This is a genomic window from Lacrimispora sp. 38-1, assembly GCF_049890855.1.
Taxonomy (GTDB): Bacteria; Bacillota; Clostridia; order Lachnospirales; family Lachnospiraceae; genus Lacrimispora.
In genome coordinates this window covers 1-57,671 of record NZ_JBANEW010000034.1, presented here as the reverse complement: position 1 = coordinate 57,671, position 57,671 = coordinate 1, and the positions used below count along the sequence as shown (strand labels likewise).

The following is a 57,671-nucleotide window of genomic DNA, read 5'->3' as shown; positions in this document are numbered from 1 at the left end:
CTGATACCATAAGAATTTGTCCATGAGATTTCGTCAGGCGGCCGATTGCTTAGTGCAGACTCGCTGAATATCACCTTTCCGGTTAACAAATCTACTATGCGGATATTTAAGTTTAAAAGATATACATCAAAATCTCTGTTGCCAGTATAAGTAGCATAATACATACCCTCTGTGTATTGCTCATAAACTGCAAAACGCGCATCCGCGGGGTTAATTACTGGAACAAGAGCATCGGACTCTCTTGCGTATGTATAAGCTCCATATGCAGAGTCATTAATGTTATAGTCATTTGTCGAATACTTAAGATTCCATTCACTATGTTCAGGATCATCTACTATACGAATATATCCTCCATCCCACGAGCCTGCAGGGGGATACTCCTTCATCAGTGCTTCCGCTTCTTTGAATGTAAAAATGCGGACCGGACTGTCGGTATAAAATATTTTTCTGAAATTTTCAGGGTCAATTGCTTGCATAAATCGATTCTTAATGTTGTCGTCCGAGTTTTTAAAAGCGGTTTTAATCTCATTTGAGAAATAATCCGGAAAATCAGGATTTATTTTCTCCAATAACCCGGGGTTTGTTTTTTCATAATAAAACCAGATGCCCTCGCGTGTAGCAGGGTCGTACAAATCTTCCCCTAAAACGTTTTTCCCGCATTCAGCCAGAACTTCCTTAAACCCTGAGTGCTCCTTGGGAATATCAGCGTCCGGCAAAAGCAACATAAGCCACAGCACTTCTTCGTCGCTGAACCATACTGTTTCTGATTTCGTGTTATACTGGTTATCACGCGGCCAATCGTTATAATATGGATTGTTGGATGCAGCTTTGGACCGCAGTCCTTCTGCTATGAAATCAAAGTTTCCAAGCATAATCAGCAATTGAGTATTCTTACGGGTATCTCTGGCAGAAAAATCAAGGTCTGACAGATAGTACTTCCATAGATTTCTTAAATTCTGTTCCATAGAATTTTTCTCTTTCAGCAACTTAAAGTCGTTTTCATACCCCACTGCATGAAGTGCATCAACTAAAATTGAATAATTATCCGCACGCTTTTGAAGTTCCTCTTCGCTAAGTGACGATCCACAACTTGATAATATAATGGAAATAGTAATAGCAAATAATAAAAATATCACACCGCGTTTCATCTCATATCTCCCCGTATATATAAATTTTGCACGCCTGTTATAAAAAGTATCCGCGCTTCGATATTAATTGTATCATACAGACTGCTATTAGCAAACAATGAATAAAAATACGTTGGTATTTAATTTTATATTTGTGGTATATAATAGACAGATGGCAGGTAAAGAAACGAAAGGAGAGAAACATATGACTGGATTATGTAATGAGAATCTTGTTTATAATAATTTAATCAACGGGCAGTGGACAGAATCAGCATCAGGCGATGTCATCACCATAACATCACCTGCGGATGGCTCTTTCGTGGGTAAGGTGCAGGCGATCAGTAAGGAAGAAGTGAATGATATTGTCCGCTTTTCCAAAGATGGTCAATCCCTGTGGGCTGCTGTACCCATATACGAAAAAGCAGCACTCCTTTATAAGGCAGCAGCGCTCCTGGAGGAAAGGACAGAAGAAATATCGGATATTCTCATGATGGAGATTGCAAAAGATAAGAAATCTTCTGTATCGGAAGTGAAACGAACAGCGGATTTTTTGCGATTTACTGCAGATGCAGGAAAAAGTCTGGAAGGGATAGCAGTGAGCGGGGAGAATTTCCCAGGCGGCTCCCGCAATAAGATGTCCTATGTAAAAAGAATTCCTCTCGGCACTGTGTTAGCCATATCACCCTTTAACTACCCAATTAACTTATCGGCCTCAAAGATCGCACCTGCATTAATCGGAGGCAATGCAGTGATATTAAAACCGGCGACACAGGGAGCCATCAGCGCACTTCACCTTGTAAAGGCATTGCAGGATGCAGGTCTTCCGGAAGGGGTGCTGCAGACAGTTACCGGAAGGGGAAGTGAGATCGGTGATTATATCGTAACACACGAAGGAATTGATTTTATTAACTTTACAGGCAGTACGGAGATAGGAAGACATATATCTCAAATTTCCTGTATGACACCATTGCTTTTGGAACTTGGCGGCAAGGATGCGGCTCTTGTTCTGGAAGATGCGGACCTGGAGTATGCGGCAGATAATATAGTGGAGGGGGCATTTTCCTATTCCGGTCAGCGTTGTACAGCGGTGAAACGCATTATTACAACTGATAAAGTTGCAGACCAGTTAGTAACCATGCTGAAATCAAGAATTGAAAAATTAACCGTGGGAGATCCCAGAAAATTTGCAGTGGTGACTCCTTTGATTGATCAGAAGGCTGCTGACTTTGCCGGATTTTTAACACAGGATGCCATTGCAAAGGGGGCAGAACTGATTATTGGCAATCGGAGAGAAGGGAACCTGGTTTATCCCACTTTATTAGATAAAGTAAACGTGGATATGGAGATTGCGTGGAAGGAACCGTTTTCACCTATACTTCCGATTATCCGTGTAAAGAATATGGAGGAGGCGGTGGAAATCGCCAATCGTTCCGAGTATGGCCTGCAGTCTTCTGTTTTCACCAAAGACATCAATAAGGCATTTCGCATCGCTGAGAAATTAGAAGTGGGGACCGTTCAGATCAACAACAAAACAGAACGAGGTCCGGATCATTTTCCGTTCTTGGGAGTGAAGGCTTCCGGTATGGGGACTCAGGGTGTTAGGTATTCCATAGAAGCGATGACAAGACCAAAAGCAGTTACCATTAATATAACAGAATAGCAGCCAGAATATTGCAGCCTGCCCGTTTAATCCGGGCAGGCTGCAAAGTTTTGGTTATAAGACGGTTGTCAGCTTTCGTTATCTGAAAGGCTGTCGGCTTTTGTCTGATGAATCGTACCCCATTCGTAGTGCGGGGGAGCATAGACCGAAGTCAGTTTCAGTGGCCGATTCCCAATATTAATAATATTATGCCATATTCCTGCGGGAACAAATATTCCATAATTGTCAAAAACCAGATATTGGGAATCCATGGAAAATTTCGATGATCCCAGTTGAACAAGCCCCAGTCCTTCCTCCACTCTTAAAAACTGATCAAGATCGGAATGGACCTCCAGCCCCACGGTTCCTTTGACGGGTATGTTCATAAGCGTGACCTGGAGATGGTCTCCGGTCCAGAGAGAAGAGCGAAAATTGTCGTTTTGTCCGGCAGCCTTCTGCATATCAATAATAAAAGGGTTTGGTCCGAAATCGGAAGGAAATTCAGGTACATTTGTCATTTCAGAATCGAATTCAATTTTGTTATATTCATTCATAACATCATTCACCGAGGTAATCGTTTCTATTATTATATGAATAGATAATTATGAGTGATACGGTTTTTGGTGACATTTATAAAAAAATTCACTTAATAAACAAACATTTGTAATCAGACCAGCAAACCTTTTGACAAAATATGTCATTATATGATATTGTTGATTAATACAAATATTAAGTGAAACAGGATATAAACCTGTTAATCTGGTATTGTAATAGAGTATTGACATTAATCATTATTAATTACAGGAGGCTTTATTCTATGGCGGGTACAAAAGTTGTTATAGTTGATGATTCTCCCTTCTCTATCGCTTTCATCAAAGGAATTCTTGTTAGAAACGGTCTTGAAGTCGTGGGGGAAGCAGGGACACTGGAAGAAGTAAAACAGGTGATACAGGAAACAAAGCCTCAGCTTGTGACGATGGATATGACACTGCCTGGAACAGATGGATTGGAATGCACCCGTGCAATTCATGAAATTGACAGAAACATTAAAGTTATTGTCATCAGTTCCATGATGGATGATGAAATTGTGAAGGAAGCAAAGGAAAATAAGGTTTCTGCTTATGTCCAGAAGCCCATTGATGAAGAGGAGCTGATGACTGCGGTTAACCGTGTCATGTCATCGGAGGAGTTATTCCGCTTTTTATCAAGTGAGTATATTAAAATTTTTAAAGAGGCACTTCTTGATGGAACCAATAAATTAACGAAGACGCTCATCCAATACAAAGATGAAAAAGTCTGCAGTCAGGAATTCCAGTCAGAAGGACTTGCAGTCATTGTTGGAATTATAGGTAAGTTTTCCGGAAGAATGCTGATTGATGTAAAGATGGAAACTGCGTATAAGCTTACTGCTTCCATAATGAAAAGAGAGGCTTCGGGCAATGATGAGGTGCTTGCAGTGCTTGGAGAGTTTACCAATATTGTGTCAGGTAATGCCTGTTCTATCATAAACAGAATGAATAAAGCCTATGGACTCCGGGTGGCACCGCCGACAATTATGCACGGTGAAAGTGTACATATTACCGCTCCCGGGTATACAACAACAAACATAGTTGCAGAGTCGGATTTCGGAGATATTCTGCTTAATATTGGATTTCAAAGGGGTGATGATCAGTGGATGTAAAATACATAAATCCATTTATTGAAGCATTTCTTTCCGTTATGCCGCAGCTGGGATTTGAAAAAGTTGAAAAAACCAATTTGAGTCTGAAAGACTGCAATCTGACTTATACAGGAGTAATCATGACAGTCGGCATTGTGGGAGAAATAAAAGGAAATGTAGTGTATTATCTGGATCTTGAGAATGCAAAAAAAGTAGCATCCACCATGATGATGGGGATGCCGGTAGATGATTTTAATGAAATGGCCCAAAGTGCTATTTCTGAATTGGCCAATATGCTGACTGCGAATGCTGCCACATTTTTTGCCAATATTGGCATCACTGTAGATATATCAACGCCTACCCTGCTTTATGGAGATCAGGTTTCAGTGAAAATGAATTCCAGCCAGATACTTTGTATCCAGCTGCTGGCTGATGATATTCCATTTGATATTAATATTGCATTTTCATAACAGCCATTGAGGTAACAGGCCTGTGAATGTGGGAAAACCCGGATTCACAGGCCTGTTTGCGCATTTACCCTTTAACTTTTGAATATAGATAAATATGAAACAGAATAATCAAGGGGGATTGGAAATGTGTCTGAAGTCCGTTAAAAATAATCGGACCCTGCTTTTTATGTGTCTTCCGGCAATTATATTTTTCACAGTATTTAACTATTGTCCGCTGCCGGGTATTTATATCGCCTTTACCAACTACAACTTCAGAGACGGAATTTTTGGCAGTCCTTTCGCTGGCTTTAAAAACTTTGAATTTCTCATTAAATCCGGACAGCTGTGGCTGTTAACCAGAAATACGATTCTTTACAATCTGGTATTTATTTTTTTGGGAAATTTACTTCAGATTACTTTAGCTGTCATGTTAAATGAGATTGGAAGCCGCATATTTAAAAAAGCGGCGCAGACCATGATGTTTCTTCCATATTTTATATCTGCTGTACTGATTGGTGCCATTATGTTTAATATTCTCAATTACGATACTGGGGCGCTTAATACCCTGATCCGGCAGACTGGCGGGAACCCGTTAAAGATTTACAGCATGGCTGGAGCATGGCCTTTTATCATCGTATTTTGTCAGATGTGGCAGCAGACCGGGTATGGATCTGTGGTTTATTTTGCCGCAATATGCGGAATTGATGCCAATATTATAGAAGCGGCCGAGGTAGATGGCGCTACCAGCATTCAGAGAATCCGCTATATCATCCTGCCTGGGCTGAAACCCACCTTTATCATTCTGCTTTTGTTTTCTCTGGGAGGAATTATGAAAGGGAATTTTGGCCTTTTCTGGAATCTGGTAGGTATGAATTCCCAGCTTTTTGGCACGACTGATATTATTGAAACTGCAGTCTACCGTATGATGATGTCTCAGAATAATTTTTCCACTTCTTCTGCAGTCGGGCTTTACCAGTCTGCATTTGGATTCACACTTGTAATGTTATGCAATTGGCTGGTAAAGAGGATTGATCCTGATTATGCATTATTTTAATTGAGGAGGGAAACATGACTGGCACAAAACTATTAAAGGGTATCTCATATTTATGTGTAAGTTTTTTTACGATTGTCTGTATACTCCCTTTTCTTTTGATTCTTTCAGCGTCGTTTAGTACGGAGAGTGTGATCAGCAGAGAGGGATTTGGACTCTTTCCAAAAGAATTTACATTTGCTGCGTACAGCTGGGTATTCCGTTATCCTAAAATGATTCTCGGATCTTACGGAGTAACCATTACAATGACAGTATGCGGAACCGGATTGGGGCTGTTTTTGATTGCAATGACGGGTTATGCACTTCAGAGACCGGATTTTCTATTTCGTAATATTTTGTCGTTCTTTATATATTTTACAACGCTTTTTTCAGCCGGAATGGCACCTACCTATATCTGGGTGTCCAGATATCTTCATCTAAAAGGCAGTTATATGGCAGTATTTCTCCAGCTTTTAATGACTCCCTGGCTGATCATTCTGATGAAAAATTTTGCCAGATCAGTGCCATTTGAGATAACGGAGTCAGGTAAGATGGATGGAGCCGGCGATTTCACCATTTTCCGGGTTCTGATTTTTCCCATGCTGAAGCCGGCACTGGCTACCGTGGGTTTATTTCTTGCACTTGGATACTGGAACGAATGGTATCAGTCCTCTTTGTATTTGGGATCCTCTGTAGCCTATAAGCCGCTGCAGTATTATTTATACAATATCATCAATACGGCAAATGCCTTAAAGGGTTCTGTAGCTGGTGCCAATGTTTCCATTACAGCGCTGCCAAGCAACACCTTAAAGATGGCGACTGCCGTTGTTGCAACCGGACCTATTGTATTTTTGTATCCATTTGTACAGAAATATTTTATTACCGGTATTTCCATAGGTGCTGTTAAGGGGTGAAAAGGCTGAATGGGGATTTGGCAAAGAAATGGAGGGTTAAGATGAAAACGTGTTGTTGTGCAAAAGTGCTGCTGGCCGCAGGAATTATTGCTTCCCTTACCGGAATCCTGACTGGGTGTGGGAAAAAAACAAATGGGGAAAAAGAAGATGCTTCGGTTAAAAATCATGAAGTCATTACCATGCTTGTGCTGGGAGATAAACCTTCCAACGGCAGATGTGAGGCAATGCTGAAGGCATTGAATCAGGTACTTACGCAAAAAGTCAATGCGGAACTGAAACTTACTTATGTGGAATGGGCGGACTGGCAGACACAGTATAATGTACAGCTCTTAGGAGGCGACGATTCTCTTGATATTATTACGACTGCCACGGATTGGCTTTATGCCTGGGAAAATATTCAAAAGGGTGCATTTCTGCCATTAAGTGAAGAGATGTTAAAAACTTATGCTCCCAAAACCTGGGAGCAGGTGGGATCTATGGGAGACTGGGATATATGCAAATATGGCGGGGAGATTTACTTAATTCCCGAAGACCATTATACCCAATACACAAACCATGGGATGTTTTACCGGGGAGACTGGGCTAAAGAAGCCGGCTTAAAGGATGGAACGGTAGAGAAATTTGATGATATGACCACTTATTTTAAGTATGTAAAAGAAAATAAAGAAGGGGTTATACCCTGGGATGTTCCCGGAAAGAATAATGCTGCAGGCTTGCTGGGTGCTTACATCCAGTCCAACTCAGATGCCCGTGTCATGATTGGATGCAATGCAGGTAATTTTGAATTCTGGTGTACCTCCGCCTCCGATCCCAATACTGTATTTTCTCCTTATATGGAGGGAGAGGTCCTCTATGATGCCGCCGATCTTATGAAGAAATGGAATGAGATCGGGGTATGGAGAGAGGATGTTTTAAACTTTGACGGAGATGCCAGAGAGGAGATGTATGCGGGCACCAGCGGAGCAGACCAGCACCACAGCCAGACATTCTATTCCCAGGTAAAACCAGGCATGGAGCGAAAACAGCCGGGGTCAGATGTCAGGATGTACCCATGGGGAATGGAAAATAACAATATTGCGAAACCCTTAAAAACCCATGGGGCTGCAGCAATCAGCGTAAATTCCAAACATCCGGAGCGGGCCCTGATGGTATATGATCTGCTGCGAAACGATGAGGAATGCTACCGGTATATTAATTATGGGATTGAAGGAACTGATTATGTCATAACAGAGGATGGGAAGCTTGCCTATCCGGAGGGCTGGGACCAGAGCACCGATAAGCTGGATGCCAACTTCTGGTGTGGCAGAAATGATGATTTAGAGCTGGATAACAGCTATCACTGGAACGGAAAAAAGGAAATGATTGATAATCTCAATAAAATTGCCTATGATTACCCATTTGAAAATCTCATTTTAAATAAAAGTGCGGTAGAGGCGGAACAGGCAGCGATTGCCAGTGTGCTGTCAGAATATATTCCACAGCTTGCTTACGGGAAGTATGAGGATCCCCATCAGGCCATTGACGAAATGAGGAAGAAAATTGAGGATGCGGGATATCAGAAGGTGAAAGAATCGTTTCAGAAAGATATAAATGAGCTTGTGAAAAGGCAGGAAAATCAGGTACCATAGGAGTGCTGGATTAACAGGTGCATAGAGTGAATTGAGACAGGGAGCCGTTTTTACAGGGCTCTCTGTCTTTTTAGAAACCTACGTGAAAGCTGAAATCTGATCAAAAAGATGAAGCATATCAATCTGGCCGTATCCCCATATATCATTGGGGTAGAACCAGGCGTTGTCACGGTTTGCACTTCGTATGATCATGCGGTTTGCCATTACACCAGTTATCGAGGTATGGTTGCCTCTGATAAAGCCCCATTCCATTATCATTGCAGCAGCTCCGGCAGCGTGGGCAGCAGCAGCCCCAGTGCCGGAAAGTGTGCCGTATCCGTTTCCCGGAAGAGCACAGGGAATCTTATAACCTGGAGCCGCTACATCCGGAAGAATTTCACCAAAGCGGGAGAATCCCCTTCCGGATTCATTTAGTATCATGTTGTCGAATTGGTTATAGGCCGCAACTGTAAGAGGAACACGGGCATCTCCCGGAGATGTGATGGTTGTAGTAGAATCTGAGTGATAAAAGTAAGTATCAGGAGAGATAAGATTCCCGGAGGGGAGCCAGCAATGGAAAGAAAATGGTTCATTTGCTTCGCTTTTAACCTGGCAATGCCAGATACCGGGAAGGGGGTTATTAAAACGCACCAGAATCACCTGATCCCCTGTGGAACCTTCCAGAATAATGTTATTTATCCAGACAGAACTCTGACCCTGTAAAAGGCTGAAGTTCTGGCAGGTGTTAACCGAAGTATAGAGACTGCTTATAATTTCGCAGTCAGGAGAGTAAAGCTCAAGGGTAATCCGGCCTGTTGGAAATGGCCAGATTTCCATGGTAAACATTCGATCCTCTTTTCCAATTTTTAAATCAAAACTGCTGCAGTAAGGTGGTATATGGGAATAACAGTAATAGTGCCTTTTACTTGCTCCTTCGTTCCCTGCAGCAATTACCGCCCCCATTCGGGACTGTCTGACGATCTGGTCCAGATAGGAACTTAAGGGACTCCGCCCATCATGTCCTCCCTGGCTGCTGCCTAAGGTAATGCAGAGGATCAAAGGGCGGTTTAATTGTGCTGCTACGTTTAGAAGATACCGGATTCCAAGCATAATATCGGATTCCTGATAGCACAGGGAGTGCTCTGGTATAAAATAAATCTGTTTTAAATTGTCTTTTGCTTCTTTCAGCTTAACAACAGCTAATTTACTTTGAGGGACAACTCCTGTAAATGAATGTTCCTCATCACGGTTTCCTGCCACTATGCTGGCAATCGCAGTACCATGACCGCTGGTATCTGTAACAGGAACGATAGTTAACGGATCGGGTGATTTCAAGGCAGTATTAATATGGTTTTTTGTATATTCAGAGCCAAAATCAAAACCTGCCGGAGGTTTTCCGGTCTGGTCGGTCTGGTCCCAGATAGAAAGAATGCGGGTAGTTCCGTCATGATTCTGAAAAGCCTGATGGCAATAGTCAATGCCTGTGTCTATGATACCAATCACAACTCCAAGACCCATAAAATTCAACACAGACTGATAAGAAAGGGAGGCAGTACCCGGATTTTCTGTGCATATGGAGGAAGTCAGTGTGTAAACAGAAGGTAAATTTTCGTATGGATGAAGACCTAAATCGCAGGCCTGCATGTTTGTTTGCGCCAGATGGAGCAGAGAATGTTCGTTATTTAATTTTGTGATAGTTTCTGTAAGGATACAAGAAGGGAGCAGGGAGTTACTGAGGATAAAGTCATAATATCCGTTATCAAGTATTTTGTTCATGAAAAGCCTGCCTTTCCATACACAGTATATAACCATTTTATGCCAGTAAAGCACCCAAATGCCTAACAAATGGCTGAATAATAAAAAAATGATTTATCTGAATATTGCAATTTTTTACGGTAAAACGCCCTTGACAAATAGTCAGTACTGAGTATAATGGATTTATGGAATAGTCAGTACTGACTAAAAAGGAAGGAGTTTTATATGATACCTCTGTATATACTTGGGATATTACTGCGGTTTGGTCCTCAGCATGGCTACCAGATCAAAAAAATTATGGAAGAACAGCTGGAGGATTTTACCAGAATAAAACTTCCGAATGTATACTACCATCTTGAGAAGATGGAAGCGTCCGGTATTCTGACTGCTTTAAGAGATAAGCAAAGTGCAAGACCGGAAAAAACGGTATACTTTGTTGGAGAGACAGGAGCGGAGAAGTTTAAGGAGCTGCTGAAACAGACTCTGGATATGAATTATCGTCCTGTTTTTGAAGCGGATGCCGCATTTTATTTTTCTGAATATCTCACTGCAGCAGATTTTCTGCAGAGCCTTACTCTTCATATCAACCATCTGAAATCAGTGCTGAAAGGAATTGAGGTACATCAGACAGAGATGGAAAAGGTCATACCTGAAGATATGAAGACTTACGCTGAGATTATATTTAATCATCATATCATGCATTACAGAGCCGAATTAAACTGGGCGGAAGAATCCGCAGAAGCCATCAGAAAGAAAGGAGCAGGTTATGACAGCAGCGAGAATAGTTGAAACGAATGAGGGAATCCAGAGTGAAGTGACAGCAGAGATTTTCGATGAGTTTGCAAAAGGTATGAGGGATAAGGGATGGAACGGGGTGACTGAGATGATATCCTCCGGAATTCATGGCGGAGATATTCTGGAAATTGGACCGGGTCCGGGCTATGTGGGTCTGGAACTGGCAAAACAGGTAAATCCCAGAACTTTTACCGGGTGTGAGATCAGTCCGGCCATGATCCGAATTGCGGAGAAAAATGCCCGGGATTATGGAATTGCCGCCCGCTATGTACAGGGAAATGGCATGAATATGCCATTGCCTGACGTTTCATTTGATTGTGTGATATCCAATGGATCCATGCATGAATGGGAAAATCCGGTTGAAGTTTTTAATGAGATATACCGGGTGCTTCGTCCGGGAGGAAGGTATTGTATTACAGATATGAGACGGGATATCGGCTTATTGAAACGATATATGATATATTTCAGCACAAAACCAAAAGAAATCAGACCTGGATTTCTTTCTTCGCTGAAAGCTTCTTATACACAGAAAGAGATACAGGAACTTCTTGGCAGCAGCAAACTTAGCGGCGGTATAGTGAAACAGGATTTTATGGGATTAAGCATAACTGGTGAGAAGAACTAGCCGGTTCAGCAAAAAAAAACATTGACAACGAAGAAAAAAAGTTTTATATTGAGTACATACTCAATGAGTTGGTGGTCATTAATATGAAATCAAAAAGACAGATACAAAAAGAAACAACCAGGCAGAAAATTATGGATACCGCGTACCGGATATATGCAAAAGAAGGTTTTTCTGCTTCAACTGCAAGGATTGCCAAAGAGGCAGGAGTCTCACATGGAACTGTTTTTTCTCATTTCCAGTCACTGAATGATCTTTTGGAGTGTATCATTGGAGAGTTTCAGATCAGCCTTGCAGCTGAATTTCATGATATGGCAGAATTAAACATCAGTGTTAGTGATTTCCTGGATACGCATTTAAGGATTCTCATTGAACATGAGGATTTTTATCTTCGCCTTATTACAGAGAGGAGTCTTTTGCCGGAAGAAGTACAGTATGTATATGCGGATAATCAGTCTGCGATTGCCCATCATTTTAACCTGCTGATGTCAAGGGAGATGAAGAATGGCACCATAAAAGAAATCCCTGTCCATATGCTTTTTAATACATGGCTTGGTATGATCCATTATTACTTATGGAACAAGGATTTCTTTTCTCCGGATGAACAGGTATTGGCGCGTTATGCCGGAGAATTGAAACATACATTTTTAAGTCTTATTCGGAAGTAGATGAGGAGGAAAGGAATATGAAGGTATGCATAGCCTGTGGTATGCCCATGGAAAAGAAGTCTGATTTTGCAGGAGGCGATGAGCAGAAAGATTACTGTGTTTATTGTGCCAGGCCGGATGGGACCATGAGGTCATTTGAAGAGGCAAAGGCCGGTATGACCAGGTTTATTATGGAGTCTCAGGGATTTGATGAAACAGCGGCAGAGAAAATTGCTGTAAGCAGTATGAAAAAGCTGCCTGCCTGGAAGGGCATGTTTGACCACGAATGAGCAGCGGTGCGTATGAGAAAGGAGTAAAGCTATATGCAGGTGAGTAATGCATTTTCAGTATTTGCACAGGAGACACCGGAAGTTCAGGGGCCATGGATGGAGATGGTTCATAAGCTTGACATGGCAAGCGGACTTGATAAAAAGACAGAGGAACTTGCCTATATTGCGGTTATGGCAGTCATGCGGCTGGAAAGCGGTCTGCCTTTTCATGTTCAGCTGGCAAAATCACATGGAGCTACAAGAGAGGAAATAATCAGCAGTGTATTGGTTGGACTGCCTGCTGCAGGAAATGTAGTGATTCAGTCATTGCCTATTGCACTGGAAGCGTATGACAAAGAATAGAAAATAGAAGAAATCAGGAATTAATCCCACCCCTGAGTCCTTTTCGCCTGAATCTGCGACATTCGGCAAAAGCGGCCAGGGGTCCTTTTATTTAACGGTTTTTGTCCTCGTTTATGGCTGCATCCGGAAAGGAATTAAAGAAAACTGTATGGTCTAAATCATAGCGTTTTTCATGAAGGGGATGGGGGACTGAGTCTTCTCGCGGATAACCAAGGGGGAGCAGTGCCACAGGAATAAGAGCTTCCGGGATATGAAATGATTCTCTTATGGCTGTTGGGTCGAAATGACCTACCCAGGTGGTTCCAAGGCCCAGTTCTGCAGCCTGCAGCATCATCTGAGCCGTTACGATGCTTGCATCCACTGGTCCCATATCTTCCTGGTCATAGGATCTCTTCCAGCTTACTGTTGTGTCATAGCAGATCAGAAGTGCCATGGGTGCATGAAAATGATAGGGGGTACATTCCTTTAGTTTTGCAAGATTCTCCGGGCTATCCAATACGAGAATACGCTGGGGCTGGTAATTAACTGCTGTGGGGGCAGCCTGACCGGCCTCCAGGATTAGTTTTAATGTGTCCGGTTCTATTTTACGGTCACTGAATTTTCTGACGGAATAACGTTCCTTTACTAATTGAGAGAAGTTCATATCTCTGCCTCCTTTTCCATTTCTTTCTATTTATAACTATACCATATAAATTCAAAGGGGCAAAGCCATAATTATGGTTTTGCCCCTGAAGCTTATTCCAGTATCAGATTAACATGATATTCTTTTTTGCCTTCCTGGATTGGGATCTCATTTCCTTCAATGGAAACTCCGTCTACCAGGAAAGAAGAAATTTTGTTTCCTGTCTTACCGTTTCTTACCACATGAATGTGGTAGCTGGCACCCCGGAACTTGCGGACAGCAGAAAATTCTCCGATTGAATCCGGAAGGCAGGGATTTACAATTAAGCCATGGAAACCAGGCCGTATGCCTAAAATGTGCTGGGAGATACAGACAAAGGTCCAGGCTGCAGTACCGGTCAGCCAGCTGTTCTTTGCTTCACCGAAATTGGCGGCATCTTTACCGGCTATCATCTGGGAATAGCAGTAAGGTTCTGTCTTATGAATCTCACTGATTTCTTCTGTATAGGCAGGAGCCGTTTTACGGTAAATTTCAAATGCACGGTTTCCTCTGCCGATCATGGTTTCTGCAATGGAAATCCATGGGTTGTTGTGGCAGAAGATTCCGGCATTTTCTTTGTATCCCGGCGGATAGGAAGAAATTTCACCCAGCTCCTTATGATAGGTCTGGTATGCCGGCTGATGAAGTACGATTCCATAGGTGGTTTCAAGCCTTTCCTGCACACTGTCCAGAGCTTTTTTCGCCAGGCCTTCTTCAATTCCAATTCCGCCCATTACGCAAAATCCCTGTGGTTCAATAAAAATCTGACCTTCTTTGCATTCCCTGGAGCCAACTTTATTGCCGAAAGCGTCATAGGCGCGCAGGAACCATTCTCCGTCCCAGCCGGATTTAAGGACTGCATCATAAACTTCTTTTACAGAAGCTTCCGCTTCGGCGGCTTCCTTCTCAAGTCCGGTTAAACGGCAGATTTCCGCGTATTCTTTTCCGTATTTTACATACATTCCCGCGATCATCAGAGATTCTGCAACAGGACCTTCCGAGGGTCCTGTTGTCTGAAATGATTCACCCGGCTCCATGGAGAAGCAGTTTAAATTCAGGCAGTCATTCCAGTCGGCACGCCCGATGAGAGGGAGGCCGTGTGGTCCTAAATGGGATCTTGTAAATCCAAAGGAACGTCTTAAATGCTCCATTAAAGTCTGGCTCTTGCTGGCATCGTTATCAAAAGGAACCGTTTCTTTTAAGATATCCCAGTCGCCGGTTTCGCGTATGTATGCACTGACTCCTGCGATAAGCCAGAGCGGATCATCATTAAAACCGCTTCCAATATCCATATTTCCTCTTTTAGTAAGAGGCTGATACTGGTGGTAAGCACTTCCGTCTTCAAACTGGGTAGAGGCAATATCGATGATGCGCTCCCTTGCCCGTTCCGGTATCATGTGAACAAAACCAAGTAAGTCCTGGCAGGAATCACGGAATCCCATACCTCTTCCTGTTCCTGATTCATAATAGGAGGCAGAGCGGGACATATTAAAGGTCACCATGCACTGATACTGGTTCCAGATGTTTACCATGCGTGCGGTTTTTTCTTCCTCCAGTGTTACGCTGTAAGTAGAGAGAAGATCTGTCCAGTATTGTTTCAGCTTTTCAAGGGCTTTTTCAATGTCTGAAGCAGTGCGGTATTTTTCCAGCACAGCATTGGAGGGAGTCTTGTTGATGACATCTGGTGCGCTCCATTTTGAGTCCTGTTCATTCTCTGCGTATCCAAGAACAAAGACAAAGGTTTTTTCCTCTCCGGGTTTTAATTGGAGCGTGATCCGGTGAGAGCCGATGGGAGACCAGCCGCTGGCCATGGAATTACCGGAAGTATTTTTTTCCACCATGGCCGGATTCTGATTGGAGCCATACACGCCTGTAAAGGTATTCCTGTCCGTATCAAAACCCTGTATATCGGTATTGACGGAGTAATAGGCATAATGATTTCTTCTTTCTCTGTACTCTGTTTTATGATAAATGACAGAACCCTCAACTTCAACCTCACCGGTATTGAAATTTCTCTGATAGTTGGTCATATCATCCATGGCATTCCACAGACAGAATTCCACGTAGGAATACAGGGTAAATTCTTTGGCGGCGGTGCTTTCATTCTTTAATGTGACCTGGTTGATCTCACAGGAATCGCCTAAAGGTACAAAGGCTGTGACATTTGCGCACAAGCCATTTTTCTTTCCGGTGAAACGGGTCACTCCAAGTCCATGGCGGCATTCATAGAAATCCAGCGGAGTCTTTGTGGGCTGCCAGCCCGGATTCCAGATAGTGCCGTTTTCATTAATGTAGTAGTAGTGTCCGTTGCTGTCCAGAGGAACATTATTGTAACGGTACCTTGTCAGCCGGAGCATTTTGGCATCTTTATAAAAGCTGTAGCCACCTCCGGTATTGGAAACCAGCGAAAAGAAATTTTCGCTGCCCAGATAGTTGATCCACGGCAGAGGAGTATCTGGGGCAGTAATTACATATTCTTTGTCCTGGTCATTAAAATATCCATATTTCATAGTTGAATAACTCCTTCCTGTTGGATGACCCAAATCCCTAAAAACGACATTTTTCGAAAACGATTAAGAAAGATAATAGGGAGTTATACGGTCATAATAGCGCGGGTTGAGAAAAAAAACAAGAGGAAAATTTTAAATAATGGAATTTATAATAGGTAAGTTTAATGAAAAATGTAAATATGCACAAAAAGTATGTGTAAAATCTATTTAAACTAGACAAAAAAGAAAAAACTTATTGATTTTTACCGAAGAAAGGGGTATAGTGAAAATACGAAAACGATTAAGTTAAAAGGATGAGACATATGATTTCTATGAAAGAACTGGCACAGCACTGCGGAGTATCCGTTGCCACAGTGAGCAAGGCGCTTAATGATCAGAATGACATCGGGGAGAGCACTAAAATAAGAGTTAAGCAGGCAGCGGAAAAACTGGGATATTATCCCAATGCTGCAGCAAGATCCTTAAAAACAAACAGAAGCTATAACATAGGAGTTCTGTTTGTTGATGAGGCTAACAGCGGTCTGACTCATGAATATTTTGCCGCGGTTCTGGAGGGATTTAAGGTAGAGGCGGAAAAGCAGGGGTATGATATTACATTTATTAACGGGCAGATAGGAAAAAAGAAGGTTTCCTATTATGACCACTGCAAATACAGGAATGTAGATGGTGTGGTGATTGCCTGCGTCCAATTCGACAACCCTGAGGTGATTGATCTTTTAAACGGGGACATTCCGGTTGTAACAATTGATCATATCAATGAAAACTGCTCTTCTGTTTTATCCGATAACGTAAAAGGTATCCAAAGCCTTATGGAATATGTTTATGAAAAAGGCCACAGGAAAATTGCCTACATACACGGGCAGGCAGGCAGCACCGTTACAAAGGCGAGGCTCACCAGCTTTTATCGCTTTCTTGAAAGTAAAGAGCTTTCGGTACCTGATGATTATGTACTGGAAGCAGATTATCTGGATGTCAGTCAGGCTATGGCATGTACCAGTGAGCTGTTAGACAGAAAAGATCCGCCAACCTGTATCTTATATCCCGATGATACAGCGCTGATCGGCGGTCTTAATGAAATCCGGGTAAGAAATATAAGGGTTCCGGATGATATCTCCATTGCCGGCTATGACGGCAGCAGATTATCACAGTTATTAAACCCCAGGCTTACTACCATTCGCCAGGACACAGCGGCAATCGGTATACAGGCCGCCAAAAAATTGATAAGCACAATCGAAAAACCCAAGACAACTTTCACAGAACAGATCATTGTGGAGGGGGAGCTGATTACAGGGGAATCGGTTGGTAATGCTAATATTTCATGATAGTAATATCAGAAAAGGAGAGGGAAATATGAAGAAGAAAGTTGTAAGCGGATTATTATGCGCGGTAATGGCAGCTTCACTGGTTGCCGGCTGCTCCTCAAAGAGCGCGCAGAGCGAAAGTGGAAGCAAAGCTGCAGAGACGACTGCCAAGGAAACTGAGGCAAAGACGGAAGCGCAGAAAGAAGCTGGCGGTGAAGGAGGAAAAGTGATTAATATTTATGTCTGGAATGATGAATTCAAAGCCAGATATGAAGATTATTATGCTTCCAAGCTTCCAGCCGGTTATAAGGTCAATTTTGTGACGACTCCCAGTGAAAACAACGCTTATCAGAATGCTCTTGATGAAGCACTGTTAAATCAGAATGATGCAAAGGCTGATGATAAAGTGGATATGTTCCTGGTTGAAGCTGATTATATTCTGAAGTATGTCAATTCCGATTACACCCTTGATTTAAAGGATGTTGGTATTACAGATCAGGATATGTCAAAGCAGTATGACTACACCAAAGTAATCGCACAGGATTCCAAGGGAGCGCAAAAAGGTATTTCCTGGCAGGGCTGCCCTGGACTTTATATCTATCGCCGTTCCATTGCCAAGGATGTACTGGGAACAGATGATCCTGCAGAAGTTCAAAAGGCAATTAATGACTGGGATTCCTTTGACAAAACTGCTGCAAAGATGAAAGATAAAGGTTACCTTATGCTTTCCGGCTATGATGATTCCTACCGTACTTTCTCTAACAATGTAGCTGCTCCATGGGTAAACGGAAAGAAAATAGCGATTGATCCGAGCCTTGAAAAGTGGGTAGAGCAGACAAAGAAGTATACAGACAGCGGCTACAATCAGAAAACCACACTCTGGGCAGCTGAATGGGCTTCCGGACAGGGTCCTGAAGGAAAAGTATTTGGTTATTTCATGCCGGCATGGGGCGTAGATTTCGTTCTTGCGAAAAACTCTCTTGCAAAGGCAGAAGCTGACGGAGGAAAGCAGGAACCAGGAAATGGTGTTTATGGTGACTGGGCTGCAACCATTGGACCAGAATCCTATAACTGGGGCGGAACCTGGCTGTGCGCAGCAAATGGCACCGACAATCCTGATATTGTAGCAGATATTATGAAGACAATCTGCTGTGATGATGCAACCATGAAGAAAATTGTAGAAGAGAAGAATGACTTCGTAAATAACAAGACAGTTATGGAAGAACTGGCAAAGGGCGATTATAAGTCGGCTTTCCTTGGCGGACAGAATCCTCTTCAGATGTACTGTGATGCTGCAGAAAAGATTGATATGAGCAAGATTTCTCCTTACGATCAGGGACTGAATGAAAGCTTCCAGAATGCAATGCATGATTATTTTAACGGTACTGTTGATAAAGATACAGCACTTAAGAATTTCTACACATCTGCACAAGAGAAATATCCGGAATTAGAAACACAGTAGCAGTAAGATACAGGGCGGGATTTTCCCGCCCTGTATGAAAACAGGAGGCTCCATCATGGTAAGAGAAAAAAAGGCAAAAGCCAGAAAGAAAGTCAGCTATTCAAAATGGGGATACATTTTTTTAATACCTTTTTTTGTTACATATTTAGTATTTTCCTTTATCCCCCTGATATCTACGTTTTATAACAGTATGTTTGAAAATTACCGTTCAGGGTTGACTCAGATCGGACCTAATTTTGTCGGATTTGAGAATTATATCACCATTTTTCAGAGTGATCTCCTAAAGTACTTAGGCAATACCGTGATTCTCTGGATTATCGGCTTTATTCCCCAGATTATCATTTCCCTGATTCTGGCGGTCTGGTTTGCTGATTTTAGAATGCGGCTGAGAGGAAGTACCTTTTTCAAAACAATTATATACCTTCCCAATGTGATTATGGCGGCATCCTTTGCCATGCTGTTTTTTGCCCTGTTTTCAGATGACGGTCCAATGAACAATCTTATAATAAGAATGGGGCTGGCAGACAGTCCGATCCGTTTTCTTACCACAGTATGGGGAACCAGAGGACTGATCGGTTTTATGAATTTCATGATGTGGTTTGGCAATACAACCATACTCCTCATGGCGGCCATTCTTGGAGTTGATTCTGCTTTGTTTGAGGCTGCAGCCATAGACGGAGCAAAATCTTTCCAGATATTTACCAAAATTACAATGCCGACCATTAAACCCATATTTATTTACGTACTGATCACTTCACTCATCGGCGGACTGCAGATGTTTGATGTGCCCCAGGTACTTACCAATGGAAAAGGAACCCCTGACCGGGCCAGTATGACGTTAATCATGTTTTTGAATAATCACCTGTTCAGCAAAAACTATGGTATGGCAGGAGCTTTATCCGTAATACTCTTCATTATTACAGCAGCACTCAGTCTTGTGGTATTTTTTATACTCACCGGTGCTGGTAAACAGAAAGGAGGATCAAAATAATGGGAAAAGCGATGAATTTAAAAAAGGCAGTTGCTTATATCGTACTGTCACTCTTGTCTTTTCTGTGCCTTTTCTTCTTTTATTGCCTGATCATTAATGCGACCAGATCCCATCCGGAAATTGCAAAGGGATTCTCATTTCTGCCAGGCAGATCATTCGGTCCTAACTTATATAATGTGCTGCATAACAAGAATCTGCCTGTTGTTCATGGAATAATAAACAGTCTCTTTATCGCCGGTGCTTCCGCAGGCCTGGCAGTATATGTATCAGCACTTACGGCATATGCAATTCATGCCTATGATTTTAAATTCAGAAATGCAGTTTATCTTTTTATCATCCTGATTATGATGATTCCTACGCAGGTCACAACCCTTGGTTTCTTAAGCCTGATTGGTAAAATGGGACTTATGGACAGTTTTGTTCCTCTGATTCTTCCATCTATGGCTGCACCGGTTATATTCTATTTTATGGTTTCTTATTTTCAAAGCAATCTGCCGTTGGAAATTGTGGAGTCAGCCAGAATTGATGGATCCAATGAATTTTACACCTTTAATTTTATTGTAATACCCATTGTGAAGCCTGCTCTGGCAGTGCAGGGAATCTTTGCATTTGTGGCTTCCTGGAACAATTATTTTGTTCCTTCCCTTGTGCTCAAATCCAATGCGAAAAAAACGCTTCCTATATTAATAGCGCAGCTTAGAAGTGCGGATTTCTTAAAATTTGACATGGGTCAGGTTTATATGCTGATTACCATTGCCATTGTTCCGGTTGCCATTATCTATTTATGCCTGTCAAGGTTCATCATTGGCGGAGTTACGGCAGGAAGTGTGAAGGGATAGCAGGATGGACTGGAAAAAAGACTTTATATGGGGTACTGCAACCTCATCCTATCAGATCGAGGGGGCAGCCTTTGAGGATGGAAAAGGGCTGTCTGTATGGGATGTCTTTGCAAGAGAGAAAGGCAGAATTTTTGAGGGACATACAGGAGAAGTGGCATGCGATCATTACCACCGGATGAAAGAGGATGTTGCTCTGCTTGCAGAGCTTGGAGTAGGAGCTTACCGCTTTTCTGTTTCCTGGCCAAGAATGATACCCCATGGAACCGGAAACGTGAATGAAAAAGGGCTGCGTTTCTATTCTGATCTGGTGGACGAACTGCTGAAACATCATATTACTCCCTATGTAACCCTGTTTCATTGGGATTATCCCAATGAGCTGGAGATGCAGGGCGGCTGGTTAAACCCAGAAAGTCCTGAGTGGTTTGTTTCGTATACAGAGGTTGTTGCAAAAACATTTGGAAACCGGGTAAAGAATTATATTACTTTTAATGAACCCCAGATATTTACCTGGCTTGGATATGATAAATGCACTCATGCTCCGGGAATTAAATATCCGGCGGGAAGAATCCTTTCCATGTGCCGGAATATTGCCCTGGCACATGGAAAATCTGTGGTTAAATTACGGGAACTGATACCAGATTGCAGGGTAGGATATGCACCTACCTGCGGCAATGCTTACTGGCCCGTGGAAGAAACCGATTTTCTGGCATCAAAAGCAGGAGAACTGCAAAATTCAATAAGAGCGGATGACTGGCTTTTTTCTTCTGCATTCTGGAATGAGCTGTTCTTAAAAGGAAGGTTTCATGCACAATGCAGGGATTTATTTGGCAGTGATTTGCCGCAGCTGACTGAGGAAGAAGGGCGCCTGATTGGCCAGCCTCTCGATTTTTGCGGTATGAATCTCTATCAGGGCACCTCCGTGTCCGTATCTGAGACGGGAGAGATCGTGCTTGGCAAGCTTCCTGCAGGTCATGGAAAGACCGGAATGGGCTGGCCCATTACTCCGAAAGCCATGTACTGGGCAGTAAAGAATTTTTATGATACCTACCATCTGCCTTTATTTATCACTGAGAATGGCATGTCTGCACTGGATGTAATATCTTTAGATGGAGGTGTACATGATCCGTGCAGAATTGATTACCTGGCACGCCATCTGTCTGAACTGAAGCGCGCAGTTTTAGACGGAGCGGAAGTGGAAGGGTACTTTTTGTGGAGTTTTCTTGATAATTTCGAATGGGAGAAGGGCTATGATGATCGGTTTGGAATCGTCTATGTTGACTATGAAACCCAGAGAAGAATACCGAAGGACAGCTTTTACTGGTACCAGAATATAATAAAATCATAATTATAATAGAAAGCAGGACAGTTCAGTGATAATTACTGATCTGTCCTGCTTTTTTGTCACCCCAGCGGGGTGGTTAGTCCGGTTATTTCATCAAATTGAAAGCTTACGCTGTTGTCGGCGCAGTCACATAAATAGGTGGCAACATAGGTTAGTGTGTTGTCCGGCAGCCGCTTGTAAGTCCGTACCGTGTAGTAGTCTTTTCCGTCTATCTTAGATATACCGGGAGATGCTATGAACTGGTAGGAATCTGCACTCTCTGTAAGCTTCAGTTTTTCCTGTCCCTGGGAACGTACGGTGTTCTCGGCCTCCTCAATCGAGGTCTCGGATTTGGGCTGCTTTTTTATATCGGAGATTACTTTTTTCTGCTGATTCCACTGGTTTTTAAAATAGTCATTCCAGGATTCACTGCCTTTGCCTGCTGTTACAGTCACGCTGTCGCCTTCGGATTCCAGAGTGATGGAAAGATAGGACTTGGAATCACTGGACGGACCGGCAAGCTGATAGCATTCCGAATTTTCACTTTTTGTTTCACTTTCAGTGGTTTCTGCTGCTGTACTTTCTTCAGTCACATCGATAAAACTTTTCTGAGTCTCCAGGTAATCCTTATAGCTTTTTAAATCTGCGGAGGCGTTGTCCAGCTTTACATATTTATATGTGTCTTTCTGCTGGTCTGCGGCAGAAGTATCGTCTTCTGATGCAGTTTTGCCTTCAGAATCGGACGTGGAAGCAGGGTCGGTTTCCTTCTTGGTACTGTCCGGTTTTTCTGTTTCCTTTGAGCTTTCCGGAACGGATTCCGGCTCTTCGTAGGTACGGTCGCCAACAATTGCGGTGAACGAGGAAATATCTTCATCCTTTGAAAAATAATATTCCGGTGATTTGGCCACCTTTTCTTTTACGGTATTCTTATTTCTTACGGACAGCAGAATAATGGCCTGGGCAGCTCCGATAATTACAATGAACAGGGCTGCAACCAGCAAAACAACAACTCTTTTGTTCTTTGGCAATAAAGTCTTTTTCCCGGCTTTTGCAGGCTTTTCCTTCTTCACTTTTGCAGCCTTGGGCTTTTTAAGCTTTGTCTTGGGTTCTTTTATTTTTGTTTTCTTTGTAGGCATAATGATCATCCTTATGTAATATTTAATACAGTAAAATAAGATGCAGTTACAAAACTCCACTATCCATATATCGGTTAAAGCTTATTGAAACATAAGGATTGTCTTAAATTTATCATACAATTATATGATCAGAAGATTTTTTGCAGTACCCATAATAACCTTATCAACAAATTCTGCAACTTCTTCTTTCGGCTCCTTCATATCCGTATTCAGCCACTGCTTCAATACTCCCGTGAGACCGTATGTAATGAATTCCAGGAAGTAGTTTAAGGTAACATCCCTGGCGTCGGGATATTGTTCTTTGATAATGGCAGTTCCATTTTTTAGAATAAGAGTGTGGAAGCGATTGACAAAATCGTTGGATGAGCTGTTCTCAAAAAGGATATTACATATCTTTTTGTTCTCCTCAATATATTGAATGATGGGTATAATAACTGGCATGAGAGATGCTTTTTTAAATGCTTCCCGATAGTTGTTTACCATATTTTGAAAATCATTTAATACTTCGGTTTCCATTTCCTGTAAAAGACTGTATGTATCCGCGTAATGAAGATAGAAGGTCCCCCTGTTTAAATCAGCCAGTTCCGTGATATCCTTTACGGAAATATTTTTAATATCCTTTTTTTCCATAAGTTCCAGAAGACTTTCCTTTAATAGTCTCTGAGTTTTTCGTATGCGTCGATCCTGCTTTTGCATATCCATACAACTCCTCCTTTCGCGCTTTGGCGCGTACTGTGGTTCTGATTGACGATATTCAAAAATGTGTTGAGTATTATGCCGGAAAAATATTCTGTGATTATTAATAGATGTATTTAAATAGATTGATTATTGAATGTTATATACACTAGTATTATAATATACACATGTTGAAAAGTCAATAAAGTATCCATTAGTAGATTATCGATTATAAATGGAGGGGGATATGGAAAAAAACAGAAGCTTTTTCGACAAATTAGTTCATTTTATTGTTTTTAAAGGAAAATTAATTGAAAGTGTATTTTTTGCTGGGACCATTATCTGTGCAGTTTGTTTTCCTTTTGTAAAAGTTAATTATGATTTAAGCAAGTATCTGCCGCAGTTTGCCCAGACGAAACAGGCGCTGGATGTGATGGAAGATGAGTTTGGATATCCCGGTATGGCGCGGATCATGGTGCGGGACGTAAGTCTTCAGGAAGCAAAGCGGATCAGAAGTGAAATTTCAGATCTGGAGGGAGTGGATGTGGTAGTAGGACCTGATCTTGCAACGGATGTATATATGGGAGCATCTTTTGCAAATGAGGGACTGACAGACATGGCTTCTGTTGATGTATTTTCCATGAAAGACTATTACCGCAATGGCAATGCATTGATGGACATCATTTTCAAAAATGGGGATGACAATCCGCTCACCCGTTCCGGCGTAGAAGAGATATACAGGATTGTAGGAAAGGATCGGGGATGTTTTGCAGGAAGTGCGGTATCCAGTAAAGAGAGGGAGGAATCCATCACTCATGAGATTACCATAGCAATCGGTATGGCACTGGTGATCATCTGGCTGATACTGACGCTTACGACTACGTCATGGATGGAACCATTCCTGTTTATCTTAATTATGGTAATCGCAATTATATTGAATATGGGGTCAAACCTGATGTTTGGAACCATATCATTTTTCACATTTTCGACAGCGGCTATTTTACAGCTGGCAGTCTCTATGGACTATTCGATTTTTCTCTTACATACATTCACCGCAATAAAAAATACCGGTATAGAAATAAACAAAGCCATGGAAATGGCAGTGAAGGAATCCTGCAGTTCCATTTTAGCCAGCGGAGCAACTACGATTGTCGGATTTATAGTCATTGCATTCATGCGTTTTACCATTGGCAAAGATGTGGGATTTGTGCTTACAAAAGGGATTATCTGCAGTCTGGCAACGGTGCTGTTTCTGATGCCGACTCTGATCCTGCATTTTAACAGAATGATAGAAAAGACTGCGCATAAACCCTTTGTGCCTCCCTTTGACCGTTTTGCAAGGCTGATGAACAGAATCAGGAAACCTGTGTTTATAACAGCAATGATCCTGGCTGTTCCCTGTTACTTTGGTCAGAGCATGAATGCCTTTTACTATGGTGATGATGCCATCGGCGCAGGTCCGGGAACAAGAGTTTATGAGGATACCAGAAAGATTAATGAGGAATTTGGAAAATCCAACATGATGATTGGAATCGTACCAAATGGTTCGGTGGTGACGGAAAGACAGCTGACGGATGCACTGGAGGATCTGGATTTTGTTAATTACGCCATTTCCATGTCAGGAACGATACCGAGAGGAATTCCTGAAAGCTTTCTGCCGGATAAGGTCAGTATGCAGTTAAGAAGCAGCCATTACGCCAGATTCCTTATATCCATGAATACCGTTCAGGAAAGTCAGTATGCCTTTGACTGCAGTCAGAAGCTTGAGAATGTAATTCGTGAATTTTACCCCAATGATGCATATGTAATTGGTATGACGCCCACCACGATTGATATCCGTGATATTTTAACTGATGACTATAATAAGGTATCCATCCTTTCCCTGGCAGGGGTTGCACTTGTAGTCCTGGTTACTTTTCAGGCAGTCCTGGTGCCGATTCTTGTTATTATTCCAATCGAGGTTGCAATCTACTTAAATATGACTCTGCCCTACGTGATGGGAGACAGTATGGTATATATCGGCTATATCATAGTAAGCTGCCTTCAGCTGGGGGCTACCATTGACTATTCCATTTTGATGACCAATAACTACCTTGGTTTCAGAAAAACCATGAATAACACAGATTCAGCAATGGCCGCCATTTCAAAAAGTACATTATCCATACTTACATCGGGAGGCATTTTAACCGTGGTGGGTTATCTCCTGTTTTTTACGTCTTCCATACAGGCCATTTCCCAGGTAGGACGCCTTGTGGGCAGAGGAGCGATTCTCAGCATGTTATTGGTACTGTCTCTCTTACCGGCGTTACTCAGTCTGTTTGATAAACAGATACAAAAACAGCAGGAGCGGGCGTCCAGACGAAAAGAGAGACGGCGTTTAAAATACACAAAAGTAAGAGGAAAGTTAAAAGGAGGGGATGCAAATGAACAGGCATAAAAAAATAGTTCCCATAGGGCTGGCGGCTGTTATCTCCATGCAGTCCGTACTGGTGCCATTGGCATCGGAAATACAGCCTCCATGCGATGAAACTCTTTACGTGACAATGGATCCCTATGGAGAAATAAAGGAAAGCAGCGTGGTAAAGATTTACAGGTTGAATGGAAGTGAGCCGCTGGTAGATTACGGAAATTATGAAAAGGTAATTAATTTGACAGATCATTCCAAACCGGAGGTGGGGGCTGACGGCTCAGTAACTTTTACACCGGAAGCAGGCGAAAACAGATTCTATTTTGAAGGACAGACAAAAACGGAAAAAAAGGAGCTGCCCTGGAATATTACAGTCAGTTACAGGCTTAACGGAGTGGAGAAAAAAGCGGAAGAGCTGGCAGGGGAAAAGGGTCTGATCGAAGTGAATGTGGACCTGGCGCCCAATGAAGGGCTTTCCGATTTCTATAAAAACAATATGACACTGATGGGCAGTGCTGTTGTGGATATGGATAAAAACTTAAGCCTGGAGGCCGAGGGTGCGCAGGTGCAGACGGTAGGAAATCTAAGCACGGTGGTTTTCTTTGCTCTTCCAGGAGAAGATGGACATTATTCCATCCGCATTGGTACGGATGATTTTAAATTCTCCGGAGTGGTCTTTGCCATGGTCCCGCTGACGGTCAGCCAGCTTGACAAAGTGAAAGATTTGCGGGAGGCCAGGGAAACCATGGAAGATTCTGCAGATGCCATCAGTGACAGCCTGGATGTGGTACTGAATACCATGGATCAGATGAAGAACAGCATTGACAGTACATCGAGTGGAATCAGGGGTCTTAATAAAACCAGACAGATTGTGGCGGATTCAAAGGGAAAGGTCTATCAGAATGCAGATGAAGCGCTGGCTGCACTTGATGGACTGTCTAAGACACTAAGACCGTTTTATAATCACACGCAGAATGCCAAAACGGCGTTAAATGATCTGAGAAGCCAGACGAATCATTTAACTGAAATTTTAAGTGATCTCTCTCCGGATTTAAATGATTTACAGGAGGGGGTAAGGAAACTCAGAGATGAACTGGAAGAATTACAGAGACTGGCAAATTCACCGGAAGTCGGAATGAAAACTCAGATATTCTTAAAGCAGCTTGATAAGACACAGGAGCATTTAAATACACTGACAGACCAGCAGCAGGCGCTGGCGAAGGAACTTGCAGCGCTTGCAGAGATACTTCCCCAGCTGACGGCTTTAACCGGTTCACTAAACGCCTCGGCACAGGGACTGGGGGATGAGGAACTGGAAGAACTGCTTTATGACGTCACAGAGGAAGGTCTGGCTGACGAGGATGAAATTTCCTCCTATTTATTTAATGAGAAAGGCTATTCTGTTACAGAAATCAACGCATTAACCGATTATTTAACTTCTGCACTGGGAACCGGAAGTACCGCTTCCCCCAGTTCTGCTTCAAAGGCTGCACTAAAAGCTGCAGCACCACTTGCTGAGATACTCCCACAGCTGGCAGGAAGCGGAGCCGTACTGACCGATGATATGACAAAATTCATTGGGCTGACAAAAGTTCTTCTTGGAGATCTCTATTCGGAAAGAAATCATATTAGCGGCGCGGCAGACGGTGTAATACAATCGTCCGATGCCATTGGAAAACTATGCGATACTGCGGATGACCTGATTGGAAATGCGGAAGAACTGAATGGAATTTTAAACCGTCATCATGATGAGATGCTTAATACGCTGACAGATATGGGAGAGATGACAGACAGTGCATCAGGAAGCATTGATTCCATGAATGTATTTTTCCGGTCTCTGGAGAATCAGATGAAGACAGTGGGTAATTCTTTAAATGGCAGCACGGAAAAGACGTTAAACGGTCTGGCGGATACCCTGGATGTTGCAGGAAATGGTCTTGATCAGACTGAAGTTTTAAGAAATGCCAAGGATACCATAAAAAATATGATTGATGATAAGTGGGACGAATATACCACTGAGGATACCACCCTGCTAAACATTGATTTAGAAGCAAAACCTGTCTCTATGACATCAGTAAGAAATCCATCGCCAAAGAGCATTCAAATCATACTGAGAACTGGAGAAATCAAGCAGGATGAAGAAGATGAAGATGTGAAAGTGGATGAAGATTTCCACCCGGATGGCAGTGTGTTTCACCGCATAGGAAACATATTTAAAAGCATTTTAGGTTTTTTTGCTTCTATATTTAAATAGAAAAAATCAGATAAAAATCATAGGTTTTTAAGAAATTCTACATTGTTATTTTCCGGTTTCCTGCTTATAATAGTTTCAGGACATTTTAAAGGAGGAAGTTAACATGGCGATATTAGTTACCGGTGGTGCAGGATACATAGGAAGTCATACGTGTGTGGAACTGCTCAATGCCGGTTTAGAGGTAGTAGTGGTTGACAATCTTTGTAATTCAAGCAGGGAATCCATGAAGCGGGTAATGGAAATTACAGGAAGAAAACTGAATTTTTATGAGGCGGATTTACTGGACCGGGAAGCTCTGGAGCAGATCTTTGAAAAAGAATCCATTGATGGTGTCATTCATTTTGCAGGATTAAAGGCAGTGGGCGAATCTGTCTTCAAACCGCTTGAATATTATCATAATAACATTACAGGAACTTTAGTGCTTTGTGATGTTATGAGAAAACACGGAGTGAAGAGTATTGTGTTCAGTTCTTCTGCGACAGTATATGGAGATCCGGAGTTTGTGCCCATCACGGAAGAATGTCCAAAGGGAGACATCACCAATCCTTATGGAAGAACCAAGGGAATGCTGGAACAGATCCTGACTGATTTAAATACCGCAGATCCGGAGTGGAATGTTATGTTATTACGGTACTTTAATCCCATCGGAGCTCATGAATCCGGCCGGATTGGAGAAGATCCGAAAGGAACGCCCAATAACCTTCTTCCTTATATTACCCAGGTGGCGGTAGGAAAACTGGAACGCCTGGGAGTATTCGGCAATGATTATGGTACGCCGGACGGAACCTGTGTCAGGGACTATATTCATGTAGTTGATCTGGCAGTGGGCCACGTAAAGGCTTTAAAAGCCATGTCAAACCAGGCAGGCGGTGTGTGGATCTATAATCTGGGAACCGGAATCGGATACAGTGTTCTTGATGTGATTGGCGCGTTTGAGGAAGCCAATGATTTAAAGATTCCTTATACAATTATGGAACGCAGACCTGGAGATATCCCAACCTGTTATGCAGATCCTTCGAAAGCGGAGAAGGAGCTTGGCTGGAAAGCGGAGCGGGGGCTGAAAGAGATGTGCCGGGATTCCTGGAATTGGCAGAAGAACAATCCGGGCGGATTTGAAGAATAACGATAACCGGTAACGGTTTCATAACAGACAGAGACGGGGGAATTTCGCCGTCTTTTTCTGTTGTCCGCTTCCTGTAAAATGCAATGAATAAAAATTTGTTTAAAGAGAGAACATATATTCGAAAAAGCTTGAAATTTTTAAATAAGTATGCTAAAATTCTTGTTAAGAACAAATGTTCGAGGTGAAGAGATGCTAATACAGGAAGCGCTAAGTGTTCAGGAAAAATTAGAGATATTGTCGGATGCTGCCAAGTATGATGTGGCCTGTACTTCCAGCGGAGTGGACCGCAAGGGGAAGGCAGGAACCATCGGCAATGCCAGCAAGGCAGGTATCTGCCACAGCTTTTCGGCGGATGGCAGGTGTATCTCTCTGCTCAAGATATTATTTACAAATCAGTGTATTTACGATTGCAAATACTGCATCAACAGATCTTCCAATGACGTAGTCCGTACTGCGTTTACACCAGAGGAGGTTTGTCAGCTTACCATACAGTTTTACCGCCGTAATTATATCGAGGGTCTGTTTCTGAGTTCCGGTGTTTTAAACAGTGCTGATTATACCATGGATCTCATCTACCAGACGTTAAAAAAGCTGAGGGAGGAGTATCATTTTCATGGCTATATTCATGTAAAAGCGATTCCGGGTGCAGATCCGTTATTGATTGAAAAAACAGGGTTTCTTGCAGACCGTATGAGTATTAACTTAGAGCTGCCCACAGCAGAAGGACTGAAAAAGCTGGCTCCAGGGAAGAACCGTGACAAGATATTAAAACCCATGAAGCAGATTCAGAATGGAATCGTGACCAATCGCTATGAATTGATGGAATATAAAAAGACTCCTGCTTTCGTACCGGCAGGCCAGAGCACACAGATGATCGTGGGCGCTACGCCTGAGAATGATTATCAGATGATGATGGTGGCAGAGGCGCTGTACAGGAATTATGATCTGAAAAGAGTATTTTATTCTGCGTTTGTGCCGGTTAATCAGGACAGCAGCCTCCCTGCCCTTCCGGGAGGACCGCCGCTTTTGAGAGAACACAGGCTTTATCAGGCAGACTGGCTGATGCGTTTTTACGGTTTCCAGGCGGGAGAACTGCTTTCGGAAGACCGCCCTAATTTTAATGTTCTTCTGGATCCCAAGTGTGACTGGGCACTCAGGCATCTGGAGCTGTTTCCGGTGGAAGTAAACCGGGCTGATTATTTCACTCTTCTGAGAGTTCCTGGTATGGGAGTGAAGTCCGTGAAACGAATACTGGCTGCCAGACGGAGCGGAATATTGGATTTTGAAGCTTTAAAAAAGATGGGGGTAGTACTGAAAAGAGCTCATTATTTTATTACCTGTTCTGGTAAGATGATGTATCCTGTAAAGATTGAAGAGGATTATATATCCAGCCACCTGGTAGGCGAGGAACGGAGAAGTGTCTGGGATATCAGCTCTACAGCCACTTACCGGCAGCTTTCCCTGTTTGACAATACCGGTCTGCTGGCACAGGCAGGCTCCGGAGGAATTATGGTATGAAGACGATATACCTTTGTGACAGCAGTATAGAGGGGATTTTAAGCGGTGTTTATACCGCGTGGGCCAGTAAGAAGGGTCACGATAATGTGATGATACGGCTTAAGGATGACGGTATAACCATGGAACTGTTCTGTCAATATGAAGAAGTGACCACTGATTCCCAAAAGGCTGATAAGGTGATAGCAGCAATCAGAACTAAGATTTCCGAGGAAGCCTATGAAGTTGTTTACAAAGCTGCTTTAAGTAATGATATGGAGCGCGCAGATAAGATTTACCGTTTTCTGATCTGCGGATTTCGTGCAGGAGCCGGTATTGTCAGCATGCTTCAGATTCAGGCTGTTTATGACATATTTCATATGTGCCGCTTTGTCGATAATGAGACACACCATCTGACTGGATTTGTCCGCTTTTTAGAGATGGAGGGAGATTTACTGGTAAGCCGAATCGGTCCTAAGAATGACATAATTGTTCTTCTTGCACCCCATTTTGCGGATCGCCTCTCAGGAGAGAACTGGGTAATATATGATGCGAACAGAAAAAAGGCAGTTCTCCATCCGGCATTCCGCCCCTGGTATCTGACTGACTTTTTGTCACCCCAATGGGAAGATAAGATTACAAAATCGGCAAAAGAGGACGAATACGAAGATCTTTTCAGACGCTTCAGGAAGAGCATTTCTATTAAGGAACGTACAAATCCGGTCTGTCAGCTGAATCATATGCCTCTCCGTTTCAGACCATATATGCCTGAATTTTCCCGGGGTTTAAGGGATGTCTGACGGGGGTTGACAGTGATGTCAATATTTCTTGGAAAAAGCAGAAAAAGTGAGAAAATAGTTGCCTTTTTCTGCTTTTTAAGTTATCATAAATTTAATCCGGTTCCGGATATTCCAAGTGCATTTCTGCATGAATTTCCATTTTTTATTTCCTTTATATTTGAAAGGAGTGTTTAATTGTATAGTAAAGTTCATAGTATTGGTATTATTGGCGTAGAGGGGGTCCCGATTCTTGTGGAGGCGGATGTCAGCGACGGGCTGCCTGGTTTCTCCATGGTGGGTTATCTTTCTTCCCAGGTAAAGGAGGCGCAGGACAGAGTCAGAACGGCCCTTAAAAACTCGGGTTTTCGCATTCCTGCCAAAAAGATAACCATCAATCTCTCTCCTGCAGATATCAGAAAAGAAGGGACTGCTTTTGATCTTCCCATTGCAATTGCTATTTTATCTGCTTCTGGTATGATCCCGTCTTCTAATTTGTCGAACTGTGTATTTTCCGGAGAGCTTGGGTTAGATGGTACAGTGAAACCTGTGCCAGGGGCGCTTTCTATTGTTCTCGCTGCAAAAAAGGACGGAAAGACAGTATGCTATCTTCCAAGAGAGAACAGGGGAGAAGGATCTGTCGCAAATGGTATACAGGTTGTGGGACTGGATACCTTAAAGGATTTGACGGATTATTTAAATGGAATAAGGAAGCTGCCGGAGTTTTCTGCTGATCAAAAACTGCCGGGATCTGCAAGAAAGAATTACGATGTGGATTTTTCAGACATAGGAGGCCAGCCGTTTTTAAGACGTGCCACTGAGGTTGCTGCAGCGGGTATGCATAACATTATGTATATCGGGCCTGCAGGCACAGGGAAAACTATGTTTGCCAAAAGAATTCCTACCATAATGCCATCTCTTTCTTTTGAAGAAATCATGGAAATCTCTAAAATATACAGCGTTTGCGGTCTGCTTTCCGGGGAGACTCCTGTTATGAATACGCGGCCCTTTCGCAGTCCCCATCATACTATCAGCCCTCAGGCACTTGCAGGAGGCGGACGCATTCCCAGGCCGGGTGAGTTAACTTTGGCTTCAGGTGGTGTACTGTTTCTGGATGAATTGACTGAATTTCAAAAATCCACCATTGAGATTTTGAGGCAGCCTCTGGAAGCGGGGGAAATCACCATAACAAGAACTCACGGGGCTTACATATTTCCTGCAAAATTTCTATTGGCGGCTGCAATGAACCCTTGTCCTTGTGGATTTTATCCGGACAGAACGAAGTGCAGATGTTCTGAAAGCCAGGTAAATAAATATCTGGGAAGAATCTCAAAACCAATACTGGACAGATTCGATATCTGTGCAGAATCAAGTCCTGTGAGTTATAAGGATTTGCTGCAGGGAGAAAAAGGGGAAACGTCCGCATCCATCAGAATCCGTATAGAGCAGGCAAGATCCATGCAGATAGAGCGGTTTAAGGGCACAGGAATACATTTTAACAGTTCTATGAAGAAACCGGATCTGGAAAGATTCTGCAGCCTGGATAAAACAGAAGAGCTATTTCTTAAACAAATCTATGAATCAATGGGACTAAGTGTCCGGGGATATGAGAAAATCCTTAAAATCGCAAGAACGATTGCAGATCTGGAAGGCTCTGAAAAAATGACAAAAAACCATCTGGCTGAAGCTGCTGGTCTGCGCAGCCGGGAAGGCAGGTTCTGGGGAGGTATTTATGGATAATCTGGAAGAAAGGGAATGTCTGTACTGGCTTTCCCACATTCCGTTTCTTGGAGCGGTGAAAATAAAAAAGCTGCATGATTACATGGGGAGTTATAAGAAGATATATAATATAGAAAGAAAGGAACTGGAAGGCTGCGGGCTTTTAAAACAAAGTGAGATATCGTTTATTGAAGAACGAAAATCCTATATGGATTCCATTCGTATCCAGCTGGAACAAATAGAGAAAAGAGGAATACGATTTATCACTCATTTTGATCATGATTATCCAAAACGGCTTCGATCAGTTTATGGTTACCCTGTGGGTCTTTTTGTAAAGGGAAATCTTCCAGCAGAGGAGAAACCTGCAGCAGCTATCATAGGAGCCAGGAACTGTACCAATTACGGACGCCAGATGGCGGTATACTTAGCAAGAGAGCTGTCCGCCGCAGGAGTGTCGATTATCAGCGGTCTGGCTAACGGAATAGACGGAGCGGGACATGAGGGTGCTCTGGAGGCAGGTCAGGAGACGTACGGCGTATTGGGGTGCGGAATCAATATCTGTTACCCAAAAGAAAATTACGGATTATACAGACGCATGGCAGACTGCGGAGGCATTATAACGGAATTTATGCCTGATGAAGCACCAAAACCTCAGAATTTTCCTATGAGAAACCGGATCATAAGCGGGTTATCCGATGCGATTCTTGTAATCGAGGCCCGGGAAAAGAGCGGATCTCTGATTACGGCTAATCTTGGACTGGAACAGGGAAAAGAGATTTTTGCCCTTCCTGGGAGGGTGACAGACCCCTTAAGTACAGGCTGCAACTGTCTGATTTCTGAAGGGGCCGGTGTATTGCTGTCTCCGGAAACTGTGTTGGAATATTTTAAATTACAAAGCGGTAAAATATTAAGAGTTCATGAAAAAAATAAGAACAGGCTTGCCAAAAAAGAAAAAATGGTGTATAGTTGCCTAGATTTGCAACCGAAGAATCTGGAAGAGATTGTGAGATGCAGTGGATTGTCTGTCAGCGAGTGCATGAGTGTCCTTTTGGAACTGGAATTAAAGGGCAGCATTATACAGACATCCCATCAATATTATGGTAAGAAACAATAGGCGAGGAGTTTGGTATGGCGAACTGTTTAGTAATTGTGGAGTCACCCGCAAAAGTAAAAACTATAAAAAAGTTCCTTGGGGCAAACTATGAAGTAGATGCTTCCAATGGACATGTAAGGGATCTTCCCAAGAGTCAGATGGGAATCGATGTAGAACATGATTTTGATCCAAAATATATAACGATCAGGGGAAAAGGGGATATACTTGCAAAGCTGAGAAAAGAAGTTAAAAAAGCAGATAAGATTTATCTCGCAACCGACCCTGACCGTGAAGGAGAAGCGATTTCCTGGCATTTAATGAAAGCTCTGAAATTAGATGAGCTGAAAGAAAAACAGGTATACCGGATCAGCTTTAATGAAATTACCAAAAATGCGGTGAAAACCTCTTTAAAAACTCCAAGAGCGATTGATATGGATCTGGTAGATGCCCAGCAGGCCAGAAGAGTTCTGGACCGAATGGTTGGATATATGATCAGCCCACTTTTATGGGCCAAGGTAAAAAGAGGACTGAGTGCCGGACGCGTTCAGTCTGTTGCGCTTCGTCTGATCTGCGACCGGGAAGAGGATATCAATGCTTTTATACCGGAGGAATACTGGAATCTGGATGCGGACTTAAAGCAGGATGGAAGCAAGAAGACACTGAAGGCAAAATTCTATGGAGATAAGAATGGAAGAATTACCATTCATAATAAGGAAGAACTGGATAACATACTTGCCGGTCTACACAAGAAAGAATACCAGGTTGACGAGGTAAAGGCAGGGGAACGGGTAAAGAAAGCGCCCATTCCATTTACGACCAGTACTCTTCAGCAGGAAGCTTCCAAGGTACTTAATTTTTCAACTCAAAAGACCATGCGTCTGGCTCAGCAGTTATATGAAGGCGTTGAAGTTGCCGGTCATGGTACCGTAGGTCTCATCACCTATTTGAGAACTGATTCTACCAGAATCGCAGAAGAGGCTGATGTAGCAGCCAGGGAGTTTATAGAGAAGCAGTACGGCAGCCGTTATCTGGCAAACGGAGAACAGAACAAGAAAAGCAATGTTAAGATACAGGATGCCCACGAGGCGATTCGTCCTACGGACATTACCCTGACACCGGTGATCGTAAAAGAATCCCTTCAGAGAGATCTGTTCCGTCTTTATCAGCTGATCTGGAAGCGATTTGCAGCCAGCAGAATGCAGCCTGCCGTGTATGAGACTACCTCTGTGAAGGTAAAAGCAGGAAGCTATTTATTTACGCTTTCCGCTTCAAAACTTCAATTTGATGGATTTATGTCTGTTTATGTGCAGGAAGAAGAAAAAGAAGAAAACAATATTCTTCTTGGAAATCTGGAAAAAGGCAGTATACTTAAACTGGAGAAGCTGGAAAACAGCCAGCATTTTACCCAGCCCCCCGCTCATTTTACGGAAGCATCGCTTGTAAAAGCCATGGAAGAACAGGGAATTGGACGTCCAAGTACTTATGCTCCTACAATTACAACGATAATAGCCAGACGGTATGTGGCAAAAGAAAATAAAAATCTTTACGTGACAGAACTGGGAGAAGTTGTCAACAGTATGATGAAACAAAGCTTCCCCAGCATTGTAGACATCACATTTACTGCGAATCTGGAATATCTTCTTGATAAAGTGGGAGATGGAACGGTACAGTGGAAGACGGTAGTGAAAAATTTCTATCCTGATTTAAAGGATGCGGTTGATAAGGCACTGGTAGAACTGGAATCTGTTACAATAGCCGATGAAGTGACAGAAGAAGTTTGTGAACTGTGCGGCCGGAATATGGTTATTAAATATGGACCTCACGGAAAATTCCTTGCATGTCCCGGTTTCCCGGAATGTAAGAATACGAAACCTTATCTGGAAAAGACAGGAGTTCCATGTCCAAAGTGCGGTAAGGATGTAGTGATTAAGAAGACAAAGAAGGGCAGAATTTATTATGGCTGCGAGGCAAATCCTGACTGTGATTTTATGTCATGGCAAAAGCCTTCCACCCAGAAGTGCCCTAAATGCGGTTCCTATATGGTTGAAAAAGGTAATAAGTTATTATGTTCCAATGAACAGTGCGGATACAGCACGGATAAATAGGGAAATAGAAAAATTATTAAGAAAATCGAAAATCTTCAAAAAACTATTGTTATTTGAAAATAATAGTGATAATATTTAATTATTAAAAGCGTTTTTCGAAATTTCACATCAATTATAAAGGAGGTTTTCGGCAATGAGCGTACAGTTGTTGGACAAAACTAGAAAAATTAACAAATTATTGCATAACAATAATTCGCATAAGGTCGTATTTAACGATATCTGTGAAGTGCTTACCGAGATCCTGAATTCCAATATTCTTGTTATCAGCAAGAAGGGTAAGGTGCTTGGCGTGGGTCTCACGTCTGACATCGAAGAGATTCAGGAACTGATTGCAGACCAGGTAGGCGGTTATGTCGATACTATGCTGAATGAACGACTGCTCAGTATTCTGTCTACAAAAGAAAATGTAAACCTGGAAACGCTTGGTTTTACCGGTGACAACATCAGAAAATATCAGGCTATTATAACACCGATTGATATAGCAGGGGAGAGACTTGGAACTCTGTTTATTTATAAATCGGATTCACAGTATGACATAGACGATATAATTTTAAGCGAATATGGCACTACTGTCGTAGGACTTGAGATGATGAGGTCAGTAAACGAAGAGAATGCAGAAGAAACCAGAAAGGTACAGATTGTGAAATCAGCCATCAGCACCTTATCCTTCTCGGAACTGGAAGCGATCACACATATCTTCGAGGAACTGGATGGAAATGAAGGCATTCTTGTCGCAAGCAAAATTGCAGACCGTGTCGGGATTACCCGTTCTGTTATTGTCAATGCGCTGCGGAAGTTTGAAAGTGCCGGTGTTATCGAATCCAGATCTTCCGGTATGAAAGGTACCTATATTAAGGTCCTGAATGATGTGGTATTTGATGAGCTGAAATCCATCAAGGCAGGTAATACAAAAATCATTCCGGAACGCCGCGATATAAAAGATTTATAGTTCATAGAAAAGCTTAAAAAAGGTGATCAGCAATGATTACCTTTTTTTGCGGATACAAGACAGAAATCTTCTGATTTGGACATGAAATATTAAAAATTACTTGCATCGTTAAAAATATTGTGCTATACTAGCAAGGCTTACAAAAAACACGTCTGCGGATTCCAGAGGAAGGTGCCAGGATATGGTCTCCTCGGAAGCAAAAGAAACGGACGGAAGTAAAACCAATGGAGGTAATAACATGAGCGTTATTTCAATGAAGCAGCTTTTAGAAGCTGGCGTGCACTTCGGTCATCAGACCAGAAGATGGAACCCTAAGATGGCTCCGTATATTTACACAGAGAGAAATGGTATCTACATCATCGACTTACAGAAGTCTGTTGTAAAAGTAGATGAAGCTTATAAAGCAGTATCTGATATTGCTGCAGAAGGCGGAAAAATCCTTTTTGTTGGTACAAAGAAACAGGCTCAGGATGCGATCAAATCTGAGGCAGAGCGCTGCGGTATGTACTTCGTAAACGAGAGATGGCTGGGCGGTATGCTGACAAACTTCAAGACAATCCAGTCCAGAGTTGCAAGATTAAAGCAGATTGAGACAATGTCTCAGGATGGTACATTTGATGTACTTCCTAAGAAAGAAGTAATTGCTCTCAAGAAAGAATGGGAAAAGTTAGAGAAGAATTTAGGCGGAATCAAAGATATGAAGAAAGTTCCGGATGCGATTTTTGTTGTAGATCCCAAGAAAGAAAGAATCTGCGTTCAGGAAGCTCACACACTGGGCATTCCGTTAATCGGCATTGCTGATACAAACTGTGATCCTGAAGAACTTGATTTCGTAATCCCAGGTAATGATGATGCGATTAGAGCTGTCAAGTTAATTGTATCCAAGATGGCAGACGCAGTAATCGAAGCAAACCAGGGCGAGGCAGTAGCTGAGGAAGCAGAAGCAGCTCAGGAGTTAGAAGAGACTGTAGAAGCTTAAGATTCAGACGAACGTATGCTTCGGTCTGCTGTATGGCGGGTCGAAGCATATTTTTATGAACAGACCTTTTGCAATATCAATGACGTTTAATCGATGATGGAGGGAAAAACAAATGGCAGCAGTTACAGCTGGAATGGTAAAAGAATTAAGAGAGTTAACCGGTGCAGGTATGATGGACTGCAAGAAAGCGCTTGCAGAGACTGACGGTGATATGGACAAGGCAGTTGAGTTTTTAAGAGAAAAAGGACTTGCAGCTGCATCTAAAAAGGCAGGAAGAATTGCCGCAGAAGGCGTTGTTACAACTGTAGTAAGTGAAGACGGAAAAGCCGGAGCTATCGTAGAAGTAAACAGTGAGACAGACTTCGTTGCCAAGAACGCTCAGTTCCAGGGTTATGTAGCTGACGTGGTTTCCCAGGTTCTTGCTTCTGAAGCAAAGGATATGGATGCATTCATGGCTGAGCCATGGATCAGTGACAGCTCATTAACAGTAGCTCAGGCTTTATCCAGCCAGATCTCTGTTATTGGCGAGAATATGAATATCAGAAGATTCGAAAAGATTACAACTGATGGCGTAGTTGTTGATTATATTCATGGCGGCGGAAGAATCGGCGTTCTGATTGAAGCTGGTGCAGAAGTTGTTAATGATACTGTTAAAGAAGCGTTAAAGAACGTAGCAATGCAGATCGCTGCTTTAACTCCAAAGTATGTAAAGAGAGAAGAAATTTCTCAGGAATTCATTGACCATGAAATGGAAATCTTAAAGGTTCAGGCTAAGAATGAAAATCCTGACAAGCCAGATTCCATTCTTGAGAAGATGATTGTTGGTCGTTTGAATAAGGAATTAAAAGAGTTCTGTCTGGTAGATCAGGCTTATGTAAAAGACGGAGACTTAACAGTTGGCAAGTATTTAGAGCAGGTTTCTAAAGAAGTTGGCGGAAAAGTAGAAGTTAGAAAGTTTGTACGTTTCGAAACAGGCGAAGGCCTTGAGAAGAAAGAAGAGAACTTTGCAGAAGAAGTTGCAAAACAGATGCAGTAATCTTGTAACAGGATTCTGGGGGGAATCCCATGGGTATCCATGGGATTTTTCTATTCAAACAGTGTCCGTTTCCGATTGACATATGTTTCCAGCCGGACGGACATTACAACAAAAGGAGTTGATGAGAGTGGCTAAATATATTATAAAACGTATTGCTATGGCGATTATAACGATTTTTGCTGTTGCTACGGTAACATTTTTTGTCATGAACATGGTACCAGGAGGACCATTCATGTCAGAAAAGGCAATCAGCCCACAGGCCCAGGCGGCATTAAATGAAAAATATGGACTAGATAAACCATTAAGTGAACAGTATGTAACTTATATGAAAGATATTCTGCATGGAGACTTAGGATTGAGTGTGAAACAGCGTGGACGTACTGTCAACATGATTATTGGCTCAAAATTCCCTGTTTCCGCAAGAATCGGAGGAATGGCAATTCTGGCAGCAGTAATGGTTGGCGTTCCCCTTGGAAGCATTGCTGCGTTCAAACGAGGCACAATCGTAGATAATATCATTATTGTATTCAGTACCTGTGGAATCGCAGTTCCCAGTTTTGTGGTTTGTACCATACTTATGTATGTTCTCAGCTTAAAGTTAGGTCTCTTGCCTACGTTTGGGCTTGGATCATGGAAGAATTATATTATGCCGGTTATGGCACTTGCTCTTTACCCATCATCCTACATTGCAAGACTGATGCGTTCTTCCATGCTGGATGTTATGGGACAGGATTATATGAGAACAGCCCGTGCAAAAGGTCTTTCCCAGCTGGTGAGTATTTTCAAGCATGCACTTCGTAATGCCATTCTTCCAGTGGTTACATATTTAGGACCGCTGCTGGCTTACACGGTAACTGGAAGCTTTATTGTTGAAAAAATATTTACCATTCCGGGGCTCGGATCTGAATTTATTGGTTCCATTACAGGACGTGATTATCCTCTTATTATGGGCACTACAATTTTCCTCGCTGCTTTGATGGTTGTGATGAATGTGCTGGTTGATGTCGCTTATAAATTCATTGATCCACGTATCAATCTGAAGTAAGAGAAAGGAGAAAGAGGATGCCAAAGAATAAATTATCATTACAGTTAAATGTGGAAGACTTTCTCCTTGCCAGTGATGCGGAAAAAGAAAGCCTTACTGTCATGCGGAAAAGTGTCGGATTCTGGAAAGATGGAATCAGACGTCTGAAGAAAAATAAAATTGCGATGATCAGCCTGTTTGTAATCATCGTTGTATTTATCCTGTCATTTGTAGTACCTCAGTTATATCCATACAGCTATGAACAGCAGATTCGCGGAAGCGAAAACTTAGCGCCTATGCAGTATTCTGCAAAAGAACTGGCTTCTATGGATTCGGGGGAGAGCGTATTCCCTCATGTTTTGGGAACAGATAACCTGGGACGTGACTATGCAGTCCGCGTTATGATGGGAAGCAGAGTTTCCCTCATTGTCGGCCTGGTTGCTTCTGCCATTATCTTACTGATCGGTTCTCTTTACGGTTCCATTGCTGGTTTCTTCGGAGGCTGGGTGGATATGATTATGATGCGTATTGTGGATATGATTTACACCGTTCCCGATATTTTAATCATTGTACTTTTATCTGTAGCTTTTGATCAGCCGTTAAAAGCGCTGGCTCAAAAACCGGGTTTTGAGTGGATTCAGGTAATTGGTGTGAACCTGATCAGTATCTTCGTTGTATTTGCCCTGCTTTACTGGGTTGGTATGGCGCGTATTGTGCGGAGCCAGATTCTTATTTTAAAAGAGCAGGAATATGTAACTGCTGCAAGAGCTCTCGGCGCTTCCAGCGGTCATATTATTAAAAAGCATCTGCTTACCAACTGTATTGGTACATTGATTGTAACTACAACACTTCAGATTCCTTCTTCCATCTTTACTGAGAGCTTTTTAAGCTTCCTTGGTCTTGGAGTGGCTGCGCCCATGCCTTCACTGGGAAGTCTTGCAAGTGCGGCATTAAATGGTCTGCAGAGTTATCCGCACCGTTTATTTGCTCCGGCACTCATGATTTCAGTTATTATTTTAAGTTTCAATCTGTTGGGTGACGGTCTTCGGGATGCGTTCGATCCGAAACTGAAAGATTAAAGGAGGGAAGAAACGATGAGTGAATATTTAGTTAATATTGAGAATGAACGTCTTTCTTTCTTTACTCCGGCGGGGGAAGTTAAGGCTTTAAATAATGTTTCCCTTCATTTGCGTGAAGGAGAAGTTCTTGGAATTGTTGGAGAATCAGGATCAGGAAAATCTGTAACTGCCTATAGCCTCATGGGACTTACTGCATATCCCGGCCGTTTACTGGGAGGTTCCCTTCAGTTTAACGGACATCAGATTGATCAGATGACGGAAAAAGAAATGCGTAAAATCCGTGGAAATGAAATATCAATTATTTTTCAGGATCCAATGACCAGCTTAAATCCGGTATATACAATTGGAGATCAGATTTGTGAGGTTGTTATGCTTCACACAAATAAAAACTCTCATCAGGCAAAGGAAAGAGCAAAAGAGCTTCTGACTCTGGTTGGTATCAATGAGCCGGAGAAACGTCTTAAGCAGTATCCTCATGAATTGTCTGGTGGTATGCGCCAGAGAGTTATGATTGCGATTGCGCTGGCGTGTGAGCCAAAGCTTCTGATTGCGGATGAGCCGACAACTGCTCTTGATGTTACGATACAGGCGCAGATTTTGGAATTGATGATGGAGTTAAAGGAAAAGCTTGGCATGGCAATCATCATGATCACTCACGATCTGGGTGTTGTTGCCAACATGTGTGACCGCATCGCTGTTATGTATGCAGGAAAAGTGGTGGAGTATGGAGATGCCAATGATATTTTCTACAATCCATGCCATGAATATACGAAAGGTCTGATCCGAAGCATTCCGAAACTGACTGAAAAAGAACACAGCAAGCTGATCCCGATTGAAGGAAGTCCTGTGGATATGCTCAATCCTCCTGCCGGCTGTCCGTTTGCGCCCCGCTGCAGATCCTGTATGAAGATTTGCCTTCGTGAAATGCCGCCTTATACAGATATATCTGAAGTTCATTACAGCGCCTGCTGGCTTATGCAGAAACAGGAGTTTGAAAAACAACAGGCGCAGAAGGGAGATGCATAATGGATCAAAAATATCTGGTAGAAGTTGAAAATTTAAAGCAGTACTTCCCTGTTGCCGGTGGCAAATTATTTGAAAAGAAAGTGGTAAAGGCTGTTGATAATGTTTCATTTGGTATAAAAAAAGGAGAAACTCTGGGACTTGTAGGAGAATCCGGCTGTGGAAAGACAACCACGGGACGAACCCTGCTGCGTCTTTATGAGCCAACAGAAGGAAAGATTTATTTTGAAGGAAAAGATATTACAAAGGTCAATATGCTTCCATACCGTCAGAAGATGCAGATTGTATTCCAGGATCCATATGCAAGTCTGGATCCCCGTATGACAGTAGGAGATATTATCGGTGAGGCGATTGATATTCATCATCTGGCCGCTAATAGAAAAGAGCGCCAGGAGCAGATCATTTCTGTTCTCTCCACGGTTGGTCTAAACTCGGAACATGCAAACCGTTACCCTCACGAATTTTCAGGCGGTCAGCGCCAGCGTGTGGGAATCGCCCGTGCACTGGCAGTAGATCCTCAGTTTATTGTCTGTGATGAACCTGTATCTGCGTTGGATGTTTCCATTCAGGCACAGGTAGTAAATATGTTTGAGCAGCTTCAGGAAGAAAGAGGCTTAACCTATTTATTTATTGCTCATGATCTTTCTATAGTAAAACATATCTCCAACCGTATCGGAGTTATGTATTTAGGAAAGATGGTAGAGCTTGCCGACAGTTACGAACTCACTTTCCACAGCGTACATCCATATACGAAGAGTCTGATATCAGCAATTCCGATTGCAGATCCGGAAGCAAGCCGGAAATCGAAGAGAATTATGCTGGAAGGAGATGTGCCAAGCCCAGTCAATCCGCCATCCGGCTGCAGATTCCGTACCCGCTGCCCTTATGCGGATGAGCTCTGTGCGGCGCAGGAACCGGAATGGAAAGAAGTCTCCTCCGGACATTACGCTGCCTGCCATCATCTGGATAAAGTGAATTAAAATCTGATTGAACTTTTGCTGCTTTTATGTTATGCTTAGTAAATGAATTGGCGCAGTAGCCGGATAAAGTGCTACTGCGTTAATTAAAATAATTTTATAGGAGGAATAACTATGAAAAAAATGTCACTTGTACTGGCAGCAGTTATGGCATCTGGTCTGTTACTTACCGCTTGCGGCGGCAGTAAATCAGCTCAGCCCACAACTGGCGCAGAAGCCACTACAACTGCAGCAGCAAATGGCGAGACTGCAGCCCCCGCGGAAGGAACAACTACAGGCCTTGATCTTGCGGTGCAGATTGGACCGGATCCGGAGACCATTGATCCTGCTTTAAATAGTGCTGTTGATGGTGCGAACATTATTGTACAGGCATTCGAAACTCTGCTTATTGTTGATCAGGACAATAAGATTGTCCCAGGAGAGGCAGAATCCTATGATGTATCAGAGGATGGCCTTACCTATACATTCCATCTTCGTGATGGTTTAAAATGGAGTGATGGTTCTCCATTAACTGCCAATGATTTTGTATATGCATGGAAGAGAATTGCAGATCCGAAAACAGCAGCTCCATATGGTGCTGATATGTTAGGATATGTGAAAGGTTATAAAGAAGCATCTGAAGGAAATCCTGATGCACTTGCAGTGACTGCTCCGGATGATAAGACTTTTGTTGTTGAACTGGCTGTTCCCTGTGTTTATTTCACAAAGCTGGTTACACATGCAACCATGTCCCCTGTTCAGAAGGCAACAGTTGAGGCAAATGGCGATCAGTGGACATTAAAACCTGAAACTTATGTTTCCAATGGTCCGTTCAAGATGATTGAATGGGTACCAGGTTCCCATATGACATTTGCTAAGAATGAAAATTACTGGGGTGCCGATAAAGTTACTGTAAATACTTTGAAGTTCGTTCTTATGGAAGATTCCAATGCATCTTACAGCGCTTATCAGACAGGTGAAGTTGCTCTGATCAAGGATGTTCCTACAGAAGAAGTACCAGGTTTAAGAGGAAAAGAAGATTTCCACGTTGAACCGTTAATGGGTACTTACTATATTGATTTCCAGAATCAGAAAGAACCATTTAACAATCCTGACGTTCGTATGGCATTAAGCCTTGCGGTTGACCGTGATTATGTAGCTAATACCGTAATGCAGGGAACCTTTTCTCCAGCTACCAACTTCGTTGGACCTGGTATCACTGATGCAAAAGAGGGAAAATTCTTTGAAGATGTAACAAGAGAAATCAACGGCGGAGATTTCTTTAATACGAAGAATCATGAAGCAGATGTTGCAAAAGCAAAAGAATTACTTGCAAAAGCCGGTTATCCGGATGGCAAGGGATTCCCGACTTTCGAATATATGATCAATGATATCGCATATCATAAACCGGTTGCAGAGTATTTACAGAGCTGCTGGAAAGAAACACTTGGAATTAACATGGATATCAAAGTAGTTGAGTGGTCTACCTTTACACCAACCCGTCGTGCAGGCGATTATCAGACAGCACGTGACGGCTGGGTATATGATTACGATGATCCATCCAACATGCTTAATCTGATGATGTCAACAAGCGGAAACAACAATGCAAAATACAGCAATCCTGAAGTTGACAAACTGTTAAATGAGGCTAACTCTACTGCAGATCTTGATGAGCATTATACAAAACTCCATGAGGCTGAGAAAATGATCCTTGATGATGCAGCAGTTGCACCTCTTGCATACTACAATGAATTCTGGTTACAGAATCCGAAGTTAAAAGGAACATGGCATTCTCCATATGGCTTCTGGTTCTTCCAGTATGCTACCATGGAATAAGTTTTAATATACAGACGAAAAGCATCTGGATATAATATCCAGGTGTTTTTTGTTGCGCTTACAATCTTAATGCTGGGAAACTTCCTCTTTCCAACCATCTAAAAGTATGCTATAATCTTTTAAGACAATACAAAAGTACAGGAGAGTTTAAGCTATGAATCCAAGACGTGTATTATTAAAACTCAGTGGGGAAGCTCTTGCCGGTTCCAGTAAGACCGGTTACGAAGAGGCCACTGTTAAAGAGGTTGCACGGCAGGTTAAGATATCCGTTGATGCTGGCGTTCAGTTAGGAATTGTCATAGGCGGAGGAAACTTCTGGAGAGGCAGAACCAGTAATGCAATTGACCGCACAAAAGCAGACCAGATTGGCATGCTTGCTACCATTATGAACTGCATTTATGTTTCGGAAATTTTCAGGAATGCAGGAATGGAAACCCGGATTCTGACCCCATTTGAGTGTGGCGCCATGACGGAGCTGTTTTCCAAAGACAGGGCAAATCAGTATTTTTCAGAAGGAAAGGTGGTATTCTTTGCCGGAGGCACCGGTCATCCATATTTTTCCACTGATACGGGAATTGCACTACGCGCCATCGAGATGGATGCTGACTGTATCCTGCTTGCAAAAGCCATAGACGGAGTATATGACAGCGATCCAAAGGTGAACCCGGATGCGGTTAAATTTGATGAGATATCCATTCATGAAGTAATAGAAAAGCAGCTTGGTGTAATTGATCTGACTGCATCCATTATGTGTATGGAAAACAAGATGCCCCTTGCGGTATTCAGTTTGAATGAAAAAGATGGCATTGCCAATGCAATGCAGGGAAAAATAAACGGTACAATCGTGACCGCATAAAACAGGAGGACGATATGCAGGAGAGTTTACAGGTATATGAAGATAAAATGAACAAGACATTAAAAGCGCTGGAGAATGATTTTATGACGATCCGCGCAGGACGTGCCAATCCCCATGTATTGGATAAGATCAAAGTGGATTATTATGGAACTCCAACACCAATCCAGCAGGTTGGTAATGTTACAATTCCGGAAGCACGTATGATCGTGATTCAGCCATGGGAAAAGAGCCTGTTAAAAGCCATTGAAAAGGCAATCCTTACATCTGAACTGGGAATTAATCCTACCAATGACGGCAACGTGATTCGTCTGGTATTTCCGGAACTGACAGAAGAACGCAGAAAAGATCTTGTAAAAGATGTAAAGAAAAAGGGAGAAGCTGCGAAGATCGCAATCCGTAACATTCGCCGTGATGCCAATGACTCCTTTAAAAAACAGCTGAAAGCAGAAGAGATTTCTGAGGATGAACTGACTGATGCAGAAGACAAGATTCAGAAATTAACAGATAGAATGGTTGCGCAGATTGAAAAAGCAACTGATGAGAAGTCAAAGGATCTTCTTACTGTATAAAATAAACAGGGGGGCAGGCATTATGCCTGTCCTGTTTTGTGTTTTAAAAGGAGTGATACTTTATGGATAAAGAATTGGATAATATAATAATTCCAGAGCACGTCGCCATCATACTTGACGGAAACGGAAGATGGGCGAAAAAACGGGGACTTCCCAGAAGTATGGGGCATAAGGAAGGCTGTATTACTGTGGAAAAAACAGTTGAGGATGCGGCGATACTGGGTATAAAATATTTAACAGTCTACGGTTTTTCAACAGAAAACTGGAAGCGTTCCACTGAGGAAGTGGGTGCACTCATGCAGCTGTTCCGCTATTATATGGTAAGACTGTTAAAGGTCTCAAAAGCGAACAATGTGCGGGTAAAGATGATTGGAGACATAGAACGTTTTGACTCTGATATTGTGGAGGGAATCGCACGCCTGGTGGAAGAAACGAAGAATAATACAGGTCTGACCTTTGTGATTGCAGTAAATTATGGCGGACGTGATGAAATCGTCCGGGCTGCCAGAAAGATCATGGAAGATACCAGAGATGGAAAGATTACACCGGAATCTTTAACGGAAGAGAAATTTGCCGGTTATCTGGATACAAATGATATTCCTGATCCGGATCTTCTGATCCGTACCAGCGGAGAGTTACGGCTGTCTAATTATCTTTTATGGCAGCTGGCATATACCGAGTTATATGTCTCTGATTGCTATTGGCCTGATTTTAATATGGAAGAAATGAAAAAGGCTATTTGGGCGTATAATAGCAGAGAACGGAGATTTGGAGGAGTGAAGTGATCACGAGGGAGGAAGCGGGATGTTTACAACCAGGCTGATAAGCGGAATTGTTCTTGTTTTGATCGCACTTATAACAGTGGGAAGTGGTGGGCTCCTGCTGTTTGCGACGACGATTTTCATATCCATGATTGGTTTGTATGAGCTGTATCGTGTTCTTAAGATTCACGATCATCCCATGGGATATATGGGATATTTTATCGTTGTTGTTTATTACGGGCTGTTATGGTTTCATATGCAGCAGTATGCATTATATATGTCAATCGTTTTTATGATGCTTCTTTTATGTGTTTATGTTTTTGCATTTCCTAAATATAAGACAGAAGAAGTAACTGGAGCGTTTTTTGGATTTTTTTACGTAGCAGTTATGTTATCCTACCTATATCAGGTCCGAACCATGAGTGACGGGAAGTACCTGGTTTGGCTGGTATTTTTAAGTTCCTGGGGGTGTGATACCTGTGCATACTGTGTTGGAAATCTCATAGGAAAGCACAAACTTGCCCCGGTACTCAGCCCTCATAAATCCATCGAGGGTGCAATCGGCGGTATCTTAGGCGCATCTTTACTGGGATTTTTATATGCTACTGTATTTGGTGAGTCAATGACTGTACTTGATTATCCTCAGATCACCTGCACTCTGGCGTGTGCATTTGCAGCGATTATTTCACCTGTCGGCGATCTTGCTGCTTCTGCAATAAAGAGGGATCATCAGGTGAAGGACTATGGAAAGCTGATACCGGGGCATGGAGGTATACTGGATCGTTTTGACAGTATGCTTTTTACAGCACCTGTCATCTATTTTGTAGTTACATTTATACGATAAAATCAACAAAGAATTGTCTGAAAGCGGAATTAAGGAAAAGAAAAGGAGTATACAGCATAAGATGAAGAAAATAGCAATCCTGGGATCAACAGGATCCATTGGAACGCAGACCCTGGAGGTGGTGGAGAACCAAGGGGATATTGAAGTTACCGCTTTGGCTGCAGGCAGCAACATTCGTCTGCTGGAGGAACAGATCAGAAAATTCCGGCCAAAGACAGCATGTGTCTGGGAAGAAGAAAAGGCGAAGGAACTGAAAGTCCTGGTAAGAGATCTTCCTGTCCGCATTGTTTCCGGAATGGAGGGGTTAATTGAGACTGCTGTGGAAAAATCTTCAGAAATTGTTGTTACGGCAGTAGTTGGAATGATTGGAATCCGGCCAACCATAGCGGCGATGGAAGCAGGGAAAGACATTGCCCTTGCCAATAAGGAAACTCTGGTAACTGCCGGCCACATCATTATGCCTCTGGCAAAGAAAATGGGTGTCAGGATTCTCCCGGTAGACAGTGAGCACAGTGCTATATTCCAGTGTCTCAACGGGGAAGACAAAAAATCCATCCATAAGATATTGCTGACCGCATCCGGCGGTCCTTTTCGGGGAAAGACAAGAGAAGAGTTACGGAATGTGAAGGTGGAAGATGCGCTCAATCATCCAAACTGGTCCATGGGACGGAAGATTACCATAGATTCCTCTACCATGGTGAATAAAGGTCTTGAGGTAATGGAAGCCAAATGGCTGTTTGATGTGGAGATGAATCAGGTACAGGTTGTGATTCAGCCCAAGAGCATCATTCATTCCATGGTGGAATTTGAAGACGGAGCAGTTATGGCCCAGATGGGAACTCCGGATATGAAACTTCCTATTCAATATGCCCTTTATTATCCGGAACGGAGATATTTAAAAGGAGACCGTCTGGATTTCTGGTCCATTGGCCAGATTAATTTTGAAAAACCGGATCTGGTTAATTTTCCGGGATTGAAACTTGCCTATCAGGCCGGATGTACCGGCGGAACGCTTCCAACTGTTTTTAATGCTGCAAACGAAATGGCAGTTGCCAGATTTTTGAACAGGGAAATTACATATCTTACTATTACAGATATGATAGAGGGAGCGATGAACGGGCATACTGTTAAAGAGAATCCCAGTGTGGAAGAGATTCTTGAAGCAGAGGCTGCAGCTTATGACTATATAGAAAGCAGGTGGTGAATTGTCCAGTGTTATCGTAGCAATTCTTGTATTCGGTTTAATTGTTTTGATTCACGAGTTGGGTCATTTTATATTTGCAAAAATGAATGGTATCGCAGTGGTGGAATTTTCCATAGGTATGGGCCCCCGCCTTTTACACTTTAAAAAGGGAGAGACAACGTATTCCATTAAATTGCTTCCTTTAGGCGGATCCTGCATGATGCTGGGAGAAGATGAAGAAAATCCGGATGAACGGGCATTTCAGAATAAATCAATCCCTGCAAGGATGTCCGTAATTGCGGCGGGACCTGTTTTTAATTTTATTCTTGCCTTCTTGCTTTCTCTGGTATTGGTGGGAATGAGCGGTTATGATATCACTTATATAAAAGAAGTAACGGAAGGTTCGCCTGCTTTTGAAGCAGGAATGCGTTCCGGGGATAAATTGTTAAAAATTAACGGAGAAAAAGTTTCCTTGTATCAGGAATACATTCTTTACAAACTGATGAAACCGGATGAGAAGATGAACCAGGTGGAGTTTTCAAGAACAGATCCACAAACAGGAAATCAGGAAATTCAGACTGTTACCGTTACCCCCCAATATTCAGAAGAAAGTAAAAAATATCTGATCGGTATTTTGATTGCGCCTGAGAATAAAAAGGCAGCGAATGCCGGTGAACTGATTAAGCATGGTTATATGGAGATGGAATATGACGTAAAGCTGACTGTGAAGAGCCTTGGGATGCTTTTTACAGGTAAAGCCAGCGTAAAGGACTTAAGCGGACCGGTGGGAATTGTGGTTATGATCGACGATTCCGTAAAAGCGGGGCTTACTGTCAGCGTGGTTGCGGCACTTATGAATGTTATCAGCATGTGTATCCTTTTAAGCGCCAACTTAGGTGTGATGAATCTGCTCCCAATACCGGCACTTGACGGAGGGAGACTGCTGTTTTTAATAATTGAAGCAATCCGCGGAAAAAGAATGGACCCGGAAAAAGAGGGCCTTGTAAATATGATCAGCATGGCTGCATTGATGGCGCTGATGATTTTTGTAGTGTTTAATGATATCAGCAGATTCACCTGATAAAAGCATGGGAATGGAGGCGCTTATGAACAGGGATCACACGAAAACAATTCAGATCGGAGACCGGGTCATCGGTGGCGGCAATCCGGTTCTGATCCAATCCATGTGCAATACGAAAACTCAGGATGTTGCATCAACAGTCAGTCAGATTAAAAAGCTGACAGCTGCCGGATGTGATATTATCAGAGTTGCAGTTCCGGATATGGAAGCAGCGGCAGCTATCAGGGAAATTAAGAAACAGATCAGTATACCGCTGGTGGCTGATATTCATTTTGACTATCGGCTGGCTGTGGCTTCCATAGAGTCAGGGGCTGATAAGATCCGGATTAATCCAGGAAATATCGGCTCTCTGGACCGTGTCCGCACAGTTGTGGATAAGGCAAAAGAATACCAGATTCCCATTCGCGTGGGAGTAAACAGCGGATCACTTGAAAAAAATCTCATTGAAAAATATGGGGGAGTTACTGCAGAGGGCATTGTGGAAAGCGCATTAAACAAGGTGCGCATGATCGAAGAGATGGACTATGGAAATCTGGTTATCAGTATTAAGTCCTCTGATGTACTTATGTGTATCAAAGCCCATGAACTGATAGCAGAACAGACGGATTATCCCCTTCATGTCGGTATAACAGAAGCGGGAACTCTTATATCAGGAACCATCAAATCTTCTGTTGGACTGGGAATTATTCTTCATAAGGGAATCGGCGACACCATTCGTGTGTCTCTTACCGGTGACCCGCTTGAGGAAGTAAAGGCGGCTAAGACAATTTTAAGAACCCTGGGGCTTAGGCGGGGAGGAGTAGAGGTGATATCCTGTCCTACCTGCGGAAGAACCAGAATTGATCTGATTTCACTGGCAAATCAGGTGGAAGATATGGTTTCTTCTTACGATCACCTGGATATTAAAGTTGCAGTTATGGGCTGCGTGGTAAACGGCCCAGGTGAAGCAAAAGAAGCAGATATCGGTATTGCCGGCGGAATCGGAGAAGGACTTCTTATTAAAAAAGGAGAAGTAATCAGAAAGGTTCCGGAAGAAGAACTTCTTAGCGCCCTTCAGGAAGAGCTTATGAAAATGCAATAGGTGACAGAATGGCAAAGAAATTTCTGGAAGTTTTTCCAAATTTACATATTACAGACGAATTACGAGAGCTTTTAAATCTGGTAGATGTGGAAAAGGTCACATCAAACAGGGATAGAAGCTCTATTCGTGTTTATTTAAACAGTCCAAGACTGATCCATAAACAAAACATTTACAGCCTGGAAAAAGGAATTAAAGAGCAGCTGTTTCCATCGAAGCAGATTACAATTAAGATTATTGAACGGTTCCGTCTTTCCGGCCAGTATACGCCCCAGAAACTGTTGAAGATCTATCGGGAAAGTCTTCTGGCGGAACTTAAGAATTACAGTATCATAGAATACAATATGTTCCGAAAGGCGCAGTGCCAGTTCCCTGAGCCGGATCTTTTAAAGATGACGGTGGAAGATACCATTGTAACTCATGAAAAAGCTGGAGAGCTAAAGCGCGTGCTGGAAAAGATTTTTCATGAGAGATGCGGTCTGCCTGTTGAAGTTCAGTATGAGTTTATTGCGCCGAAGGAGAATGTCCTGGCAAAGCAGAAAGAACTGCAGATGCAGCGGGAAGTAGAAGAAATCGTCAGCAGAACCTCTCTTGGAAATCAGCAGAAAAATCTGTCAGACGAAGAATATGGCGGCCCTTCCATGGCAGATGGCCCTCTGGATTCTTTGGCAGCCTCCTATTCAGATGAAGTTCCGTTTACGCAGGAAGCCCAGACCTCTGTTCCAGGGCTTCGCATGGGAGGAAAAAAAGAGGGAGATAAAAAGGAAGCTGGTAAAGCAGCAGAGGCAGAATCGGGAAAGAAAGAATGGAAAGATTACCGTAAGAATTCCTATAATGGCCGCCGTTCCGATAATCCGGATGTTTTATATGGCAGAGATTTTGAAGAGGAAACCATGGAAATCGAAAAGATTGACGGGGAAATCGGTGAAGTTGTGATCCGCGGCAAGATTATCATGACAGACAGCAGAGAATTAAGAAGCGGAAAGACCATTATAATTTTCGATGTAACAGATTTTACTGATACCATTACAGTAAAAATGTTTGCAAGGGAAGAACAGCTTGAGGATTTAAAAAATGCAGTTGTTCAGGGCAGCTTTATCAAAATAAAGGGTGTGACTACCATAGACAAGTTTGATGGGGAGCTGACCCTGGGATCAGTTGTTGGAATAAAAAAATCAGAAGATTTTACCGGAAAAAGATCGGACAACAGTTTAGAAAAGCGTGTGGAGCTTCACTGCCATACGAAGATGAGCGATATGGATGGCGTTTCTGAAGTAAAGGATCTGGTAAAGCGTGCGAAAAAATGGGGAATGCCGGCTATTGCAATTACGGATCATGGATGTGTTCAGTCCTTTCCGGATGCAAACCATGCGTTAGATAAGGGAGATACATTTAAGGTTATTTATGGAGTGGAAGGCTATCTGGTTGATGATTTAAAACAGCTTGTTGAGAATTCTAAAAATCAGTCATTTTCTGATTCTTATGTAGTTTTTGATATTGAGACAACAGGTTTCAGTTCATCCAGAAACCGGATTATTGAAATCGGTGCAGTAAAAGTGATTGACGGAAAAATCAGGGATAAATTCAGCACGTTTGTAAATCCTGACGTACCCATACCTTTTGAGATCGAACAGCTTACGGGAATTAATGACGGTATGGTGCTTCCTTATCCAAAGATTGATGTGATCCTCCCTCAGTTTCTGGAGTTTTGCAAAGATTCGGTTCTGGTCGCTCACAATGCTTCTTTTGACGTAAGTTTTATCTCTTATAATGCACAAAAGCTTCAGCTGGAATTTGACCCTACGGTGATTGATACAGTGGCCCTCTCCAGGCTTCTCCTGCCCAGCTTAAACAGGTATAAACTGGATACGGTAGCCAAAGCCTTAAATATTTCCCTGGCGAACCATCACAGGGCGGTTGACGATGCCGGCTGTACGGCAGAGATATTTGCAGCATTTGTAAGAATGCTCAGGGAACGTGGGGTTGAGACACTTGATGAATTAAACAAACTCAGTACCATGTCAGCCGACATGATTAAGAAACTTCCCACCTATCATGTGATTATTCTTGCGTCCAACGATGTGGGAAGGGTTAATTTATACCGCCTGATCTCCCTTTCCCACATTGATTTTTATGCCAGAAGACCGAGAATTCCCAAAAGTGTACTAAGTGAGTACAGGGAAGGCCTGATTATCGGATCTGCCTGTGAAGCAGGAGAGCTTTATCAGGCCCTTCTAAGAGGTATTCCGGATGCAGAAATAGCCAGGCTTGTGAATTATTATGATTATCTGGAAATACAGCCTCTTGGGAATAATGCATTCATGTTAAGAGATGAAAAGAGTACGGTAAAAACAGAGCAGGATTTAATTGATATTAATAAGCGGATTGTGACCCTTGGAGAGCAGTTTGGAAAGCCTGTCTGCGCTACCTGTGACGTTCATTTTCTTGATCCGGAGGATGAGGTTTACCGGAGAATTATTATGGCCGGACAGGGCTTTAAGGACTCGGATGACCAGGCTCCCCTGTATCTTCGGACGACTGAGGAGATGCTTCGGGAGTTTGAATATTTAGGCCCAAACAAGGCAGAGGAAGTGGTCATAAAAAATACCAGAAAAATTGCGGATATGTGTGAGAGGATATCACCTGTGCGGCCGGACAAGTGTGCCCCGGTCATTGAAAATTCAGACGAAGATTTAAGAAAAATCTGTTATGACAGGGCTCATGCCATCTATGGTGAAACTCTCCCTGTGATTGTTACGGAACGTCTGGAACGGGAGCTTAATTCCATTATCTCCAATGGATTTGCGGTTATGTACATAATAGCGCAGAAGCTGGTATGGAAGTCCAACGAAGACGGTTACCTGGTGGGGTCCAGAGGGTCTGTCGGTTCATCCTTTGTTGCCTATATGTCAGGTATCACAGAGGTAAATTCACTCAGTCCCCATTATTACTGCGATAATTGCCACTATTATGATTTTGATTCAGAAGAAGTAAAGGTATTTACCGGCATGGCCGGCTGTGATATGCCGGATAAAATATGCCCGGTTTGCGGACATCCCTTATCAAAGGATGGGTTTGATATTCCGTTTGAGACATTCCTGGGCTTTAAGGGAGATAAGGAACCTGATATTGATTTAAATTTCTCCGGAGAATACCAGAGTAAGGCACATGACTATACGGAAGTTATTTTCGGAAAGGGTCAGACCTTCCGTGCAGGAACCATCGGTACTCTTGCAGATAAAACGGCATTTGGTTATGTAAAGAATTATTACGAGGAGCATGGAGTAAGAAAACGCAACTGTGAAATTAACCGGATTGTACAGGGCTGTGTTGGCGTCAGAAGAACCACCGGCCAGCATCCTGGCGGAATTATCGTTCTTCCCCATGGTGAGGAGATTTATTCCTTTACACCGGTACAAAGACCTGCCAATGATATGACCACCATGACGGTAACCACTCATTTCGATTATCATTCTATCGACCATAACCTTTTAAAGCTTGATATTCTGGGACACGACGATCCGACCATGATTCGTATGCTTCAGGATTTAATCGGATTTGACCCAGTAAAGGATATTCCTCTGGACAGCAGAGAAGTCATGTCACTTTTTCAGGACACATCTGCTCTTGGTATTACTCCTGAAGATATTGGCGGATGTAAACTGGGTGCGCTTGGAGTGCCGGAATTTGGTACCGATTTTGCCATGCAGATGTTAATTGATACCCAGCCAAAATATTTCTCTGATCTTGTCCGCATTGCGGGGCTTGCTCACGGTACGGATGTATGGCTGGGAAACGCCCAGGCGCTCATCCAGGAAGGGAAAGCTACCATCCAGACTGCCATATGTACCAGAGATGATATTATGATATATTTAATTTCCATGGGAATGGAAGAAGGTTTATCCTTCTCTATCATGGAAAGTGTGCGAAAGGGAAAAGGCCTGAAGCCCGACTGGGAAGAGGAGATGACGGCACATGGAGTTCCTGACTGGTATATCTGGTCGTGTAAAAAGATCAAATACATGTTCCCAAAAGCCCATGCAGCCGCATATGTTATGATGGCATGGAGAATCGCTTACTGTAAAGTATTCTATCCGCTGGCCTATTACGCGTCCTTTTTTAGCATCCGGGCCAATGGCTTCAGTTACGAGCTGATGTGCCAGGGTAGAGAAAAGCTGGAGCATTATCTGGCTGATTACAGGAAACGGATTGATACTCTTTCTAAGAAAGAGCAGGACACTCTTCGGGATATGCGTATTGTTCAGGAAATGTATGCCAGGGGTTATGATTTTATCCCTATTAATATTTACCAGGCGAAAGCCAGACATTTCCAGATTATTGACGGAAAATTAATGCCGTCTTTAAGCAGCATCGATGGACTGGGAGAAAAAGCGGCAGATGCGGTCGTGGATGCAAGTAAGGATGGAAGATTTTTATCAAGAGAGGATTTCAGAAACCGGACGAAGGTCAGCAAGACAGTTTGCGATCTGATGGGCGATCTGGGTCTTCTCGGCGATCTTCCCGAATCCAATCAGCTGTCTCTTTTCGATCTGGCATAAAGCTGTTTCAGCTGCAGAACAGGGGATTGCGTTCTGCAGCTGGTGATTAAAAGAGTTACTGAATTTTGATGCTATTTTTCCAGAATTTAAAAAAAAATAAAAAATTTTGAAAATACTGTTGACATTGTCTCAGATTTATATTATACTACGTAACGTAATCGAGGCGTGGCTCAGTTTGGTAGAGCGCTGCGTTCGGGACGCAGAGGTCGCAAGTTCGAATCTTGTCGCCTCGATTTTGTATGAATTATATTCGTACTGGCCTATTGGTCAAGCGGTCAAGACGCCGCCCTCTCACGGCGGAAACCCGAGTTCGATTCTCGGATAGGTCATAATGGAAACCTTCAGGATTAAACTTGGAGGTTTTTTATATTGAAAAAGGATCAGCAGGGCTTATCTTTATAACACCAGAACCAGTCCATACAATTCAGGTTTTCTGCATTAGGGTCATTGATTCGATTCAGAAGCTGGTCGTAAGTACGAGGCGGAGGAACCATGGCAGGACTGCCGGGTTCCCAGTTTGCAGGAGTTACTACGCTGCACCGGTCTGTTGTTTCAAGGGCTGTTAAAAGCCGTATGATTTCACAGATATTTCTTCCATTTGAAAGCGGATAGATAAGTATTGCACGAATGATCTGATCGGGGTCGATGAAAAAGACGTTACGGACTGTTTCCTGTTTGGCAGCATCAGGAGCAATCATTCCATACAGATTAGCCACATCAGCCATTCGGTCCGCTATAATTGGGAATGGAATCTGAATTCCTGTCAGCAGATAGATCTGGTTTACCCATGCAAGATGAGATGGATTGCTGTCAATGCTCAGACCGATTAATTTAGCATTTAAAGCTTCAAATTGGTCATTAGCCTGTGCAAAAGCAATAAATTCGGTAGTGCATACTGGTGTAAAATCTCCTGGATGGGAGAACAGTATGACCCAGTGTCCTTTGTAGTCGGATAATTTTATAGGTCCGAATGTTGTCATTGCGGTAAAATCAGGGGCTTTCATTCCAATGCTTACATTCATAGGTATTCCTTAATAGCATTTTGTATAATTATATGGCCGTATTGGATTTCTATGCTAAAAGATACTATTCCGGGTATGACAACAGATAAAAT

At 42.7% G+C, this 57,671-nt stretch carries 48 protein-coding genes and 2 tRNA genes (1 of these 50 running past the window's edge); 42 read left to right on the top strand and 8 right to left on the bottom strand.

Features of this window, described 5'->3' with window-relative positions:
• On the bottom strand, positions 1 to 1,148 hold the 5' portion of the coding sequence (locus V7D18_RS08135; protein WP_426153206.1) for a hypothetical protein. The gene continues 118 nt to the left of window position 1, outside the view; 1,148 of the gene's 1,266 nt are visible here — the first part of the coding sequence; its start codon is at positions 1,146 to 1,148; the stop codon falls past the left edge of the window.
• A gap of 184 nt (positions 1,149 to 1,332) precedes the next feature.
• Between V7D18_RS08135 and V7D18_RS08130 the strand changes: the two genes are divergently transcribed.
• On the top strand, positions 1,333 to 2,787 hold the full coding sequence (locus V7D18_RS08130) for an NADP-dependent glyceraldehyde-3-phosphate dehydrogenase (RefSeq protein WP_426153204.1): 1,455 nt from the start codon (positions 1,333 to 1,335) through the stop codon (positions 2,785 to 2,787).
• Between the two features lie 68 nt (positions 2,788 to 2,855).
• Here the strand turns inward: V7D18_RS08130 and V7D18_RS08125 are convergent, their stop codons facing one another.
• Positions 2,856 to 3,320 carry a cupin domain-containing protein gene (locus V7D18_RS08125; RefSeq protein ID WP_426153202.1) on the bottom strand — a complete coding sequence of 155 codons (465 nt, stop codon included), beginning with the start codon at positions 3,318 to 3,320 and terminating at the stop codon, positions 2,856 to 2,858.
• 263 nt (positions 3,321 to 3,583) lie between these two features.
• Between V7D18_RS08125 and V7D18_RS08120 the strand changes: the two genes are divergently transcribed.
• The 5 genes from V7D18_RS08120 (at position 3,584) to V7D18_RS08100 (ending at position 8,447) form a co-directional block, all read left to right on the top strand.
• Positions 3,584 to 4,447, top strand: a complete 864-nt coding sequence (locus V7D18_RS08120) for a response regulator (protein WP_426153200.1) — start codon at positions 3,584 to 3,586, stop codon at positions 4,445 to 4,447.
• Positions 4,438 to 4,896, top strand: coding sequence for a chemotaxis protein CheX (locus V7D18_RS08115; protein WP_117418432.1), 459 nt, complete (start codon positions 4,438 to 4,440; stop codon positions 4,894 to 4,896). Before V7D18_RS08120 ends, V7D18_RS08115 begins: the two co-directional genes overlap by 10 nt.
• A gap of 124 nt (positions 4,897 to 5,020) precedes the next feature.
• Positions 5,021 to 5,929, top strand: coding sequence for an ABC transporter permease (locus V7D18_RS08110; RefSeq protein ID WP_426153198.1), 909 nt, complete (start codon positions 5,021 to 5,023; stop codon positions 5,927 to 5,929).
• A gap of 14 nt (positions 5,930 to 5,943) precedes the next feature.
• A complete protein-coding gene (locus V7D18_RS08105; protein ID WP_426153196.1) occupies positions 5,944 to 6,819 on the top strand; it encodes a carbohydrate ABC transporter permease in 876 nt (291 codons plus the stop codon).
• Positions 6,820 to 6,860: 41 nt separating this feature from the next.
• On the top strand, positions 6,861 to 8,447 hold the full coding sequence (locus V7D18_RS08100; protein ID WP_426153194.1) for an extracellular solute-binding protein: 1,587 nt from the start codon (positions 6,861 to 6,863) through the stop codon (positions 8,445 to 8,447).
• A 78-nt stretch (positions 8,448 to 8,525) separates the two neighbouring features.
• Here V7D18_RS08100 and V7D18_RS08095 read toward each other — a convergent pair whose 3' ends face one another.
• Entirely contained in the window at positions 8,526 to 10,202 is a 1,677-nt protein-coding gene (locus V7D18_RS08095; RefSeq protein WP_426153192.1) for a S8 family peptidase, read from the bottom strand.
• 204 nt (positions 10,203 to 10,406) lie between these two features.
• Here V7D18_RS08095 and V7D18_RS08090 point away from each other — a divergent pair, with 204 nt between their 5' ends.
• The 5 genes from V7D18_RS08090 (at position 10,407) to V7D18_RS08070 (ending at position 12,877) form a co-directional block, all read left to right on the top strand.
• A complete protein-coding gene (locus V7D18_RS08090; RefSeq protein WP_426153190.1) occupies positions 10,407 to 10,970 on the top strand; it encodes a PadR family transcriptional regulator in 564 nt (187 codons plus the stop codon).
• On the top strand, positions 10,948 to 11,601 hold the full coding sequence (locus V7D18_RS08085; protein ID WP_426153188.1) for a class I SAM-dependent methyltransferase: 654 nt from the start codon (positions 10,948 to 10,950) through the stop codon (positions 11,599 to 11,601). The genes V7D18_RS08090 and V7D18_RS08085 overlap by 23 nt, the downstream gene beginning before the upstream one ends.
• 83 nt (positions 11,602 to 11,684) lie before the next feature.
• Entirely contained in the window at positions 11,685 to 12,266 is a 582-nt protein-coding gene (locus tag V7D18_RS08080) for a TetR/AcrR family transcriptional regulator (RefSeq protein ID WP_426153186.1), read from the top strand.
• A 17-nt stretch (positions 12,267 to 12,283) separates the two neighbouring features.
• Positions 12,284 to 12,535, top strand: a complete 252-nt coding sequence (locus tag V7D18_RS08075) for a zinc ribbon domain-containing protein (protein ID WP_426153184.1) — start codon at positions 12,284 to 12,286, stop codon at positions 12,533 to 12,535.
• A gap of 33 nt (positions 12,536 to 12,568) precedes the next feature.
• Positions 12,569 to 12,877, top strand: a complete 309-nt coding sequence (locus V7D18_RS08070; RefSeq protein WP_426153182.1) for a carboxymuconolactone decarboxylase family protein — start codon at positions 12,569 to 12,571, stop codon at positions 12,875 to 12,877.
• Positions 12,878 to 12,968: 91 nt separating this feature from the next.
• Here V7D18_RS08070 and V7D18_RS08065 read toward each other — a convergent pair whose 3' ends face one another.
• A complete protein-coding gene (locus V7D18_RS08065) occupies positions 12,969 to 13,520 on the bottom strand; it encodes a nitroreductase family protein (RefSeq protein WP_426153180.1) in 552 nt (183 codons plus the stop codon).
• A gap of 92 nt (positions 13,521 to 13,612) precedes the next feature.
• A complete protein-coding gene (locus tag V7D18_RS08060; protein ID WP_426153178.1) occupies positions 13,613 to 16,048 on the bottom strand; it encodes a GH36-type glycosyl hydrolase domain-containing protein in 2,436 nt (811 codons plus the stop codon).
• 302 nt (positions 16,049 to 16,350) lie between these two features.
• Between V7D18_RS08060 and V7D18_RS08055 the strand changes: the two genes are divergently transcribed.
• From V7D18_RS08055 to V7D18_RS08035, 5 genes are read left to right on the top strand one after another with little or no spacing between them, the layout of a single operon-like run.
• Positions 16,351 to 17,370 carry a LacI family DNA-binding transcriptional regulator gene (locus tag V7D18_RS08055; protein WP_426153176.1) on the top strand — a complete coding sequence of 340 codons (1,020 nt, stop codon included), beginning with the start codon at positions 16,351 to 16,353 and terminating at the stop codon, positions 17,368 to 17,370.
• 28 nt (positions 17,371 to 17,398) lie between these two features.
• Entirely contained in the window at positions 17,399 to 18,811 is a 1,413-nt protein-coding gene (locus V7D18_RS08050) for a carbohydrate ABC transporter substrate-binding protein (RefSeq protein WP_426153174.1), read from the top strand.
• A 55-nt stretch (positions 18,812 to 18,866) separates the two neighbouring features.
• Positions 18,867 to 19,802 carry a carbohydrate ABC transporter permease gene (locus V7D18_RS08045; protein ID WP_426153172.1) on the top strand — a complete coding sequence of 312 codons (936 nt, stop codon included), beginning with the start codon at positions 18,867 to 18,869 and terminating at the stop codon, positions 19,800 to 19,802.
• A complete protein-coding gene (locus V7D18_RS08040) occupies positions 19,802 to 20,641 on the top strand; it encodes a carbohydrate ABC transporter permease (RefSeq protein WP_426153170.1) in 840 nt (279 codons plus the stop codon). Before V7D18_RS08045 ends, V7D18_RS08040 begins: the two co-directional genes overlap by 1 nt.
• A 4-nt stretch (positions 20,642 to 20,645) precedes the next feature.
• A complete protein-coding gene (locus tag V7D18_RS08035) occupies positions 20,646 to 21,986 on the top strand; it encodes a GH1 family beta-glucosidase (RefSeq protein ID WP_426153168.1) in 1,341 nt (446 codons plus the stop codon).
• Positions 21,987 to 22,042: 56 nt separating this feature from the next.
• On the opposite strand, the gene V7D18_RS08030 is transcribed toward V7D18_RS08035, so the two are convergent.
• Together V7D18_RS08030 and V7D18_RS08025 are read right to left on the bottom strand one after the other, a co-directional pair.
• On the bottom strand, positions 22,043 to 23,098 hold the full coding sequence (locus V7D18_RS08030; RefSeq protein WP_426153166.1) for a hypothetical protein: 1,056 nt from the start codon (positions 23,096 to 23,098) through the stop codon (positions 22,043 to 22,045).
• A 120-nt stretch (positions 23,099 to 23,218) separates the two neighbouring features.
• Positions 23,219 to 23,800 (bottom strand): TetR/AcrR family transcriptional regulator, encoded by a 582-nt coding sequence (locus V7D18_RS08025; RefSeq protein ID WP_426153164.1) that lies wholly within the window; start codon positions 23,798 to 23,800, stop codon positions 23,219 to 23,221.
• 220 nt (positions 23,801 to 24,020) lie between these two features.
• Here V7D18_RS08025 and V7D18_RS08020 point away from each other — a divergent pair, with 220 nt between their 5' ends.
• From V7D18_RS08020 to V7D18_RS07895, 26 genes are all read left to right on the top strand, one after another.
• The gene (locus V7D18_RS08020; RefSeq protein ID WP_426153162.1) at positions 24,021 to 26,210 is read left to right on the top strand and encodes an efflux RND transporter permease subunit; all 2,190 of its coding nucleotides are present in this window, start codon (positions 24,021 to 24,023) and stop codon (positions 26,208 to 26,210) included.
• A complete protein-coding gene (locus V7D18_RS08015; protein ID WP_426153160.1) occupies positions 26,197 to 28,434 on the top strand; it encodes a hypothetical protein in 2,238 nt (745 codons plus the stop codon). The genes V7D18_RS08020 and V7D18_RS08015 overlap by 14 nt, the downstream gene beginning before the upstream one ends.
• Positions 28,435 to 28,537: 103 nt before the next feature.
• A complete protein-coding gene (gene galE / locus V7D18_RS08010) occupies positions 28,538 to 29,557 on the top strand; it encodes a UDP-glucose 4-epimerase GalE (RefSeq protein WP_426153158.1) in 1,020 nt (339 codons plus the stop codon).
• Between the two features lie 189 nt (positions 29,558 to 29,746).
• Entirely contained in the window at positions 29,747 to 31,075 is a 1,329-nt protein-coding gene (locus V7D18_RS08005) for a putative DNA modification/repair radical SAM protein (RefSeq protein ID WP_426153156.1), read from the top strand.
• Positions 31,072 to 31,851: a TIGR03915 family putative DNA repair protein gene (locus V7D18_RS08000; RefSeq protein WP_426153154.1), complete on the top strand. Its 780-nt coding sequence runs from the start codon at positions 31,072 to 31,074 to the stop codon at positions 31,849 to 31,851. The genes V7D18_RS08005 and V7D18_RS08000 overlap by 4 nt, the downstream gene beginning before the upstream one ends.
• 174 nt (positions 31,852 to 32,025) lie before the next feature.
• Positions 32,026 to 33,567 (top strand): YifB family Mg chelatase-like AAA ATPase, encoded by a 1,542-nt coding sequence (locus V7D18_RS07995; protein WP_426153152.1) that lies wholly within the window; start codon positions 32,026 to 32,028, stop codon positions 33,565 to 33,567.
• Entirely contained in the window at positions 33,560 to 34,660 is a 1,101-nt protein-coding gene (gene dprA, locus V7D18_RS07990) for a DNA-processing protein DprA (protein ID WP_426153150.1), read from the top strand. The genes V7D18_RS07995 and dprA overlap by 8 nt, the downstream gene beginning before the upstream one ends.
• A 14-nt stretch (positions 34,661 to 34,674) precedes the next feature.
• On the top strand, positions 34,675 to 36,744 hold the full coding sequence (gene topA / locus V7D18_RS07985) for a type I DNA topoisomerase (RefSeq protein ID WP_426153148.1): 2,070 nt from the start codon (positions 34,675 to 34,677) through the stop codon (positions 36,742 to 36,744).
• 133 nt (positions 36,745 to 36,877) lie between these two features.
• Positions 36,878 to 37,693: a GTP-sensing pleiotropic transcriptional regulator CodY gene (gene codY, locus V7D18_RS07980; protein ID WP_426153146.1), complete on the top strand. Its 816-nt coding sequence runs from the start codon at positions 36,878 to 36,880 to the stop codon at positions 37,691 to 37,693.
• A 238-nt stretch (positions 37,694 to 37,931) separates the two neighbouring features.
• On the top strand, positions 37,932 to 38,672 hold the full coding sequence (rpsB, locus tag V7D18_RS07975) for a 30S ribosomal protein S2 (RefSeq protein WP_117418479.1): 741 nt from the start codon (positions 37,932 to 37,934) through the stop codon (positions 38,670 to 38,672).
• 112 nt (positions 38,673 to 38,784) lie between these two features.
• Positions 38,785 to 39,708, top strand: coding sequence for a translation elongation factor Ts (tsf, locus tag V7D18_RS07970; RefSeq protein ID WP_426153143.1), 924 nt, complete (start codon positions 38,785 to 38,787; stop codon positions 39,706 to 39,708).
• 127 nt (positions 39,709 to 39,835) lie between these two features.
• Positions 39,836 to 40,753 (top strand): ABC transporter permease, encoded by a 918-nt coding sequence (locus V7D18_RS07965; RefSeq protein ID WP_426153141.1) that lies wholly within the window; start codon positions 39,836 to 39,838, stop codon positions 40,751 to 40,753.
• Positions 40,754 to 40,770: 17 nt separating this feature from the next.
• Entirely contained in the window at positions 40,771 to 41,811 is a 1,041-nt protein-coding gene (locus V7D18_RS07960; protein WP_426153139.1) for an ABC transporter permease, read from the top strand.
• A gap of 15 nt (positions 41,812 to 41,826) precedes the next feature.
• Positions 41,827 to 42,837 (top strand): ABC transporter ATP-binding protein, encoded by a 1,011-nt coding sequence (locus V7D18_RS07955; RefSeq protein ID WP_426153137.1) that lies wholly within the window; start codon positions 41,827 to 41,829, stop codon positions 42,835 to 42,837.
• Positions 42,837 to 43,814, top strand: coding sequence for an ABC transporter ATP-binding protein (locus tag V7D18_RS07950; protein ID WP_426153135.1), 978 nt, complete (start codon positions 42,837 to 42,839; stop codon positions 43,812 to 43,814). The genes V7D18_RS07955 and V7D18_RS07950 overlap by 1 nt, the downstream gene beginning before the upstream one ends.
• 111 nt (positions 43,815 to 43,925) lie before the next feature.
• On the top strand, positions 43,926 to 45,626 hold the full coding sequence (locus V7D18_RS07945; protein WP_426153133.1) for a peptide ABC transporter substrate-binding protein: 1,701 nt from the start codon (positions 43,926 to 43,928) through the stop codon (positions 45,624 to 45,626).
• Positions 45,627 to 45,780: 154 nt separating this feature from the next.
• Entirely contained in the window at positions 45,781 to 46,482 is a 702-nt protein-coding gene (pyrH, locus tag V7D18_RS07940; protein ID WP_426153131.1) for a UMP kinase, read from the top strand.
• Between the two features lie 14 nt (positions 46,483 to 46,496).
• Positions 46,497 to 47,051: a ribosome recycling factor gene (frr, locus tag V7D18_RS07935; protein WP_426153129.1), complete on the top strand. Its 555-nt coding sequence runs from the start codon at positions 46,497 to 46,499 to the stop codon at positions 47,049 to 47,051.
• Positions 47,052 to 47,113: 62 nt separating this feature from the next.
• Positions 47,114 to 47,836: an isoprenyl transferase gene (locus tag V7D18_RS07930; protein WP_426153127.1), complete on the top strand. Its 723-nt coding sequence runs from the start codon at positions 47,114 to 47,116 to the stop codon at positions 47,834 to 47,836.
• A gap of 19 nt (positions 47,837 to 47,855) precedes the next feature.
• Positions 47,856 to 48,656, top strand: a complete 801-nt coding sequence (locus V7D18_RS07925) for a phosphatidate cytidylyltransferase (RefSeq protein ID WP_426153125.1) — start codon at positions 47,856 to 47,858, stop codon at positions 48,654 to 48,656.
• Positions 48,657 to 48,717: 61 nt separating this feature from the next.
• On the top strand, positions 48,718 to 49,860 hold the full coding sequence (locus tag V7D18_RS07920; protein WP_426153123.1) for a 1-deoxy-D-xylulose-5-phosphate reductoisomerase: 1,143 nt from the start codon (positions 48,718 to 48,720) through the stop codon (positions 49,858 to 49,860).
• 1 nt (position 49,861) lies between these two features.
• Positions 49,862 to 50,920 carry an RIP metalloprotease RseP gene (gene rseP, locus V7D18_RS07915; RefSeq protein WP_426153121.1) on the top strand — a complete coding sequence of 353 codons (1,059 nt, stop codon included), beginning with the start codon at positions 49,862 to 49,864 and terminating at the stop codon, positions 50,918 to 50,920.
• Positions 50,921 to 50,933: 13 nt separating this feature from the next.
• Entirely contained in the window at positions 50,934 to 52,001 is a 1,068-nt protein-coding gene (gene ispG / locus V7D18_RS07910; protein ID WP_426153218.1) for a flavodoxin-dependent (E)-4-hydroxy-3-methylbut-2-enyl-diphosphate synthase, read from the top strand.
• An 8-nt stretch (positions 52,002 to 52,009) separates the two neighbouring features.
• A complete protein-coding gene (locus tag V7D18_RS07905) occupies positions 52,010 to 56,557 on the top strand; it encodes a PolC-type DNA polymerase III (protein WP_426153119.1) in 4,548 nt (1,515 codons plus the stop codon).
• Between the two features lie 159 nt (positions 56,558 to 56,716).
• Positions 56,717 to 56,790, top strand: a tRNA-Pro gene (locus V7D18_RS07900).
• A gap of 24 nt (positions 56,791 to 56,814) precedes the next feature.
• A tRNA-Glu gene (locus V7D18_RS07895) sits at positions 56,815 to 56,886 on the top strand.
• Between the two features lie 51 nt (positions 56,887 to 56,937).
• Here the strand turns inward: V7D18_RS07895 and V7D18_RS07890 are convergent.
• Positions 56,938 to 57,579, bottom strand: coding sequence for a peroxiredoxin (locus tag V7D18_RS07890; protein WP_426153117.1), 642 nt, complete (start codon positions 57,577 to 57,579; stop codon positions 56,938 to 56,940).
• Positions 57,580 to 57,671: the final 92 nt, after the last annotated feature.

Coding starts and splice junctions, on each gene's coding strand:
- V7D18_RS08130 (WP_426153204.1), top strand. CDS start 1,333: ATGACTGGATTATGTAATGAGAATCTTGTTTATAATAATTTAATCAAC.
- V7D18_RS08125 (WP_426153202.1), bottom strand. CDS start 3,320: ATGAATGAATATAACAAAATTGAATTCGATTCTGAAATGACAAATGTA.
- V7D18_RS08120 (WP_426153200.1), top strand. CDS start 3,584: ATGGCGGGTACAAAAGTTGTTATAGTTGATGATTCTCCCTTCTCTATC.
- V7D18_RS08110 (WP_426153198.1), top strand. CDS start 5,021: ATGTGTCTGAAGTCCGTTAAAAATAATCGGACCCTGCTTTTTATGTGT.
- V7D18_RS08105 (WP_426153196.1), top strand. CDS start 5,944: ATGACTGGCACAAAACTATTAAAGGGTATCTCATATTTATGTGTAAGT.
- V7D18_RS08100 (WP_426153194.1), top strand. CDS start 6,861: ATGAAAACGTGTTGTTGTGCAAAAGTGCTGCTGGCCGCAGGAATTATT.
- V7D18_RS08095 (WP_426153192.1), bottom strand. CDS start 10,202: ATGAACAAAATACTTGATAACGGATATTATGACTTTATCCTCAGTAAC.
- V7D18_RS08090 (WP_426153190.1), top strand. CDS start 10,407: ATGATACCTCTGTATATACTTGGGATATTACTGCGGTTTGGTCCTCAG.
- V7D18_RS08085 (WP_426153188.1), top strand. CDS start 10,948: ATGACAGCAGCGAGAATAGTTGAAACGAATGAGGGAATCCAGAGTGAA.
- V7D18_RS08080 (WP_426153186.1), top strand. CDS start 11,685: ATGAAATCAAAAAGACAGATACAAAAAGAAACAACCAGGCAGAAAATT.
- V7D18_RS08075 (WP_426153184.1), top strand. CDS start 12,284: ATGAAGGTATGCATAGCCTGTGGTATGCCCATGGAAAAGAAGTCTGAT.
- V7D18_RS08070 (WP_426153182.1), top strand. CDS start 12,569: ATGCAGGTGAGTAATGCATTTTCAGTATTTGCACAGGAGACACCGGAA.
- V7D18_RS08065 (WP_426153180.1), bottom strand. CDS start 13,520: ATGAACTTCTCTCAATTAGTAAAGGAACGTTATTCCGTCAGAAAATTC.
- V7D18_RS08060 (WP_426153178.1), bottom strand. CDS start 16,048: ATGAAATATGGATATTTTAATGACCAGGACAAAGAATATGTAATTACT.
- V7D18_RS08055 (WP_426153176.1), top strand. CDS start 16,351: ATGATTTCTATGAAAGAACTGGCACAGCACTGCGGAGTATCCGTTGCC.
- V7D18_RS08050 (WP_426153174.1), top strand. CDS start 17,399: ATGAAGAAGAAAGTTGTAAGCGGATTATTATGCGCGGTAATGGCAGCT.
- V7D18_RS08045 (WP_426153172.1), top strand. CDS start 18,867: ATGGTAAGAGAAAAAAAGGCAAAAGCCAGAAAGAAAGTCAGCTATTCA.
- V7D18_RS08040 (WP_426153170.1), top strand. CDS start 19,802: ATGGGAAAAGCGATGAATTTAAAAAAGGCAGTTGCTTATATCGTACTG.
- V7D18_RS08035 (WP_426153168.1), top strand. CDS start 20,646: ATGGACTGGAAAAAAGACTTTATATGGGGTACTGCAACCTCATCCTAT.
- V7D18_RS08030 (WP_426153166.1), bottom strand. CDS start 23,098: ATGCCTACAAAGAAAACAAAAATAAAAGAACCCAAGACAAAGCTTAAA.
- V7D18_RS08025 (WP_426153164.1), bottom strand. CDS start 23,800: ATGGATATGCAAAAGCAGGATCGACGCATACGAAAAACTCAGAGACTA.
- V7D18_RS08020 (WP_426153162.1), top strand. CDS start 24,021: ATGGAAAAAAACAGAAGCTTTTTCGACAAATTAGTTCATTTTATTGTT.
- V7D18_RS08015 (WP_426153160.1), top strand. CDS start 26,197: ATGAACAGGCATAAAAAAATAGTTCCCATAGGGCTGGCGGCTGTTATC.
- galE (WP_426153158.1), top strand. CDS start 28,538: ATGGCGATATTAGTTACCGGTGGTGCAGGATACATAGGAAGTCATACG.
- V7D18_RS08005 (WP_426153156.1), top strand. CDS start 29,747: ATGCTAATACAGGAAGCGCTAAGTGTTCAGGAAAAATTAGAGATATTG.
- V7D18_RS08000 (WP_426153154.1), top strand. CDS start 31,072: ATGAAGACGATATACCTTTGTGACAGCAGTATAGAGGGGATTTTAAGC.
- dprA (WP_426153150.1), top strand. CDS start 33,560: ATGGATAATCTGGAAGAAAGGGAATGTCTGTACTGGCTTTCCCACATT.
- topA (WP_426153148.1), top strand. CDS start 34,675: ATGGCGAACTGTTTAGTAATTGTGGAGTCACCCGCAAAAGTAAAAACT.
- codY (WP_426153146.1), top strand. CDS start 36,878: ATGAGCGTACAGTTGTTGGACAAAACTAGAAAAATTAACAAATTATTG.
- rpsB (WP_117418479.1), top strand. CDS start 37,932: ATGAGCGTTATTTCAATGAAGCAGCTTTTAGAAGCTGGCGTGCACTTC.
- tsf (WP_426153143.1), top strand. CDS start 38,785: ATGGCAGCAGTTACAGCTGGAATGGTAAAAGAATTAAGAGAGTTAACC.
- V7D18_RS07960 (WP_426153139.1), top strand. CDS start 40,771: ATGCCAAAGAATAAATTATCATTACAGTTAAATGTGGAAGACTTTCTC.
- V7D18_RS07955 (WP_426153137.1), top strand. CDS start 41,827: ATGAGTGAATATTTAGTTAATATTGAGAATGAACGTCTTTCTTTCTTT.
- V7D18_RS07950 (WP_426153135.1), top strand. CDS start 42,837: ATGGATCAAAAATATCTGGTAGAAGTTGAAAATTTAAAGCAGTACTTC.
- V7D18_RS07945 (WP_426153133.1), top strand. CDS start 43,926: ATGAAAAAAATGTCACTTGTACTGGCAGCAGTTATGGCATCTGGTCTG.
- pyrH (WP_426153131.1), top strand. CDS start 45,781: ATGAATCCAAGACGTGTATTATTAAAACTCAGTGGGGAAGCTCTTGCC.
- frr (WP_426153129.1), top strand. CDS start 46,497: ATGCAGGAGAGTTTACAGGTATATGAAGATAAAATGAACAAGACATTA.
- V7D18_RS07930 (WP_426153127.1), top strand. CDS start 47,114: ATGGATAAAGAATTGGATAATATAATAATTCCAGAGCACGTCGCCATC.
- V7D18_RS07925 (WP_426153125.1), top strand. CDS start 47,856: ATGTTTACAACCAGGCTGATAAGCGGAATTGTTCTTGTTTTGATCGCA.
- V7D18_RS07920 (WP_426153123.1), top strand. CDS start 48,718: ATGAAGAAAATAGCAATCCTGGGATCAACAGGATCCATTGGAACGCAG.
- ispG (WP_426153218.1), top strand. CDS start 50,934: ATGGAGGCGCTTATGAACAGGGATCACACGAAAACAATTCAGATCGGA.
- V7D18_RS07905 (WP_426153119.1), top strand. CDS start 52,010: ATGGCAAAGAAATTTCTGGAAGTTTTTCCAAATTTACATATTACAGAC.
- V7D18_RS07890 (WP_426153117.1), bottom strand. CDS start 57,579: ATGAATGTAAGCATTGGAATGAAAGCCCCTGATTTTACCGCAATGACA.